Origin of the sequence: Algoriphagus sp. SE2, assembly GCF_039563885.1 — a bacterium.
Classification (GTDB): domain Bacteria; phylum Bacteroidota; class Bacteroidia; order Cytophagales; family Cyclobacteriaceae; genus Algoriphagus.
In genome coordinates, this window is record NZ_JBCLWJ010000004.1 from 173,015 (window position 1) to 230,685 (window position 57,671).

Below are 57,671 nucleotides of genomic sequence, written 5' to 3' on the forward strand. Positions count from 1 at the left end.
AACAGAGAGGATCTCTACGCAGTGGAAATGGCGGAGCTTGAAATTATTCAGGAATTTCTACCAAAAGCACTTAGCGAAGAAGAGTTGACTGCAGCTATCCAGGCGATTGTTTCGCAAACGGGGGCTTCTAGTCCAAAAGATATGGGTAAAGTTATGGGAATAGCAAGTAAGCAATTGGCTGGAAAGGCTGATGGAAAGGCTATTGCTGATAAAGTTAAAGCAATATTAAATAGCTAAGTTGAGTACTGTTGATATCATATTACTGGTCATACTAGGGCTTGGAGCCTTTGAAGGTTATAGACAAGGATTCCTAATGGGAGTCCTTGGTCTTTTTGGTTTTGTCATTGCAATTATTTTGGGTATTTATTTTATGGATCCAATGACAGACTGGCTCCAAGAGAATGTAACTGGATTCAATTTGGGATATCCTATCACGGGTTTTCTGGTTATTTTTTTAATCACCTTGATTCTGATTAAAATTATTGGTGCGATCCTAAAGCAGGTAATGGATCTGGCATTGTTAGGATCTGTGGATGCCTTGGCAGGAGTGTTTTTAGGAATAGTCAAAGCGGCATTTTTTGTCAGCCTATTCTTTTGGCAGGCTAGCTTATTTAAACTTGATTTACCAAAACAATGGACAGAAGAATCTGAATATTTAGTTTTCATAGAGCCAGTAGCCCCAGCAATTGTCGAGGGAATTGAACCATTTTTCCCAAAGGTTGAAGAAAACTTAGAGAAGTTGGAGAAGATTGTAGATGAGATTTTAAATGATTCTACTGATTGACAATTTTGATTCTTTCAGTCATATGTTGGCTGATGTGGTCATGCAAATTGGAGCTGAATTAAAAATTGTTAGGAATGATTGCTCTCTCGAAGAAATAAATCAGCTTTATTTTTCAGGGTTAATCCTTTGGCCAGGTCCAGGAAGACCTGATGCAGCAGGTAACCTTACTGAGATTTTTAAAAGTTATTATCAAAAAATCCCCGTCTTGGGAGTTTGCCTTGGGCATCAGGCAATCGGAGAATACTTTGGAGCAAAGTTAGTTAAGAATACAATGCCTGTTCATTGGAAAGTACATTCTGTAAAGAAAGTAATAAAACACCCTTTCACTTTTGGATTACCAGGTAGGTTCAAAGCTGCCAGATATCATTCGCTCCAATTGGAAGCTATCCCCGAAGAACTTGATGTGATTTTAGAAACTGAAAAGGGAGAGGTTATGGGAATTGCCCACCAATCACTTTCCATTTTGGGAATTCAATACCATCCAGAAGCTATCTTAACGGAATATGGAATGGAATTAATCCAAAACTGGCTTATTAGAATTTTAAATTGATTTTATCTCAAATCAATTATTTCTACACCTGAGTACTTTTTAGGATCAAACACAAAATAAGAATCAGGGATGCTAGAATCTGCCTTTAGGTTTTTAAATGCATAAGAAAAAGAACCTCCTTGACCATCAAACATTTCCCAACCCAATAGGTCCTTTGTGCTTTTGTCGATCATTAACAAAACTTTTTGAAAAGGGGCATTTGGCTTCTCAGCATTCAATTCAACAACATTCACCTGTTTTCCTTGGAAGGATTTATCAGCGAGTAACACGTAATTAAATCCGCTCTCGTACATCTTGTAAATGTTTGACGGAGTCAATTCTCCTTCCATTTGGGAGACGTCGTTTATAGTTACTTCTTTGTAAGTAGGAGTTTCTATTAAAGTCCAAACGGTTTTTCCATCATTGAAAATCTCTTGCTCTGGCAGTTTTAAACGATATTGGTTTCCTTTCACCGAAATATCGCCACTTTGGCGATCGCTGGTACCTGCTTGGTCAGAGTAAGTAAAATCAAAGCTAGCAGTAAAACCCTGCATACTTTGAAATTTTTGGCTCATTCCATCTAGGATTGATTTGGCTTTTGGATCTTTTTGAGCAGAAACTTCAATTATCGAGAAAATTGAGAGAAATATTAGTAATACTATGCTTAATCTTTTCATGTAAATAAGGCTGTTGGAACGCGTTTATACAGCCATTACAAACTATTCAATAACCGTTCCAAACTAGCTTCATCTTGTATCAAGACTTCTCTTGCCTTAGATCCTTCAAAAGAGCCGACGATTCCTGCAGCTTCCAATTGGTCAATAATCCTTCCAGCTCGATTATATCCTAGTTTTAACTTACGTTGAATTAGTGATGTACTTCCTTGCTGATGCATAACGATTAGCTTTGCAGCATCGTCAAAAAGTGGGTCACGATCTGATAAATCTACATTTCCTATCGATCCATCACCTTCTTCTCCTTCGAATTCCGGCAAGAGATGCGCATCAGAATAACCTTTCTGCTCCCCAATCCAATCACAGATAGCCTCAACTTCCGGAGTATCCAAAAATGCACATTGGATACGAATCACGTCTGAGCCCAATGAAAGTAGCATATCTCCCATGCCGATGAGCTGGTCTGCGCCTCCGGCATCCAATATTGTTCGGCTATCAATTTTGGAAGTCACACGAAATGAAAGTCTGGCAGGGAAATTAGCTTTAATAATACCCGTGATTACATTTACCGATGGTCTTTGGGTGGCAACTACCAAGTGAATACCGATTGCCCTTGCGAGCTGAGCAAGTCTGGCAATGGGGGCTTCGATTTCTTTTCCTGCTGTCATCATCAAGTCTGCCAACTCATCTATGACAAGTACGATATATGGCATGAAATGATGACCATTTTCTGGATTTAGCTTCCTACCTATAAACTTTGCATTATACTCTTTTAGATTTCTCGCTCCAGCATCTTTCAAAAGATTATACCGGTTATCCATTTCTATACAAAGTGAATTAAGCGTATAGATAACTTTTTTGGTATCGGTGATGATTGCCTCTTCAGCACCGGGGAGTTTAGCTAGAAAATGTCGTTCAATTTTGTTGAAAAGAGTTAATTCGACCTTCTTTGGATCCACCAAAACAAACTTCAGCTGAGAAGGGTGTTTTTTGTAAATTAAGGAAGCCAAAATCATATTCAATCCGACGGACTTACCTTGTCCGGTAGCACCTGCCATCAGTAAGTGAGGCATTTTTGCCAAATCCGCAACGTAAACTTCGTTTGAAATCGTCTTACCTAGCGCGATCGGAAGATCTTTGTCCGAACGCATAAATTTCTCTGTTCCTAAGACCGCCCGGGCAGGAACAAGCTCTCTATTTTTATTTGGAACTTCTATACCGATAGTTCCTTTACCAGGAATTGGAGCAATTATCCGGATTCCCAAGGCCGCTAAACTCAAAGCGATATCATCCTCCAGATTCTTGATTTTTGAGATTTTTACACCTGGTTCTGGAACGATTTCATAAAGGGTGACCGTGGGACCGATAGTTGCTTTAATTTCCTGAATACCGATTTTGAAATTTTCTAAAGTCTCAACAATTTTATTTTTGTTGTCCTCAAGTTCTTGGCGTGATACAGTTACTTTTTGAACGTCATACTCATTCAATAAATCCAGTGTAGGATATTTATAGCGAGGTAAATCCAGCGTAGGATCAAATGGGTCTAGATTTTCAACTTCTGATGCAGTTTTCTCTTCTCCTGCCGCTTTGACTACAGAAAAGTTTTTTTCTTCGGTTTTTTCCTTTGGTTTATCCTCAATTTCGTCCAGGAGATTTACCTGAGAAACGCTGAAAATTTCGTCTTCCTTTTTAGAAGTTGAATCATCTACCAATTCAACATCATCATTTTTTATAATCCAGTCAGACCCATCATCCTCATATTCTTCATTATCGTCATTTTCGAGAATATCTTCACCGATGGATTTTTCGTTCTCTTTGTCAAAGGGGTTTTTTGCCGATGAATTTGCTTCGGATAATTCATCAATAAGGTCCTCTTTGGAATCGGCTTTCGCCGTAAACCATTCTAGTTTATCAATATCAAAGAAGAAAATCACAAATATCAATAAGGCTGCACCAATTAAAATAAAGGTTCCCCAACTCAGAAAATCGGCTGAAAGTTTAGCTAATTCGAAGCCAAATCCACCCGAAAGGAAACTCCAATAGGAATATCCTTCTACCAAAATGACAATGTATCCGGTCAATAATCCAAGCCAGAATGTGAAGAATAAGGCAAAGGTAGTGTAGCGGGTTAGGGAGATTAAGGAAACCTTAAAACTCCATTTAAATCCAAGAATGAAAAGGAAGGGAGGAAAAAGGAATGCTGCAATACCAAACCATCGATAGATCATCCAATGAGCCGCCTGAGCTCCTAAGTATCCGAGCCAATTATTAGAGTCCCTGGCAGCCTCTCTGATTTCATCATCCACTGGGGCATTCATGACTAAACTTTGGTCGGCAGGACCATTTATCAAGTAACTGATGAAAGCTATAAAAAGGAATATTCCGATTGACATCAATAATATTCCAAGGGTTAAAACCAACTTGGAGCTCTTGATTTTACCAAAAGAAAATCTAGTGCCTTTTGATTTTGAGGCTGTTTTCTTTTTAGTAGTTTCTCCTTTTTTTCTAAAAGTATTGGTCCTTGGTGAATTGGTGGCCATGTATTCCTTTAAAATCCGATTTTAAGATAAGATGATTGGATTGAGATTGGCAATTTATCGAGAAAAATAAGCCAATAATCCTTTCTTGATCTTTTTGATCAACCTAGGTCCCTCATAAATCATGCCCGAGTATACTTGAATCAAGCTTGCACCAGCCTCTAACTTCTCAATTGCATCATTTACTGAATAGATTCCTCCTACTCCAATGATTGGAAATGCTTTGTTGGATTTTTCAGCTAGATATCTGATTACTTCTGTACTTCTTTTTCCTAAAACTTTTCCTGAAACTCCTCCCGCTCCTATTGCTTCTACCTCTGAAGGATCTGTTCTCAATTGCGATCGGTCAATCGTCGTATTGGTCGCTATGACTCCGTCGATTTTAGTCTCCTTAACAATTTCTACTATATCATCTAGCTGTCCATCTGTCAAATCTGGAGCAATTTTCAACAAGATCGGTTTTGGCTTTTCTTTTAAATCATTTGCAGTTTTTACTGCTTGCAATAGTTTCTTAAGAGGTTCTTTTTCCTGAAGATCCCGAAGATTTGGAGTGTTTGGAGAACTAACATTGACAACAAAATAATCGACATAAGGATGGAGGGCATCGAGGCAGATCAGATAATCATCCACAGCATTCTCATTTGGAGTCACTTTGTTTTTACCAATGTTTCCTCCTACAATGACATCCGATTTCCTCTTTTTTAATCGCTCCACTGCATTTAAAACGCCACCGTTATTGAATCCCATGCGATTGATCAGTGCTTCATCTTGAGGAAGTCTGAACAGACGAGGAAGTGGATTTCCTTCTTGAGGTTTTGGTGTCAAGGTGCCAATTTCAATAAAACCAAAACCAAGCATCGCCATTTCATCAATCAGCTTGGCATCTTTGTCAAATCCAGCTGCCAATCCCACAGGGTTTTTGAATTTTAAACCAAAGACTTCTCTTTCCAATCGGGGATCTTCCAATTGAAAACTAGCTTTGACGATCGACTTTATGATGGGAAAGTTGAAAGTGAGCTTGGTAAGATCGAAAGTAAAATGGTGGGCATCTTCAGGCTTTTTAAGAAAGAAGAGAGGTTTCAAGATGGATTTGTACACGGCTGGTGGTTCTTTTCTATGCACAAAGTTAATCAAAGCTAATTTGGAAACTTAACAAATAATTAGATTATGAACTCAAATGGCTACCAATTTGACAGATTATTCTCAGCATTTTTTTATTTATAGTTTTTTCCTAAAGCTTTATTTCCTAGGATGAAAATCAGTAAGCACCTGCCTTAAATAATCCCGATCCAGATGCGTATAAATCTCCGTCGTGGTGATACTTTCATGACCGAGCATTTCCTGAACAGCACGAAGATCTGCCCCTCCTTCGATGAGGTGCGTTGCAAAAGAGTGGCGAAACGTATGCGGAGAGATGTTCTTTTCGATTCCCGCTTGTTCTGCGGTTTTTTTGATGATTAAAAAGATCATCACACGGGTAAGCTTTTTGCCTCGGCGATTTAAGAACACATATTCTTCATGACCTTTGGCAATTGTCTGATGTACTCGGACTTCATTTTTATAAATATTAAGGTATTTCAGCGCATCTTTTCCGATAGGCACAAGTCGTTCTTTATTGCCTTTTCCAACCACTTTCAAAAAACCTACATCTTCAAATACTTGTCCTTTTTTTAATTCAATCAATTCAGAAACCCGAAGTCCTGAGCTGTACAGCATTTCCAGCATGGCGCGATTACGATGGCCTTCTGGTTCTCCCAAAGGTATGGCTTCGAGAAGCTGCACGATTTCCTGATAACTCAGCGTGTCCGGAAGCTTTCTTCCCAGTTTTGGAGCCTCTAGGAGTTGGGCAGGGTCTTCTGAGATTTTATCCTCATACATCAAAAAGCGGTAAAAAGCCTTAATTCCTGAAATGATTCTGGCTTGTGTATAGTCAGAGATTTCGACTTGAGCTAATTCATTCACAAATTTCCGTAGATGCTCCAACTCCAGGTTTAAAGGACTTTTATCTGGGAAGTTTTTGGAGCTATAGGCAGCTAGCTTCTCCACATCGCGAGTGTAAGCTTCAATGGAGTTTTCACTCAGAGAGCGTTCCAATTTCAAATAATGGCGAAATTGTTTGATATGATTTTCCCAGGTTTTAAGCATCCGAAGATTTAAAAATGAAAATATTGGAAAATTAGGTGCTAAAGTTGGAAGGTTCAAATGTGGAAAGGTTTTAACTTTCCAATCTGAAACCCATTACATTTGCAACTACATCATCAAACCGAATTTTGTTTTGAAAATACTGATCATCAATGGCCCAAATCTAAACCTTCTTGGAAAAAGAGAGCCTGAAGTATACGGAAGCACTTCTTTCGAAGAATATTTTGAGGAATTGAAAAATACTTTTCCTGAAATACATCTCGAATATTACCAAAGCAACGTGGAGGGAGAATTGATCAATAAAATTCATGAAGTTGGGTTTACTTATGATGCCATATTGCTGAATGCCGGTGGTTATACACATACTTCTGTGGCAATTTCAGATGCCATTGCTGGAGTGACTACCCCGACTTTGGAAGTCCATATTTCCAATATTTACAAAAGAGAAGAATTCCGTCACAAGAGTATCATTTCCAAATCATGTGTGGGAATGATTTCAGGTTTAGGCTTGAAAGGCTATGAATTGGGAATCAGATATTTTCTATAAACCTCAGACCTATGTTAACTTTTGCTCCAGGACCATCTAAAGTGTATGATGCCCTTCCCAACTATCTTCAAGAGGCTTATGAAGCAGGTGTTTTGAGTGCAAACCACCGAAGTAATGCTTTTATGCATTTGTATCAGGAAACTGAATCATTAATGCGGGAGAAGCTCCACATGCCGGATAATTACAAATTGCTTTTTACTTCCAGTGCCACGGAAAATTGGGAGATTATCACCCAATCCATCGTGGAGCGTGCTAGTTTTCATATTTACTCAGGATCTTTTGGAAAGAAATGGATTGGCTTTGCAAAGCATATTAATCCGGCAACAGCTGGTCTAAAAATCAAGGCCAATCAAGCAATCGATGTAGCAAATCTTGAAATTTCAGAGGATTTTGATCTAATAGCATTGACTCAAAATGAAACTGCCAATGCAACACAAGTACCGATGTCAGTGATCGAAGCAATCAAAGAAAATTATCCTGAAAAAATGATTGCTGTTGACACCACCTCATCAATGGCCGGGATTGAATTTGATTTCAGCTTGGCTGATATTTGGTATGCATCCGTGCAAAAGTGTTTTGGTTTACCTGCAGGACTAGGGATTCTTATCGTCTCCCCAAAGGCCATTGAAAAATGTGAATCAAAAGGAGAAAGTGGGCGATACAATAGTCTAAGCTTTATCCTTGAAAATGCTATGGGATACCAAACGCATTATACCCCAAATGTTCTTGGGATATATTTACTTAATCGTGTATTAAAGGATTTACCAGAAATACAGCATATCGACACAAATCTCCGAGAGAGAATGAAACAGTTGGAGGATTGTATCGCAAAGACCAAATCACTTCGAATGCTTGTAGACAATGCTGAAACCAGAAGTACTACGGTCTTGGCGGTCACGGGCCCTGAAGATTTAATTAAGACAGTGAAAAAAGATGCTGAAAAAGAAGGAATGCAATTAGGATCAGGTTACGGCCCTTTGAAGGCTACGAGTTTCAGGATTGCAAATTTTCCAGCAATCACCAATGCTGAGATGAATAAGTTGATTAGTTTTCTATCAAGGTATTAAAGAAAATCAGAAGGCTAAATTCAAAAATCTAAGTAAATTCAATGGTTCAAGTTTATAAACTTGGACCATTTTTGTTTACCGCAGAGGTGCAGAGTTCAAGAAGAATATCGTGATGTTTTTTTAATAATTACTATATGATTTAGTATTAGTCATTTCGAACGAGGAGGGAGGACGAGGAGAAATCTGAGGAGACTTGGAAAGGAGAGATTTCACCTCCTTTCAGTCGTCGAAATGATATGTTGTTCTTAATTTCTTAATTCAGAAATTATATCTCCGTATTCAGAAATTACCTACTTTCGCGGCATGTTTGATTACAAAGAGATTTTATCTGTTTCCCTGATCTTATTTTCTGTGATCGATATATTGGGATCTATTCCTATTATTGTGAATTTAAGACAGAAAGTAGGGCATATTCAGTCCGAGAAAGCCACTTTGGCTGCAGGGATTTTAATGATTCTTTTTCTTCTCGCAGGTAAGGCTATTCTGAATCTTTTTGGAATAGGTGTTGAGGATTTTGCGATAGCAGGAGCATTAATCATATTTGCTATAGGAGCTGAAATGATCTTAGGTGTCGAACTTTTTAAATCAGATCCAGATGCGACAAACAGTGCTTCCATCGTACCGATAGCATTTCCTTTAATTGCTGGAGCCGGCACACTAACTACCATTTTAACCTTAAAAGCAGAATTTGCACAGGTCAATATTGCTATTGGAATTCTTTTGAATTTGATATTGGTTTATATCGTATTGAAAAGTACAGGTTGGCTTGAACGAAAAATAGGAAAAACAGGTTTGGATGTCCTGAGAAGGATTTTTGGGATTATTTTGCTTTCCATAGCAGTAAAGATATTCAAGACAAATGCTTTCCCAATCGGTGTAGATTCCGGAATTTAAAGCTTCTCTCTTGCTCATTTTCCCTTTCTTTGTACCATGATTACCATTTATACTGATGGAGCTGCCAAAGGCAATCCAGGTCCCGGTGGCTATGGCGCTGTTTTGAAATTCAATAACAAGGGATCGATTCTTCGAAAGGAACTTTCGGAAGGCTTTCGCTTGACTACCAATAATCGCATGGAGTTGTTGGCCGTGATTCGTGCGCTTCAAGCTTTGAAAGTAACAGGAATTCCCGTTCAAATATATTCTGATAGTAAGTATGTGGTGGATGCTATCGAGAAAGGTTGGCTATGGGGCTGGCAAAAAAAAGGCTTTAAAGGCAAGAAAAATCCTGATCTATGGTTGCGATATATACCTCTTCACTTAAAATACAAGCCAAAATTCATTTGGGTAAAAGGTCATGCAGGTAACATTGAAAATGAGCGATGTGACCAATTAGCTGTAGAAGCTTCTGAAGGTTTTAATCTACCAGCTGATGAAGGATACGAAGACAGCCAGAAATAAAAGTTAAAATTATAAATTCAGAAGTCTGAAATATACTTTTTCAGACTTCTGACTTAAGATTTTATAATTTATCCATCGTGGTAATAGGAATATCAGTTCGACTAACTTCCGAAAGCGGTTTGTACTCTGATTCAGGATATTTCCAGCCATCCTCCCCTAATTCATAAAGGAGTGGTGCCAAATTCTGCACTGCCGCTTTACAACCTTGGACAATTGCCCCCATTTTACCTGTTTGTTTTGAAAGGACTGCTTCGTTTTCGATTTCAAATGGACCAGTAAACTTTTTCTCTTTCAAAACATTTATAAAAGCTCTCCAATCCATAGAATCTCCTAAACCAAAACCTGGCAGGGTGGCTTCATAATGATGCCGATCCCAAGGGTTTTTACTAGAAGTGATACCAAGTTTTTCTGCCCATTCAGGCCGAACTTCCTGCATTGGATACATATTGCCCCAAAATGGATCTGGATTGTTTCGGGTAGATTTGACATGAATTCTTTTTAGCCTGCTCATATCTGTATTTTGGATCACAGATACAGGGTCTGTATGTTGCCAAACATCGTGAGAAGGGTCATAAATTTCCCCATGATTGGGTTCAGGAACCAACTCATACATTATTTTTCTTGCAGCCAAAACCCCCGTGAGATTATTAAAAGTTCCGAAATGACCAGAGCTCCTCCAGCCTTCCATCGGGCAGTTTTCATAGAGAACAGTTACTCCTAGGCTATTTGCATAGCGGATAATCGGCCCAAAGATTTTTTGATATTCCAAAAGATTCTTTTCAAAACCACCTTCCTGATTTCCCAACTCATGATTGAAGCCGACAAAGGTTCCTACTTTTACGTCATTTTCATCTCCTCCAAGTAAATACGCCATTCGAATCAGTCGGAGTAAATGGTTTTGGTTTTTGATTCGCTGGACTGGATCGCCTCCAATAAGATTTTCAAAAGCGCCTATAGAAAGTCTCAGTTTCGCGCCATTGAATTTTTCGATAAGGTTTTTTGCCTGTTCCGGACCAAAATTTTCATAATCTAAATGGGTTGCCACAAAATCATCGCGAGTCCCGTCTTTTCTAAAAACACATAAATCCAGTCCTTGAACTTCAATTTCAAGAGCTTTTTCTATGGTTTGGTCTAGATTGAGTTGGTCAAAAGCGGATGTCATGATCCAAATAGGATTTGCCATTTTTTAGAGGTTTGGGTTAAATAAAAAAAGGAAATAACCCGAGACTTCGTAAAGTAATTGGTTATTTCCTAAAATAAGTATGCTATAGCGTTAGGTTATAGTTTAATGTACCAGTGTGACGATGACTTTTTGAGTAAAACCAGAAAAAGAGACATTTTGTGAAACCACAAGCTCATTTGAAGTAACACTTTCCAAAAGCAGATTACCCTCAGCTCCTGGGACATCGAGGATGGTTTTATCTACGGTTAGAGCTTTTGAAGCTTCATTGTAATCCCAAACAAAGCTCTCTGTTTGAGGCTCTGAATCACTACATTTCGAAGCTCCTATATCAACTAAACCAGTTTTATCATCATAATTAAATGTTATCAAATTGTCGAGGATACATTCATCAACCAAAGAGATAATGCTGATATCATTTGCTGTAGCAGAACTAAGTTTCCATGCTACACCTGACCCAATCAACTCAGCATCGGATTTTGCAGGTTCCGAATCATCATCGCTACAAGAGCCCAACAATATCAGGCAGATTAAAACTGGAAAGAAATTAAATTTCATGAGTGATTTCATTGAGAAATATTAAATTGAAAATAAAACTCAAAGTACAAATAAATACTTCGTCAGGATCACTTATTGTAGCTTGATTTCAGAATTATTCTTTTCCCGAGTACCTTCTTCTAATTTCAACTTTCATTTTTTGCCTTTCCCAAAGGGCTTTCGCTAAATCTGTTGCTACTTGGTCTGGTTCAGACTCATGAAGAATTCTTTTCAACTTTTCTTCACCTAAATCTATTCTGTAGCAGATTTGAAGTAAGCGTTCAAATTCTCTATCCAGCATTTGACTGATTACTTTTGCCAAAATCCCAATAGCCTTTTCTTCGTCAAATTCGGATTTGATTTCTGGTAACTGAAAGTCTTTTTCCAGTAGCTGAAATGTTTCTTTAAGAAGTTTATTAGCCATGATGTATTAAAAAAGCCCCGCATGGCAGGGCTAATCACTATTTTTCTTCTTCTTTACTTTCCTCAAGGATTTCAGGTGCCTGCTGTCGAATAATTTTATACCAGGAGATTAATTTTTTAATATCTGAAGTATAAACTCTTGCCTCATCCACTTCTGGAAGCAAATGTTTCATAAAAGCTCTTAATTCTAAATCATCCGGATTATCATCTAATCCTAAATCGCCTTTGAATTCAGCTTCGATTTTTTTCATGATAGATTCCAGCGGTTCAGCGCCTTCTTCTGTCAACGTATAAATAGAAATATCGCTCAGGATAGAAACACGCTGAGACATACCAGCTACAAGTTTAGCTTTCTTTTCGTCAAGACTTTCCAGGATCACACCAGATCTGGTTGGTTTTAAAACTTTAAATAAGCCTGGCTTTCCGGCTACGGTTGCGATTTCTTTAAAATTCATTGGTTTGTTTTTTTCAGGCTGCAAATATAAGAGTATCGCTTAAATGATTTCTCCAGATTTGTATTCTTGTACCAGTTCTTCGATAAACGTGGTCAATTCCTCTTTTCCTTGTCCCTTTTCTGCAGAGGTAACAAAGTAGTCTGGAGCTTCTTCAAAGATATCTTCCATCTTTTTTAAGAATTTTCTAATATTCTGATCGGTTTTTGTTTTTGATTGCTTATCGGCTTTTGTAAAAACTACAGCAGCAGGAACACCTTCGGTTCCGCACCAAAGTAAAAATTCCAAATCGATTTTTTGAGGTTCTAATCGGCTATCTACCAGAACAAAAACACCGCAAAGATTTTCTCTTTTGGTCAGGTAAGTACTGATCATGTTTTCCCACCCTTGTTTCACTTTGACATTGACTTTTGCAAAGCCATAGCCCGGTAAATCAACTAAATACCAACGATCATTTATCATAAAGTGATTGATCAATTGAGTTTTTCCTGGTTTTTGAGATGTTTTGGCAAGATCACTTTTTCCTGTGATCATATTAATCAAGGAGCTTTTGCCTACATTGGATCTTCCAATGAAAGCGACTTCGGCACGATCAGGTTTTGGACAATTTCCAGGATTGGTATTACTGACAACAAAATGAGCTTTCTGGATCATAAACTTAGATTTGGATGCAAAAATAGGAATTATACTTTAGGAATGACTTTCTCTTATCTGGCAACAATTTTCCGATCCTCATGTTTCTTGAGTATTATTGCGCCTTCAAAGAACAATTCCAATGTCTGTAGTACCTTACAAAGATAAGCAAGACCCTAAAAAAGCTCAGGTTGCTGAGATGTTTAACAACATCAGTTCTAAGTATGACTTGTTAAACCATGTCCTCAGCTTGGGGATAGACATTACTTGGCGAAAGAAAGCGATTAAACTTTTAAAAAAGGATCAACCCAAACTCATTTTGGATATTGCCACAGGAACAGGAGATTTTGCTATTGAAGCATTGGCGCTGAATCCTGATAAAGTTATTGGAGTGGATATTTCTGAGGGAATGCTTGCTGAGGGAAAGAAAAAGATGGTGAAAAGAGGATTGGAGGATAAAATCGAACTTCAGATGGGTGATTCGGAAGGATTGTTGTTTGAAGATAATAAGTTTGATGCTGTCATCGTTTCTTTTGGAGTTAGAAACTTTGAAAATTTGGAAAAGGGTCTGGCAGATATGTATAGGGTTTTAAAGCCGGGAGGGAAAACAGTCATTGTCGAGTTTAGCAAGCCTCGAAAATTCCCAATGAAACAAGCTTATGGTTTTTATTCCAATTATATTTTGCCACAAATAGGTAAAATTGTTTCCAAAGACAATTCTGCTTATACTTATTTACCTGAATCCGTTCAGGCTTTCCCTGACGGAGAAGATTTTCTGGCTGTATTGAAAAAAGTCGGATTTACCAGTACGCTATGCAAACCACTTACATTCGGCATCAGCTCCATTTATGTGGGCGTGAAGTAGCCTTAACGTTTTTTTTCATCACGTTAATGACCCTATCCTCCTATGGACAAGGGATGTTTGGCCTTACTTCATCTTCAGGCTCAGATAATAAGACGTTGTCTTATGGGTTTTTCTTAGCTGCTCATACGAATTCATATCGTATCAAATATTCTGATGCTTTTATGAATCCTACCACCAGCAGTTCGGCATCTGTGAGATCCATCAACCCTCAATTTTCACCTGGATTTTCACTAGGCTTTATAGGAATATTGAGGTTTCATGATCAAGTTCAGCTCCTTTTCACTCCGAAAGTCGGCTTCTATGAATACAAAACCGAAGTGAATTATTTTGGAGCAGTCGATTCAGGGTTAATTAATGTGCCTGATGATAATAATACAGTAAATAATACTTCCAGATCGGAAGTTTTAACCTCAGAAGCTACCATGGTAGAGCTTCCATTACTTTTTAAATACAGGTCCCAGCGATTCAATAATACACGAATGTATTTCTTGGGAGGTGCCAGTTATAATTTTAAAACCAAGGCTCAGGATGAAGCCGATATAGAGGACTTGGTGACCACTGGACAGGATGTTTCTTTGGAAATGGGAATGGGCTTTGAGATTTATTTTAAATATTTCAAGTTTGCACCGGAGATCCGTTTTTCTCATGGGCTAAACAATGCCTTTAGAAGAGAAAATACCATTCCAGAGATCGCTGATGCAATATCATCTATTAAAAGGAAAAGCATTACCCTCTATTTGAATTTCCAGTAGACTTTTTGAAATAACTGCGGCAAGTTAAAATGGACTTTTTTAGTAAATCCATTAACTTGCTTCTATGAAAAATAAAATTGCTTTGGTCACAGGTGCGACTTCTGGGATAGGAAAAGCCTGTGCTATTACTTTGGCCAAAATAGGTTATAATATTATTGCTACGGGTAGGAGAGGGGATCGATTAAAGGAATTAGCTTCCGAGCTTCCAAGTAATGTGGATTATTTGCCATTAGTTTTTGATGTTAGAGATCGTGAGAAAGTATTGGATATATTAGGCGCTCTTCCTGAAGCTTGGAAAGAAATTGATGTTTTAATAAATAATGCCGGTAATGCCCATGGGATGGATCCTATTCAGAATGGAAGTTTAGACGACTGGGATGCGATGATGGATATAAACGTAAAAGGCTTGCTTTATGTCTCAAAAGCCGTAATGGCTGGCATGTGCGATCGAAAATCAGGTACGATCATAAATATCGGATCTATTGCAGGTAAAGAAGTGTATCCGAATGGAAATGTCTACTGTGGTTCTAAGCATGCAGTAGATGCTATTACTCAAGGAATGAGAATAGATATGAATCCATTTGGGATCAAGGTAATGGCAATTCATCCCGGTTTAGTTGAGACTGAGTTTTCTATGGTAAGATTTAAAGGGGATGAAAAACGTTCTGAGTCTGTTTATCAAGGATTTGAACCATTGCTCGGTCAGGATATTGCAGACATCGTAGAATTTGCCGTAACTAGACCTCCACATGTGGTGCTTGCTGATATAGTAGTTTTACCTACCGCTCAAGCCACAGCAACAATAGTGAAAAAGAATCTATGATTTCATTTCGGATTTACTCATTTATTTCTTTGTTGATTTTATCAACTTTTGGTTGTAACCAAAAAGAGGTACAAGCAATTGAGGAAAAGCTGGATAATGAAATTTTAAATCAATTGGGTGATCAAAGTACGTCTATAAAATCTTCAGAAATCCCTGTTTTGGAGAGACAATTGATCGATCAGAAACTTGTAAATGTGGAGGAAGTGGTTCCTGGTGTGAAAGTGGAGTTGAAGTATTCTACCGAGGATAATTTTTTCGGACAGGATGTGTATGGTGATTTGATCCATGCTTATTTACAACCAGAGGTGGCAGAAAGCTTAAAGAATGCTCAACTTATGCTTCAGGCTGAATATCCAGATTACACTTTACTGATTTATGATGGAGCTAGACCTCTAAGTGTGCAACAAATACTTTGGGATAATTTAGATAAGCCCGATAGTTTGAAACCCCTGTATGTGGCAGATCCTAAAGTTGGTAGTTTACATAATTATGGAGTTGCGGTGGATTTAACCATTTTTGATACTTCAAAATCGGAACCCCTTGATATGGGGACTGACTATGATTTCTTTGGCTATGCTGCTTATCCAGATAGAGAAAGCCAAATGTTAGCCGAGGGAGTTTTAAATGAGACTCAAGTTGCAAACAGAGAAATCCTTAGGAAAGTGATGTTAGGTTCTGGGTTTACAGGAATAGGTTCTGAATGGTGGCATTTCAATGCATTTTCTAGAAAAGAAGCAGGAGAAAAATTTAAAATCGTCGAATAAAAAATTACAATTACCTTACAATAAATTTTAAAAACCAATGAACCTAAAAAGATCCTTACTCACTCTAGGGCTGATTTTCAGTATTGCCTTCCTCGCACCCGCTCAACAATTCAGAGCTTTGGTATTTAGTAAAACTGCTGGTTTCCGTCACCAGTCTATTTCAGATGCTGTTGTAGCATTGAAGAAAATGGGTAAAACTCAAGTCTTCAGTGTCTACACAACGGAAGATGCCGGTGTATTTAACGATGAGAACTTAGCTAAATTTGACGTAGTAATATTAGCTACGACTACTGGTACCATCTTCAATGATGATCAAAAAGCGGCATTTCAGAAGTTTGTACAAAGTGGAAAAGGAGTTGTTGGAATACACTCTGCAACGGATACAGAATATGATTGGCCTTGGTATAACAAAATGATTGGAGCATACTTCTTATCACATCCTGCACAGCAGACATTGCGCTTAGAAGTAGTTGACCAAAATCATCCATCTACTTGGCATTTGCCTAAAAACTGGCTTTGGACAGATGAATTATATGAATTCAGAGAAATCAATCCAGATATCAAAGTGCTAGTGAAAGCTGATGAAAGTACCTACAAAGTTTCAAAAGGGAACGGGGAAAACCATCCAATGGCTTGGTACCATGAGTTTGATGGTGGAAGAGTATTCTATACTGCATTAGGTCATGTAGAGTCTGCTTGGGAAGATCCTGATTTCTTGAAGCACTTATATGGTGGTATTTGGTATGCAGCTACGGGTCATCCAATGAAATAATCGATTTCTTTGGGAAATATGCGACTGTCGGAACTTAATCACAAGATTTCGGTTATCTAAACAAAAATTAAGAATACCATGCTGAAAGCTCAAGCGAGACCCGTTCATTTATACATGGAGGCTAATCCTAATCCAAACTCCTTGAAATTCGTCGCAAATTTCATGTTGGCAGAAGAAGGGGTAAGTTTTGATTACCCAGACTCTGCAAGTGCTGAAAATAGCCCATTAGCTCAGGAGTTATTCAACTTTGCAGCAGTTCAGAGAGTTTTTATAGCCTCAAATTTTGTGACCATTACAAAGTCAGAAGACGTAGATTGGTCTGAAGTACAGAACATTTTCAGAGATCATATCAAGAAATATTTGGAGTCAGGAAAAGCGGTTGTCAAAGCGAATTTTGAAAAAGATCCGCTTTTTGATGAAAACGATTCTGAGGTCGTAAAAAAGATAAAAGGTATTTTGGACGAGTATATCAGGCCTGCCGTTGAGCAAGATGGTGGAGCAATTGTTTTTCATTCTTTCAATGATGGAATCGTAAAGGTTTTGCTTCAAGGTTCTTGTTCTGGTTGTCCGTCCAGTACTGTTACATTAAAAGCCGGGATCCAAAATTTGTTGACAAGAATGCTTCCTGAAGTAAAAGAAGTACAAGCAGAAGGAATCTAAGTAGCAAAATATTCATGGGTAAAAGAGATTGGTCGTGGGCAATTCTTGGTGTTTTTGCATTAGGAATTCGATATATCGCAACTCTTAATCCAGAGGCTACAGATGAAATATATTCAAGAAAGTTTTTTCCGGTCATCCGGAATGTAATTGATATGACGCTGGGATACTTACCATTTCCCAGCGTCTATTTTTTTATAATATCAGTTCTTATTGTTTTAGGTATTTATATACATCGAATGTGTATTAGAAAAGGCTGGAAAAGGAAAAGCCTTTATACTTCTCGGGCTTTAGCGAATGGCTTGGGAGCTTTGATTTTTTTCTTTTTGGTCCTTTGGGGGTATAATTATCAACGAACTCCAATTTTCAAACAGTTAGGTCTCAGTCCCGAATCTTTGGATTTTGATAAGTTGAAACAAGAGGCCTTAATCACTCGGAGATTAGTGGAGCAATACCGAAAAGCTATTACCTCCGATACAGTAGCGATTACCGAAATCTTGCCTTACCCTGAACTAGAGAATTTGGTTCGCTCTAATATGGGGGAGAATTTAGATATGCTGGGCTTGAATTTTACTGGCAGACCTAGAACAAAGATGTTTCCACCTCCAGGATTTATGAGAAGAATGGGGATTTTGGGGATTTATTTTCCTTTTACTGGGGAGAGTTATATCGACCCGACTTTACATCCATTAGAACAACCCTTTACCGTAGCTCATGAAATGGCTCATAGCTATGGAGTAACAAATGAAGGAGAGGCAAATTTTATAGCTTGGGTTATTTGCGGGAATAGTGACGATCCATTGTTGAGATATTCAGCCCAATTACGATTGTTGATGTATCAGATTCGAGACTATTATAAAATGGATCCGGATGATTATAAAGACTTCATTCGAGAACTGGATCTTGGGGTAAAAAAAGATATTATCTCCATAAGAGAAGCAAGTGAAGCCATTCAACCTATTTCTTACGAATTAAGCAGGAAAACGAATGATGTGTTCTTAAAAAGTCAAGGAGTGAAAGCTGGAATAAAAAGTTATCAGCAGCTTCCAATGTTAGCTTATGCTTGGAGGAGAAGAATGAAAGGTGAGTGATTATTTTTTTTGTAAAACTCTTTTAGGGTTTGATTAAATCAGAAAAGAGCAAAAGGAAATTAAAAAACTACTAGCAAGCTAAAGATAATTCTACTTCCTATTTCCGTACCATACACCCAGAATGACAGCTACAATTCCTATGTAATGCCCAAATAGCAAAACTTCACCATCCATAACACCCCACATAATCGCTACAATTGGGATCAGATAGGTGACAGAGCTGGCGAATACTGGTGTAACTCTTTTCACCATTACATTGAACATAATCAATGCTAAAGCTGTCCCCAATACCCCAAGTAGAGTCAAATATCCTATTGATTTCCAGGCCCCTGGAATGTTGGCGACTTTAAAAGAGAAATCAGTTCCTACAATCAGGAAAATCAAAGCCATAGGTAAAACCATTAAGAGTGATATGGCCGTTATCTCAATTGGTTTTAAAAGTTCAAATTTATACTTAATGGTGTTTAGATTAAAGCCATAGCAGATACAGGCGGAGATTACAAACAAAGCATAGGCGTTAATTCCTGAAAATGCATCGAAACCTGTTCCTTCTTTTACTGTCACTAAAATAAAAACACCAATAAATGCAATAGCCAAACCAATTCCATTTCTTCTTGTGATTTTAGACCCAAAAAAAATCGCTCCAATGATTACTACAAAAAGAGGTGTTAAGGCATTTAAAACCCCTGTAAGTGAGCTACTTAATTGAGTTTGTGCTTTCGCAAAAAGAAATGCTGGTATAAAGCTGCCGACCAGACCTACTATAACAAGATAGAATATTTGATGTCGGTTAAGATTTTTTAACCTCGGCAATGATAAAGGTAAAAGGAAAGTAGCTGCAGCAACGATTCTATAAGCACCTACTTCACCAGGGGAAAAGACTTCTAGGCCTCTTTTAATCAGGATGAAAGAACTTCCCCAAACCAAGGCTAATGAAATAAGCATTCCCCAGTTTTTTAAGGAACTGTCGTTGGTGGTAGTTGTCATGAACAATGATGCTAGATATAGCCTTTACAAAGGAAGCAAAACCAAATAATAAATGTTTTAAAAAATGGTACTTGAAAAAATATTTATTTCAAGTACCTGAAAGTTTTTAGAATACGTAGTCCGCGTATACATCAGCAACCTGATCCAATAGATGGCAAACATGATCATAGCTATCTGCTGTTACCATTTCGGTCCGGAAGGGTTTGAAGTTTGGCATACCTCTAAAATAATTTGTGTAATGTCTCCTCATCTCTAATATGCCTTGCTTTTCGCCTTTCCATTCTACAGAAAAATCTAAATGTTGTTTGGTAACGGCGATTCTCTCAGCTAAATCAGGAGCTTCCAATTTTTCTCCAGTAGCTAAGAAGTGTTTGATTTCATTGAAAATCCACGGATATCCAATCGAAGCTCGGCCAATCATCATACCATCAACATTGTATTTATTTTTATATTCCAATGCTTTTTCAGGAGAGTCAATGTCTCCATTGCCAAAAACAGGAATATGAAGTCTGGGGTTTTCTTTCACAAGATTAAGGTAACTCCAATCTGCTTCGCCCTTATACATCTGTTTTCTAGTACGGGCATGAATGCTGATGGCTTGGATTCCGACATCTTGGAGTCTTTCAGCAACTTCCACGATTCTAATGGTTTCACTATCCCATCCCAATCGTGTTTTGACAGTTACGGGGATGTTTACGGCTTTTACGATTTCGGCAGTCATCGAAACCATTTTATCTATATCCAACAAAATTCCAGCTCCGGCGCCCTTGCAAGCAACTTTATTAACCGGACATCCATAATTTATATCAAGAATATCGGGTCCTGCTTCTGCTGCGATTGCTGCAGCTTCTCTCATTGATTCAATATCATTTCCGAAAATCTGAATCCCAATTGGCTTTTCATAATCGTAAATATCCAATTTCTGGACACTTTTAGCAGCGTCCCTGATCAGGCCTTCTGAACTGATAAATTCTGTATACATAAGATCAGCTCCATTTTGCTTGCATACGGCTCTGAAAGGCGGATCACTCACATCTTCCATCGGTGCTAACAGCAAGGGAAACTCTCCCATTTCTAACTTTCCTATCTTAACCACTTCTGTATTATAAATTTGCGCGTAAATTTACCTCAAATATGGAGATTTACGAAACACACTCTGAAATAGCAGAAAGAAAAAACTGGCTTTTATCCCTGATTGTCACAGTTTTAGTTGCTTTTGGAGTTTTATTATTGTTGCAGGGAGTTGCTCTCGCATTTGTTCCAGTGCTTTTTGATGTTCCTATTAACGACCTTTTAGGTCTCTTAAATGGGAATTTTGATGTACCAAATGGAAGGATGGCAATGCTTTTTGTTCAAGGGATTGGCTCTGGAATTGGTTTTTGGGTTGCTGCTTGGATAATTATACATTATATCGAGAAAGCTGATCTTCATTGGTATGTTCAGATTTCTAGATTCCAATGGAAAGCATTTGTCGTTGTATTAGCAATTATTTTTGGCGGAATGCTATTTAATGCCTTTTTAGTCTATTTTAATTCAAATCTGGCACTCCCTGATTCCATGTCTGAAATTGAGGAATGGATGAAAGCAACAGAAGATCAATTAATGGAATTGACTAAATTTCTAACTGATTTTCAAACTGTTCCTGAATTATTAACAGGGGTCTTAGTGATTGGAGTTTTTGCTGGAATTGGCGAAGAAATTTTCTTCAGAGGCTTGGTTCAGCCAAAAATGCATAGATACTTAAGATCAAGCCATTGGGGAATTTGGGTTACAGCAATTATTTTTTCATCGATCCATTTACAGTTTTATGGGTTTTTGCCTAGGGTTTTCCTCGGAGCGATTTTTGGGTATTTGTATTTGTTTACAGGTAGCTTGATATATCCGATTCTTGCGCACATTTTCAATAATAGCTTTACTGTGATCATGGTTTATATGTCAAATCAAGGAATGATCGAATTTGATTTGGAATCCACTGATGATGTTTCTTATTCAGCAGCTTTGCTCGGCCTATTGGTTCTTATAGCTGGAATCTATTACCTTAAGAAAATGAAAATATCAGAGGATGGACAATTGGGTTAAAGTATTTGAATCGGGAGAGCAAATAAGGGCAGAAATTGTCAAGGGCGTTTTAGAAGAAAATGAAATAAGGGCAGTGGTTTTAAATAAAAAAGAAACTGTATATCAGATATTTGGAACCTATGAGGTTTTAGTTTTGAAAGAGGACCTACTGCATGCAACCAATATAATCCAGAATGAGATCACGTTTTAATATTAACAACTATAGTAATTTAGGACAAAGAGCAATCACTGCATTTATAGGAGCTTTGGTAGTTGTATTGGGAAGTATTTATTCAGATTGGACATATTTTATAATTTTTGCTGTCATTTTGGGATTCTCACAAATGGAGTTTTATAAGCTGTCAGGCTTAGATGGGATGCTGCCTTTGAAGAGTTTTGGGACTTTTTTAGGTCTAATGATATTTACATTGACATTTTTGATAGAAAAAGAACAATTCAGAAATGAGTATCTCTATCTGATGTTTCCATTGGTTTCTTTAACTTTTTTCATTAAGCTTTATCGAAAAACTGACAAAAAACCATTCACTGGCGTTGCCTACACTTATTTGGGTATTTTTTACGTAGCGGTTCCTTTTTCTTTATTGAATCTGGCGGTCTTTTCTGTAAATCAAGTATATCATTTCGAAATTTTGATAGGTTGTCTATTAATATTATGGGCAAGTGATACCGGAGCTTATTTCGCAGGAACCAAGTTTGGAAAAACAAAATTATTTGAGCGGGTATCCCCTAAAAAATCCTGGGAAGGATTTTTGGGAGGAGCATTTTCTGCAATTGCTGTAGCCTTTGTTTTGGCAAGATATTTCAAAGTACTAGATGATTGGAAATGGCTAGTTATCTCTGGTATAATCATTATCGCAGGTACCTATGGTGATCTTATAGAATCCTTATTTAAGCGTTCTATTGAGATAAAAGATAGCGGTCAAATCTTGCCGGGACATGGAGGATTTATGGATCGTTTTGACGGATTGTTGCTTTCTGCTCCTTTTATCACAGCATTTTTGAAAATATTCTAATATCTGCACCTGTATCCTGAAAAACTACTTAATTTTGCGTCGAATTTGATATTCTAAATAAAAACCCAATATGGCTTATATCGAACCTGCTCCGATAATGGATAAAGAAAATCCATTGGAGTCAATGATGGAGAGATTTAACATTGCCGCAGAAAAACTTGGTCTATCAGACGAGGTTTACAGCGTCTTAAAAAATCCAGCAAAACAAGTTATCGTTTCCTTACCTATTACCATGGATAATGGAAAAATTAAGGTTTTCGAAGGAATCAGAGTTATCCATTCTAACATTCTTGGTCCAGCAAAAGGCGGAATTAGATTTGCTCCGGACGTTCATTTAGATGAGGTAAAAGCACTTGCTGCATGGATGACCTGGAAATGTGCTGTAGTTGATATTCCTTATGGAGGAGGAAAAGGAGGAGTACGTTGTAATCCCCGTGAAATGTCCAAAGGTGAAATTGAAAGACTTGTTCGAGCATATACCTTGTCTATGATCGATGTATTTGGTCCAGATAAGGATATTCCAGCACCAGATATGGGAACAGGACCTCGAGAAATGGCCTGGTTAATGGATGAGTATTCAAAAGCGCAAGGTATGACTGTAAATGCGGTAGTCACTGGAAAGCCTTTAGTTTTGGGTGGGTCTCTTGGAAGAACTGAAGCAACAGGACGTGGCGTGATGGTTTCTGCTTTGGCAGCGATGCAAAAACTTAAAATCAATCCTTTTCAGGCGACTTGCGCAGTACAAGGATTTGGTAATGTAGGTTCTTGGGCTGCTTTATTGCTAGAGGAAAGAGGTTTGAAAATTGTTTCAGTTTCCGATATTTCCGGTGCCTACTATAATAGTAATGGAATTAACATTCAGGAGGCTGTTTCTTACAGAGATAATAACAACGGAACTTTAGAGGGTTTTAAAGGGGCTGAGAAATTGTCTGATCCAGGAGAATTATTGTTGTTGGAGGTGGACGTTTTGGTTCCTGCTGCAGTAGAAGATGTAATCACTATTCATAATGTTGATAAAATTAAGGCGAAATTGATCGTAGAAGGAGCAAATGGGCCTACTTCGGCAAAAGCAGATGCTATCATTAACGAAAAAGGAATTATGGCGGTACCGGATATTTTAGCCAATGCAGGCGGAGTTACCGTTTCTTACTTCGAATGGGTTCAAAATAGATTAGGTTATAAATGGACTGCAGATCGTGTCAATAGAAGATCTGATCGAATTATGAAAGATGCTTTTGATCATGTGTATCAAGCTTCTCAGAAGTATGAGGTGCCGATGAGAATCGCAGCATATATCGTGGCTATAGATAAAGTAGCAAAGACTTATACCTATCGTGGAGGCTTCTAATATTTAATCAATCAATAGAATCGCTTATCTTTGAGGCGTGGACCAAAATCCACGCCTTTTATTTGATCCCGATATGACAATACACAGAGAAGGAAGAGTTTTGCTTTTTTGGATGATGATCATCCTGGTAGCTTTGAATTATTTGCTTTATTATTTTTTTCCAGAGCAAATTTTAATGTTGAACGTATCGATGCTGGGTAGTATTATTATATACCTGTTGGTCTTGCAGTTTTTTAGAAACCCTGTATTCCCTTTGCCAAATGAAGAAGGTGTTGTTTTTGCGCCAGCGGATGGAAAGGTTGTAGTGATTGAAGAAACATTAGAAGATGAATACCTTAAAGAAAAAAGAATCCAAGTATCTATTTTCATGTCCCCAATAAATGTACATGTCAACAGATCTCCGATAAAAGGAATTGTTGAATTTTTTAAATACCATCCCGGTAAATACTTGGTTGCTTGGCATCCTAAGTCAAGTACCGAAAATGAACGTACTACGATGGTCTTAAGAGATCAAAAAGGCACAAAGATTTTGGTGAGGCAAATTGCGGGAGCTGTAGCCAGAAGAATCAAATGGTATGTTAAAGAAGGATCAAAATTAGACCAAGGAGGAGAATTTGGCTTTATTAAATTCGGATCCAGAGTTGATTTATTCTTACCCTTGGATGCCGAGATTCTAGTTGAAGTAGAGCAAAAAACGAAAGGTGCCAGAACTCCAATAGCGAAGCTTAAAAACTAAAAATAATTCGGTTAGATTCAGAATTGATGGAGTTTTCTCTTAATACGTTTTTGGGGCTTGGTTAAGTTGTCTTTTTAATTCTATAAACCCAGTATCCAAATCCTAGGGTACCAAGGAAAAAAATTACAGTAGTCCATTCAAAAGTTCTTCGAGTAGCCAGCATTTCTTCTATAGTTTTATCCTTTTCATCCATTGCCCTTCTGAGAGCTTGTACATCCTGTTCTAAGTTCAAAGTAATTGCTTTATAATCATCTCCAGTTTGAGTTGCTACGCTGGTTTCTATATCGCCAATCATTCGAAGTTCGTCCATGATCAGATTGTCTTTTGCCAAAATTCTTTCCAGCCATTGGTTCGTTTCAATCATATCCTTTTTGGTGCGATTGCCGAAGATTCCTGATTTTTTACTTTCAGATCGCTTCCATTCTGCAGTTAAGGCATCACGTTCTTTAACCATTTTCTCTAATTTGGCTTGACCAGCTTCGGAAATTTGATTTGGAAGAAAATTAAGGAACAGAAGAAGTATTCCAAGCATCATAATTATATCTTTTTCAATAAATGATTTATGAAGGACAAAAAGCTAACCAAAAGTGATTTTCAAGAAAAAAGAGAATGAAAAAATCTTTTTTTCATTCTCTTTTATTAAGGTTTTACATCCACATTAGTAAGATATTATTCCTGTGGTTTTGGTTTTTTCCAGCCTCTGGTCATTTCTTTTTTGCCTGGGGGGCCTGGCAGGGTTTCTACTTCCATACCAATTTCCTTGAGATCCCTTTTCAGTTTTCCCATCGCGCAATAAGTAGTGAAGATTCCCCCTGGATTCATCGAATCATAAACTTTTTGTAAAAGAGGCTTTTCCCACAATTCAGGATTTTTGGTTGGAGCAAAGGCATCAAAAAATACGACATCACTTGGGTAAAGAATAACTTCCTCCAAAGTAGTTATTTCTTTTTTCATGTTGAAATATTCAGAAACCGCTGATCCTTCATCCCATGCCTTTTTGTGTAATCTTTTGAGATACGGCTTATAATGAAAAAAGCCATCGTCCAGATCACCGTAATTTAGTTGAGAATAAATTTCCTCAGAAAGTGGAAAAGGCTCGATTGTATGATATAAAACAGGCACTTGGTTTTGTTCAGCCCAAATTAGAGTTAACCAGGCATTAAGACCTGTACCGAATCCAACCTCAAATATCCTCAAAGGTCTTCTGTTTGGGTTTTCCATCAACCAAGAATCTAACCCGTAAAGCATGAAAACGTGTATAGATTCTTTTAATGCTCCATGAAAACTATGATACGTCTCTTTTAGCTCTTCATTATAAAGCGAGTGAGACCCATCCTCAGTAATAATTAATTTTAGTTTTTCACTCATACTTGATAGATTAAAGCAACACAATAAGCGGAAACACCTTCTTCTCGACCTACAAACCCAAGCCATTCTGTTGTTGTGGCTTTGATGGAAATAGAATCTTCTGAAACGTTCATCACTTCGGATAAACATGTCTTCATAGCAGGAATGTGAGGGTTGATCTTTGGGTTTTGAAGGCAAATTGTTGTATCAATATTACCTACCTCGTATCCGTTTTCCCTGATAAGTTCCAATACTTCACGTAAAAGGATTTTGCTGTCAATACCTTTATATTTTGGGTCTTTATCTGAAAAATGATGCCCAATATCCCGCATATTAGCAGCTCCGAGCAAGGCATCGCAAATGACATGGATTAACACATCTGCATCTGAGTGACCTACTGCTCCTTTTTCATGCGCTAGCTTGATTCCGCCTAGCCAAAAGTCATAACCTTCTTTTAATTGGTGGACATCATAGCCCATGCCTATTCTAAATGTATTCATGAAGAGATAGATTTATAATGAATGACAGAGGATTTTTCATCGATTAGAATCTTTTTTGCCCATGATGATAATTCTTCTGAATTGATTTTGGATTTATTTTCGAATTCTTCCATATAAAGGTCAGGGCTTCCGAGATGGGCATAATAGGCCAAGTTATAAACTCGATTCAACAATTGAATAGATTCATATGATTTCATTGCCTCATCTTGGTTTTTGATCTTTTGGAGAGAATTATCTTCGATTTTATTATCTATAAATGATTGAATCTCTTGGTCTAAAGCTACCTCAGCCTCTTCAGAAGACACGCCTGATTCCATTTTACCCGAAAAAACCAAAAGTCCTGGGTCTACTGACCCTAAGACATATCCACCTATTGATGCAAATAATTTCCCATTCTTTACTAGTTTTTGCTCCAAAATAGAGGATTTACCAAAACCCATTAAATCAGAAATGAGATCTGCTTCTGCATATCCAGATTCATTTTTCCCTGGTATTTTAAAAGCTTTATATAATGCATCAGTAGGTACTTTGGCCATTACTTTCTTTATCCGCATTTGTTTTTGCTCAGGTTCCTGGGTTATTTCAGATCGGGTTTTCACTGAAGGTTTGATAGGAGCAAACCATTTTTTAGCCAAGGCTTCGATTTGAGATAGTGAAACGTTCCCTCCCACTACTAATATTGCATTATCAGGACTATAATGAGATTTATAAAAATCCCAAATGTCATCTTTATTGTAACCTTCGATGTCTTTTAAATCCTGCCCAATGGTAGGCCACCGATAAGGATGCTTTGTATAAGCTAAATCTCTCAGATGATGCCAAATATCACCATAAGGCTGATTTAAGTACCGCTGTTTGAATTCCTCAATAACCACTTTTCTTTGAGTTTCAATAGTCTTTTCACTCAAAGTGAGCTGAAGCATCCTATCTGACTCTAGCCAAAAAGCAGTCTCAATATTACTCGCAGGAAGGGAAATATAATAATTAGTGATGTCAGGGCTAGTGAATGCATTACAAGATCCACCGACACGTTCTAACTCCCGGTCAAAAACCGGGACATTTTTTGAGCTCCCAAACATCAGGTGTTCAAAGAAATGTGCCAATCCGGTTTTTCCTGGGTTTTCATTTCGAGAACCTACTTTATAGAGTAAATTAAACACAGCCATTTTACTGCTGTGATCTTCATGGACGATAACCTCTAGCCCATTATTTAAGTAGAATTGATGATACGGTAGCATGTTAAATTGGGGACAAAACTAAGCTTTTCCTGAATTAGGGTGAAACTGAAACTCTTTTACTTCGTTGCAATTGAAAAATAATAGTAGAATTATCCTCTGAAATTACCGTTGAATAAAGCTTTTCAATTTTTTTACAAAAAAAGCCGAACTTTGGTTTAAGTCACTAAGTTAGCTTGCCAAAATATACTTCACCCTATCCAACCATGAAAAAACATTGCGTAGATCTAGATAAAACAGGACAATTTTCTAAATTTTTCATGGATTATATAAAAGGAAAAAAAGAACTAAAGCCCTTTTATTCTTACAGCCCTTCATTGGAAAGTTTTAAAAATGCCATTAAATCTAGAAGCTTCCCGATAGCCAATCGGAAAGTTTTGGTTGAAGCCTTATCCAATCAGTATTTGGGATCCGAAATAGGACCTAAGGTAGAATCCAATATCAAAAGCTTGGAATTGGAAAATACCTATACGGTAACCACCGGGCATCAACTTAATTTATTTACAGGGCCATTGTATTTTATTTATAAAATTGTCTCTACTATTAATCTTGCTAAAAAGCTTTCTGAAACGTATCCTGGAAATAATTTTATTCCAGTTTATTGGATGGCTTCAGAAGATCATGATTTTGATGAGATCAATTATTTTAAACTTGATGAAAAGAAATATCAGTGGGATTCAAATCAAAGTGGAGCAGTTGGTGATTTTGAGTTGGATTCAACATTCAAGGATTATTTAAAAACAGTACCCTTTGCGCCGGATTTTTTTAAAGAGGCATACACATCTTCAAAAACTTTAGCTGAAGCAGTTAGAAAATATGTCAATCATCTATTTGGTGAAGAAGGCTTGGTGATTGTGGATGGACATGATTCTTCATTAAAATCATTGTTTTCTTCGGTGATCAAAAATGATCTTTTTGAGCATCAGCCATTTCAGAAAGCTGAAAAAGCCACAGAGGAACTTGAAGGAATGGGATACAAAGGGCAAATCTTTCCAAGAGAAATTAACTTCTTTTATTTGGATAAAGGAATAAGAGAAAGAATTGAGGCGCATGGAGATGAATATTTTGTATTAAATACGGATTTAAGGTTTTCCAAATCAGATCTTGAAAAATTAATAGAGAAAAATCCAGAGCGTTTTAGTCCTAATGTGGTTTTACGCCCCTTGTATCAAGAAATGATCTTACCTAATCTCGCTTATTTAGGTGGTCCTGCCGAAGTTGTCTATTGGCTTCAACTTAAAGGAGTGTTTGAAAATTTTGATGTCCCATTTCCTATTCTTCTTCCGAGGAATTTTGCCCTATTGATCCCAGACCATATTCGGAAAAAAATTAATCAATTAGATTGGAGCAATGAAGAGGTGTTTAGATCATTTGAAAGCTGGAAAAAAGATTTTGTGCTATCAGAAAGCAGCTTAGACATAGAATTGGCAAAACAAAAAGAAATTATTGCGACTATCTTTGAAAAGAAGGGAGATGAAGCGGCTAATTTAGAGGCAAGTTTAAAACAGGCTTTTGAGGCCGGTAAAGTACGGTCCTTAAAGATTTTGGAGCAGATGAGCCGAAAGTTAAGAAAAGCTGAAGAAAGAAGACTTGAGATTCAAATCAATAGAGCTAAGGCTATTGAGGATTTTATAAAGCCAGGAGGAGCCCCTCAGGAAAGGGTAGTGAATATGATGCAGTTTTATTTATCTCAGCCTGAGCTGATAGATGATTTGCTTGCTTGTTTTGATCCTCTCGACTTCCGTATGATGGTTTTGGATCTATGAGTTCTGAAAAAGAATCTATTCGCAAAAAGTATAAGCAAAAAAGAAAGTCACTTTCAGTAGAGGAGGTAAATAGGCTTTCGGAAGCTATCTTACTTCAATTCAAAAAATGGTTAGTTTTAAAACCAGAGATAAACCATTTCCATATATTTTTGCCGATAGCGCGGCAAAATGAGGTAAATACGCTATTGATCCGGGATTTTTTATTTGAGCAGGGGAAATCGGTTTACACTTCCTTTGTGAGGCATGAGCAATTGACAATGGATACGGTTAAAGTTTATCCGGAAACAAAATACCAAATTGATTCTTTAGGGATTCCGACTCCAATAGAATCTGAAGTAGTGAGCACAAAAGATCTTCAATTGGTCTTAGTCCCACTTTTAGCTTTTGATTTAAATGGAGATAGGATTGGTTTTGGAAAAGGGTATTATGATAAATTTCTCTCAGTCCTAGATCCTGAAGTAGTAAAAATGGGATTAAGTTTTTTCCCTCCTTTAACTAAAATTCCTTCAGAATTGCATGATATACCCTTAGATTATTGTATTACTGGGGAAAAAGTTTTTACTTTTTGACCAAAATCATTTCAAAACTTCCTTTATGAATAAGAATTTCTTTGTTGTGGCATTTTTTATCCTTTCAGCGTTTTGTTTTATTCCTGAAGCAAAGTCCCAGATCGGGGCATACAATACGACAGTTGGAATAAGAGGTGGAACAAGTGTTGGAGGATCTGTTAAAAGGTTTGTTACAGATCATGATGCAGTAGAATTGATGGTTTATACCCGTTGGAAAGGTTGGGTGGGGAACTTACTTTTTGAGCATCATATGGATATCCGAGAATTTGAGGGATTGGAATGGTATATCGGAGGTGGCGGTCATTATGGAGTTTGGAAAGTTGGGAAAAGCGAGCCGCCTTGGGTATATAAAGCAACAGAAGATTATGCTGCATTCGGAGTAGATGCGATTGTTGGTCTTGACTATAATATCAATAGATCAAACTGGTTTATAAGCTTAGATTGGAAGCCTTCTTATAATTTTCAAGACTTTACTGGGCTATGGTGGGACGAAACAGCCTTCACTTTAAGATATTCATTCTAATTTTACGAATTCCCTAGTTTTTTAAACCACTTTTTAAATTATTGACAAAAAAAGAACCAAAATGATAATTTTTTCACCCCTTAATGATTGGTTTTAACAGAATTATCGTTTTTATCTCTTGTTTAAATCAAATAATAAGAATAAAATTTTTTATTAAAATGAAAAGCATTTTATTTATTCTGAAAATAGACTGTAAATAGGTTATAAACTCGAAAAAAATTTTTTTTCCAAACAATAATTTTTTTTTTCAAATTGTAAATATGGAGTTTTTCAGAATTTTATTCTGAAGAAGCTGAATTTTGCTCTTAAATCAGTTAATATTTGTTAAAAATGTTTCTGTTTCCAAATTATTACTGTTTTCAGCCTTTAAAACAAATAATCAACCGCTAATCGATATTTTTACGTTTAAATAGCATTTAATATAATAAAACATGGATTAAAGTAATTTCAATAATAATTATTGTATTAAACAAATAAATAATTTACTTTAAACAAGTATTTTTTCATATTGGGCACTATTTTGAAATTAGATTCAAATAATTTTTCTTTACACCTATCAACTAAACTAAATACCTTATGAGAAAAGCTTTACTCTTTGTTGTTGCGCTTTTCACCATGGCCCTCAGTTATGAGGTGTCGGCGCAGCAACGGGTAATTACCGGTACGGTAATTTCCGAGGAAGACGGACTTGGTTTGCCAGGAGCAACCGTCCTCGTGAAAGGTACAACAGTGGGTACTACCACCGATTTGGATGGTAATTATTCCATTAATGTGCCAGCCGGTTCTGATGTATTGATTTTCTCTTTTGTAGGTCTTGTATCTGCGGAAGAGGCTATCGGCAACAGAACCATTATTAATGTCACCCTGACAACTGATGCGGCTCAACTATCCGAAGTGGTAGTAACAGCGATTGGTATCGAAAGGGAGAAAAAGGCCTTGGGTTATGCAGTTACCACAGTAGGTGACGAGCAACTTGAGAATCGTCCTGAAGGAGACGTTGCCCGAGTGTTGCAAGGAAAAGTTCCAGGTGTGAACATTACTTCAACTAACGGTATGTCTGGTTCAGGTACAAACATGGTTATCAGAGGTTATTCTTCTGCTACCGGTTCTAACCAGCCGCTATTCGTAGTGGATGGGGTTCCTTTCAACACAAGTACTAACAACACCAATGGATTTACCACGGGTGGTGCCACTACTTCTTCTCGTTTCTTGGACATTGATCCAAATAACATCGAGAGCATGTCTGTATTGAAAGGTCTTTCTGCAACTGTACTTTACGGTGACCAAGGAAGAAACGGTGTAATTTTGATTACTACTAAATCAGGTGCTTCTAAAAGAAAAGCTGCTGAAGTAACTATCAATCAATCTATTTTTACTAATGAGGCGGCATCTTTGCCAACGTATGGTACTACTTATGGAAATGGATTCCAGCAGGCTCCAGGTTTCTTCTTCTCTAACTTCGGTCCGAGATTAGATGCTGGTATCACTGTAAATCACCCGTATGCATCTTCTTCTATTGCTTCCATTAGAGAGGCATTCCCTCAATTTTGGGTAGATGGAATTGTTGGCGGTACTCCAGTTCAATATGAGTACAAAGCATATGCTGATCCATCTGAAATTTTCTTTAGAACTGGTTTGATTTCAAATACTTCGGTTCAAATTTCTGGAGGATCTGACAGAACAGGTTTCAATGCTAGCTTTGGATATACTGACGAAGAAGGATTTACTCCAGGTAATGAATTGAAAAAGTATAACTTCGGTTTGGGTGTAAATTCTGCTGTAACTGATAAGTTGTCTATCAATTCTTCATTTACTTTTGCAATCACAGATCTTCAGTCTCCTCCAGTTAACGCAGCTTTTGGTTCTGGACCTTCAGGCGGAATTCCTTCAGTATTTGCACACGTATTGTATACGCCTAGATCTGTTGATTTAGGAGGATTACCTTTTGAGAATCCAGTAGATAATAGCTCTGTTTACTATAGAGGTGCTAATAATATTGTTAACCCAAATTGGTTGGCAAAGTATTATCAAAATACTTCTGATGTAAATCGTTTCTTCAACTCAACTTCTATCAATTATGATTTGAATGATGATTTCTCAGTTACCTATAGAATCGGATTGGATACCTATACTGAAATTCAAGAGAAGAGATACAATAAAGGAGCAGGTAGTGGTAGTGCTGCTATCCAATCTGGTTTGTATGAAACTGCAAATATTGTAAATACGATTTGGAATCAGGATTTGATCTTGAACTGGAAGAAAGAATTTTCTGATAATTTTGGCATGAGTGCATTATTGGGAGGTAACTCTAGATATGATTCGTTTACTAGAACTGGAATTGAGTCTCAAAATCAATTGGCTTTCGGACTTTTCAATCATGGTAACTTCACTAGTGCAAATGAAGGGGGCTTAAACCGTCTTCAAGAGCAGAGAAGAATGGGGGTTTATGCAAACTTGACCTTTGATTATTCAAACTATTTGTACTTGAATATTTCGGCAAGAAATGATTGGACTTCAACAGTTGAAAAAGAGAATAGAAGTATCCTTTACCCAGGAGCTTCGGTTTCTTTCATTCCAAGTACTGCATTTGATTGGAATTCTTCCACTATCAATGACTTGAAATTGAGATTAGGTTATGGTACTTCTGCTGGATTCCCAAATCCATATAGAACTAGAAATACCTTAGCTCAAGAAGCAATTGCATTCTCCAGAGATGGTCAAGTGACTCAAACTCACTCAGTATCTAATGTATTGGGTAACCCTAACTTGAAACCAGAACTTCAGGAAGAAATAGAATTTGGTGTTGAAGCAGTAATGTTTAATAACAAGTTAAGATTTGATCTTTCCTTGTATGAGAAGAACACAAACGATTTGATTACACAAGCTCCGATTGATCCTTCTACTGGATTTACTTCTACTGCAATTAACGTAGGTAAGATCAGAACAAGGGGTATTGAATTGCAGGCGAATGTAACACCAGTCTCAACTGCATCAGGATTCACTTGGAATTCTATTGTAAACTGGGGTTTATACCGTTCTGTAACAATGGAACTTGGTGATGGTTTGGAAGAAATCGTTGTTGCCGGTTTTACTACCTTAGGTAACTTTGCTATTCCTGGCGAGCCTTTCAACGTAATTAAAGGTATTGGTTTTGAAAGAGATGAGCAATCAGGTCTTCCAGTAATCTTATCCAATGGTCTTCAAAAGCAAGATCCAGAATTGAAAATTTTAGGTGATCCAAATCCGAAATGGAATGGTTCATGGATTAATACTTTCTCATTCAAAGGGTTCACTTTGAATGCTATGTTGGAGTACAGACATAAAGGAGCAATTTTCTCCAATACAGTTACTGGAACATTAGCACGGGGTGTTACAAAAGATCCAGTGGTTGATAGAGAGATGACATTTATCATGCCTGGTGTAAAAGAAGATGGAACTCCAAATGATATTCAAATCACTGCTTCTGATTACTTCTTTGGTGGGTATCACCTAGGAGCAGATGAGGCAAATGTATTTGATGGCTCTATGATTCGTCTTCGTGAACTTTCTTTGGGATATGAGCTACCTTCAACTTTGATAGCAAAAACTCCATTCAAGAGAGCTTCTATCGCGATTAGTGGTAGCAATCTATGGTTCAGAGCATTGAACTTCCCTCCAAACATGAACTATGATGTAGACGTGTTGGGTACTGGTGTAGGTAACGGTCTTGGTTTCGACTTTGTAACTGGCCCGAGCTCCAGAAGATTTGGTGGAACTGTAACTCTTGCATTCTAATCCCAAAACTGATATTACTATGAAAAAATATATATATACTCTGTTGTGTGCAGCAACCATGCTTTTTGCCTCGTCTTGCGATTTAGATTTGCTTGATGATCCAAATGCAGTGACTGCCTCAACAGCTAATCCAGACTTTATTCTTAACAGAATTCAATTGGATTATAGAAATTTCTATCAGGGACTCAGTAATAGTGGAATGTCTCTTACTAGAATTGTGAATCAAGGGAGTGCACTTTATGAAAATGCATATCCTGTTTCTGCCGGAAATGGATGGTGGAATAACTCATATTCTAATATTCTTGCAGATATCAAATTCTTGGAGCCATTGGCAGAAGAAGCCGATTTGCAAAGACATCTAGGAATTGCCAAAACGATTGAGGCAATGACTTTATTCCATTTGGTGGATGCTTTTGGCGATGTGCCTTACTCTGAGGCTTTAAATCCAGAAGAATTCAATCCAAGTATAGATCCTGGAAAGTCAATCTACGACGCAGCTTTTGCAAAACTTAATGAAGCAGCAGCTCATTTTGCCGCACCTGTAAGCTCTGGTTCTCCAAATGATTATTATTATGGAAGAGACTATACAAAGTGGATTAAATTGGTGAATACTTTAAAATTAAGGTATTTTCTTAATCTTAGATTAACTGATGCTGGAACAGCAGGATCTGGTATTAATGCTCTCATTGCAGAAAACAATATGATAGGTGCTGGAGATGATTTTGTATTTAGATTCGGTACTTCTAGAGCTAACCCTGATGCTAGACATCCTAACTTTGTAGGTTCCTATACTTCTGGTGGAGGCACATATCACTCTACTTTCTATATGTGGCATATGACAGAAGCTAAAGGATTTGATGATCCTAGAGCTAGATTCTACTGGTATCGTCAAACGTTGGTAAATTCTACTAATGCGGACGAAATCGAGTGTATCAATCAGATAGCTCCTCCTCATTACTTATCTGGAGGATATATTTACTGTCTTCCAGGTGATAGAGGATACTGGGGTCGTGATCACTTAGATCCAGACGGAGTTCCGCCAGATGGATTGAGAAGAACTATGTGGGGTATTTACCCTGTAGGTGGAAGATTTGATGATGATTCTGCAGCTCCTGTAAATAACCCTTCTTTGGGTGCTCAGGGTGAAGGTATCTATCCTATTATGCTTGCTGCTTATGTTGATTTTATGCTTGCAGAAGCAGCTCTTGAGATCAATGGTGATGCTGCTGCTGCGAAAAATTATATGCTTTCTGGTATTCAGAAGCATATGGAATATGTAACAGATTTTGCATTGGCTACAGCTGAGTCTGGAGCAATTAATGATTTCTTTGATTCACAAGGATCCTCTCTTGATGACGATATAGATTCATATTTAGATTATGTTGGAGCAGAATATGATAATGCTTCAGATAAAATGAATGTGATTGGTCGTGAGTATTGGTTGTCTCTTTTCGGTAATGGTGTAGAATCGTATAACCTTTACAGAAGAACTGGGAAGCCAAATAATATGCAACCGGCCCTTGAAGCGAATCCAGGAGATTTTCCGAGGTCTTTCTTGTACCCTAACGTGTACATGGTAACAAATAATAAAGCAAGTCAGAAATCTGGACTTGAAGCACAAGTATTCTGGGATAACAATCCTGGAGGAAGCGCTTGGGTTTACTAACCAAAATAAATTAAGATAATATGAAAATGTTAAAATATACTTTTGGTTTACTGCTTGGAGCCGTAGTGTTTCTAAGTTCTTGTAGAGACTTTGTAGAACCAAATATCCCGTATTCGACTTTCGATACTGCAGCTTATTTGAGAACTATTGAAAGAACCAGTACCACATTTAATTTCTTTAATTTAGGAAATTCTGATTTCGCCTTGACTATAGAGGCTGTGGATGCTGAAGATGGTGCTACAGTTGAGACTGTAGAAATTGAAGTGCAACATAGAAGATTGATTCCTGGTGTAGGATTGGAGTATACTCCTTCTGCAGGTCCGGTAGGTATTAAGACTCTGTCAGCATCTGACTTTGCTCCTAATAGTGAATCAAGATTCTTGAGAACTTCTTTCGTAATTACTGCAGCTGAAGCAATTGCTGCGGTTGGACTTACTCCTGCGGATATTGAAGGGGGCGACGTTTTTGAATTCAGCTTGATTCTGAATGATAAGTTCGGACGTTCTTTCAATAGAGAAAATGTTTCAGGTAACGTAGCTGGTGCGCCATTTTATGACTCACCATTCCAGTATTTTGTAAGTGTAGTTTGTCCTTCTGATTTAGGAGGAACTTATGAATATACTGCTACAAATATGGATTCAATATATGGTTCATGTGCAGGTACTATTTCAGGTACTACTACATGGACTCCAGTTTCTAGTTCTCCGGGTGCATATACCATTTCAGACGGAACCTTTGGTTTCTGGGATTGTTATGGCGATTCTTGGGGATCTGGTGATGTTAGGATCAATGATGCTTGCGGTACGCTAAGCATGACTGGTGCTGATAAATATGGAGCTACTTATTCTATGACTGTACTAAGCAGTACTCCAGAAGAATTAGTCTTCGTTTGGTTAAACTCCGATGGAGAAACTGGTGAAGTTACTGTAAAAGCTCAGAATGGTAAGCCTTTACCTCCGCTTAATTAATAATTAAAGAAGGTATATAATTTAAGGCGGTGCTTTTGAAGCACCGCTTTTTTTATTTCAAAATTTATATATTTGGAAATACGAATAAGCAGTTTTTTTTAATCGATTTATCCTTATAGTTTTGTAGAGATCTCAATAACCCATTATGGATAAATTTTCATTTATTGCAAATGCTCATATTTCTTACATAGATGAGCTATACGCTTCTTTCAGAAGTGACCCTTCCTCAATAGACCCAAGTTGGAAAGAGTTTTTCGAAGGTTTTGATTTTGCCTTAACCAATTATGATGTAGATGGTAATGGAGCCGAGACTGCATTAAGTGGCAAGCCAGCTCCTAAAAATGGTGCTCTGGCTACTCCAGGTACTATTATGGACATGGAGCAATTGCCAAAGGAAATCAAGGTTAGAGCTCTTATTCATGCACATAGGTCTAGAGCACATTTAAGATCTAAAACTAATCCGGTTAGAGAACGAAGAGATAGAAAGGCGCTGATCGACCCTGAATACTTTGGACTTGGTCCAGAGGATATGAATACTGAATTTCAGGCGGGAAACGAAATAGGAATTGGTAAGGCGAAACTTTCAACAATCATAGATGCCCTTAAAAAAATCTATGAAGGACCTATGGGTTTTGAATATTTATATATCCGAGATCCGGAAATGCTTGATTGGTTTAAAACGAAAGTTGAGAAAGAAGCTTTAGCATTCAACCCTTCCGTAGATGAAAAGAAAAGAATCTTATTTAAACTGAACCAGGCAGTTGTTTTTGAGAATTTTCTTCACACCAAATACTTAGGACAAAAAAGATTCTCTTTGGAGGGAGGGGAAAGTTCAATCGCATTTTTAGATGCGGTTATCAATACATCTGCCAATCTTGGAGTTAAGGAAGTAATGATAGGGATGGCTCATAGAGGTAGGCTAAACGTCTTGGCCAATATCATGGGCAAAACATATGAACAGATTTTTTCTGAGTTTGAAGGAACTGCCAAGCCTGATCTAACCATGGGTGATGGGGATGTGAAATATCATATGGGTTATTCCAGTGATATTATAACACCAGAAGATAAAAAAGTCCATCTGAAATTAGCCCCTAATCCTTCCCACTTAGAGGCAGTGAATCCAGTAGTAGAAGGATTTATTAGAGCTAAAATTGATACTGAGCATAAAGGAGATAAAACAAAAGCACTTCCTATACTCATTCATGGTGATGCTGCTGTTGCAGGGCAGGGAATCGTTTATGAGGTGACCCAAATGGCAGACTTAAAGGGTTATAATACGGGTGGTACCATTCACTTTGTAATTAATAATCAAGTTGGGTTTACTACTGATTTTGATGATGCACGATCTTCCATCTATTGTACTGATGTAGCAAAAATCATAGATGCCCCTGTTATTCATGTGAATGGAGATAATGCTGAAGCTGTTGTATTTGCAGCAAAACTCGCTGCAGAATTTAGACAAAAATTCAGCAAAGATATTTTTGTAGATATGGTTTGTTATAGACGTCACGGGCACAATGAGTCTGATGAACCTAAGTTTACTCAACCTGAACTGTATAACCTGATTTCCAAACACCCAAATCCAAGAGAGATTTATGTAAAGAAATTGACTGAAAGAGGGGATATTGATGCCAAAATAGCCTCTCAAATGGATGAGGAGTTCCGACAACTGCTCCAGGATCGATTGAATATGGTCAAGGAAAAGCCGCTTCCTTATCAAGCTACAAAGTTTGAGCAGGAGTGGGGAAACCTAAGAAGGTCAAAGCCTGAAGATTTTGATAAATCTCCGGAAACTGGTGTCGATGAAGCAACTATTAAAGTTGTGGCAGATGCTTTAACTACAATTCCAAAAGGTTTTAAGCCAATTAAACAGATTGAAGCCCAAATGAAGCAGAGGAAAGACATGTTCTTTAAGTCTAAGGAGTTGAATTGGGCTGCTGCTGAATTATTGGCTTATGGTTCTCTTTTGACTGAAGGTAAGCAAGTTAGGATTACAGGACAGGATTGCCAACGAGGTACTTTTTCTCATAGGCATGCAGTTATCCATGATGCTACGACTAACCAGCCTTACAATTCCTTGCTGGAAATGAAGGAGAGAAAAGGTCTTTTTCAAATTTATAACTCGCTACTTTCTGAGTATGCAGTTTTAGGTTTTGAATATGGTTATGGTATGGCAAATCCTAATTCTTTGACTATTTGGGAAGCTCAATTTGGTGATTTCGCAAATGGAGCTCAAACAATGATTGATCAGTTTATTTCTTCTGGTGAGTCTAAATGGCAGCGAATGAATGGATTGGTAATGTTACTTCCTCACGGTTATGAAGGACAAGGGCCAGAGCACTCAAATGCAAGACCAGAACGGTTCCTTCAGCTTTCGGCAGAGTATAACATGGTCGTGGCAAATATTACTGAGCCTTCAAACTTTTTCCATTTGTTAAGAAGACAACTTGCATGGGAATTTAGAAAGCCTTGTGTAGTGATGTCTCCTAAGTCTTTGTTGAGACATCCAAAAGTAATTTCTCCAATTTCTGAATTTACTTCTGGATCTTTTAAAGAAGTGATTTTGGATTCTTCTGTAGATCCCAAAAAGGTAAAAAGAGTAATCCTTTGTTCTGGTAAAATCTTCTATGATTTAGATGAGGCTAGAGAAAAGGAAAAAGTTGAAGATGTGGCAATTGTTAGAATTGAGCAGATTCATCCACTTCCCAAGAAGCAAATTTTTGATCTTCTGTCAAAATACAAAGGAGCCGAAGTTGTTTGGGTTCAAGAAGAACCAGAAAATATGGGGTACTGGAATTATATTCTAAGACTACTTCATAAAGAGTTGCCAATGGATATAATTGCTAGAAAATCCTCTGCTTCTCCAGCAACTGGCTATAATAAAGTTCATGTGGAAGAGCAGAAAGCCATTATTGCAAAAGCCATTAAAACTAAATAACCCATAATAATCATATCATTTTGTTCCAACTCTCACTGTATTCAGTTAGAGTTAAAAAGAAAAACCCATGAGCAAAGAAATTACAGTGCCTGCAGTAGGCGAATCCATTACCGAGGTTACCGTAGGGCAATGGTTTAAAAATGATGGAGATCAAGTTCAAATGGATGAAATCCTATGTGAACTGGAGTCTGATAAAGCAACTTTTGAATTGCCAGCTGAGGCAACAGGAATATTAAAAATAAAAGCTCAGGCAGGTGAAACTTTGGAAATTGGTGCTGTCATATGTACCATAGATGAAGAGGTGGTTTCTACTTCAAAAGAAAATGATTCACCTACACCTAAGTCTAAAGAAGAACCAAAAAGTACTGGAAACGCTCCATCAACAACGGGTGAAGTGAAAGAGATGATTGTTCCTACCGTAGGGGAGTCTATTACAGAGGTTACTTTAGCTAACTGGATCAAAGCTGATGGAGAATATGTGAAGTTGGACGAAATAATAGCTGAAGTGGATTCTGATAAAGCAACCTTTGAATTGCCAGCAGAAGCTTCAGGGATTTTAAGACATATTGCACAAGAGGGAGATGTTTTAGAAATAGGTGGATTAATCTGTAAAATTGAAGTGACCGAAGGTAAACCGGCTCCATCAAATGAAGCTTCTAGTTCAACTTCCGAAGCCACTCAGGCCCCAGGGAATTCAAACTATGCCTCGGGTCATGCTTCTCCTGCTGCATCCAAGATTTTGGCAGAAAAAGGAATTTCGCCAGAATCAGTTTCTGGAACAGGCAAGGATGGAAGGATTACAAAAGAAGATGCGCAAGGGGCACAAAAATCTGCTCCAGCTCCAACAAAAGCTGAGTCTAAGCCGGTTGCTGAATCTTCCGCTCCAATTTTGGGATCAAGAAATGAGCGAAGAGAGAGAATGTCTTCACTTCGTAAAACTGTTGCCAAGCGTTTGGTATCAGTGAAAAACGAAACGGCTATGTTAACTACATTTAATGAAGTTAACATGAAGCCTATAATGGATATGAGATCTAAATTCAAGGAACAATTCAAAGAAAAACACGGAGTAGGTCTTGGGTTTATGTCCTTCTTTACCAAAGCAGTATGTGTGGCACTTCAAGAATGGCCTGCTGTCAATGCTAAGATTGACGGAAACGAAATGGTCTTTAATGATTATTGTGATATTTCTATTGCAGTTTCTGCTCCGAAGGGACTAGTTGTCCCAGTTATTAGAAATGCAGAGGCTATGAGCTTTGACCAAATAGAGAAAGAAATTGTAAGGTTGGCTACTAAAGCCAGAGATAATAAGCTTTCTATTGAAGAAATGACTGGGGGAACATTCACAATCACCAATGGTGGTGTATTTGGTTCTATGATGTCTACTCCAATCATTAATGCACCTCAGTCAGCAATATTAGGTATGCACAACATTGTCCAAAGACCGATGGCTGTAAATGGTGAAGTAAAAATACTTCCAATGATGTATGTGGCACTTTCTTATGACCACAGAATTATTGACGGCCGTGAATCTGTAAGCTTCTTGGTAAGAGTAAAAGAATTACTTGAAGATCCAACAAGATTGTTGTTTGGAGTATAAGTAGGTATATGGTATTTAGAATTTAGTAGGTAGATATGGGGCGGCATAGATATGAGGATTTAGAGGTATATAAAAAGTCTGTCGATCTTGCTGTTTTGGTCAGTTTAAGGACACGTAAATATCCTGATTTTGAGAAGTTCTCTTTGGTAACCCAAACAAACCGTGCAGTATATTCTATTTCAAATAATATTGCAGAAGGTGCTGGGAGAGGAGGTAATGCAGAATTCAGGAATTTTCTACATTATTCATTAGGTTCTTTAAATGAAGTTGAAAATGAGCTTTTATTAGCTTTAAAATTAACTTATTTGGAAGAGAAGGAGTATTTAGATTTCAAAACCAAATCAGATATTATTAAGAAAATGCTTATTAATCTAATTAAGGCTCTCTAAATACCAAATACTAAATACAAGCAATTTGATCAATTGCAAAAAACTCAATTTGATCTTTTAATAGAAAAATATTCGAAAATGAATTATGATGTTATAGTAATCGGTTCTGGTCCTGGAGGATACGTAGCAGCGATTCGCTGTGCACAGCTTGGAATGAAAACCGCACTTATAGAAAAATATCCAACCTTAGGAGGAACTTGCCTCAATGTAGGCTGTATTCCCTCTAAAGCACTTTTGGATTCCTCCGAGCATTATCATAATGCAGCGCACACTTTCGACACGCACGGTATTAAGTTGAGCAATTTGAAAGTGGACTTAAAACAAATGATCGCTCGTAAAAACGATGTGGTAAAGCAGAATACAGACGGGATTAATTACTTGATGAAGAAGAATAAAATTGATGTTCATCAAGGTATAGGTTCTTTTGTGGATGCAACTACCATTAAAGTAACCAAAGAGGATGGCTCCTCTTCGGAAATTAAAACCAAGAATGTAATCATTGCTACAGGTTCCAAGCCCTCTACATTACCTTTTATCAAGCTGGATAAAGACCGTGTTATAACTTCTACTGAGGCTTTGAATCTAAAAGAAATACCAAAACATCTTGTAGTTATTGGTGGAGGTGTAATCGGATTGGAGCTGGGCTCCGTTTATGCCAGAATGGGTTCTAAAGTTTCTGTGATTGAGTTTATGGATTCTTTGATACCGACTATGGATCGCACCATGGGAAAAGAGCTTCAGAAGTCCTTGAAAAAACTAGGCTTCGAATTCTATTTAAAGCATAAAGTAACTTCAGTAGAGAAAAAAGGAAAAGAAGTAACGGTTAAAGCAGAAACTCCAAAAGGTGATACAATAGATGTTAAAGGAGATTATGTATTGGTTTCTATTGGAAGAAGGCCTTATACCGATGGTTTGAACGCAGAAGCTGCAGGAGTTAAATTGACGGATAGAGGACAAATTGAAGTAAATGAACATTTGCAGACCAATGTTCCAAATATCTATGCTATCGGTGACGTTGTGAAAGGTGCAATGTTGGCTCATAAAGCCGAAGAAGAAGGAGTTTTTGTCGCTGAAACTTTAGCTGGACAAAAACCACATATTAATTATAATCTTATACCTGGGGTAGTATATACTTGGCCTGAGGTCGCTTCAGTAGGATATACTGAGGAACAGTTAAAAGAGAAAGGTATCAAATACAAGGCAGGTAAATTCCCTTTCATGGCTTCTGGACGAGCGAGGGCTTCTATGGATACAGATGGATTGGTAAAGGTTTTAGCAGATGCTCAAACTGATGAAATTCTCGGAGTACATATGATTGGCCCAAGGACAGCAGATATGATTGCGGAAGCAGTTGTTGCTATGGAATACAGAGCTTCTGCTGAGGATATCGCCAGGATGTCACACGCTCACCCAACCTACACTGAAGCCTTTAAAGAAGCATGTCTGGCAGCCACGGATAATAGAGCTTTGCATGTTTAATTGCTTTTCAAAATTATTTAAAAGCCATCTAGGACAATTCTAGATGGCTTTTTCTTTCCTCAAATTTTTGGTTTAATTCGTGTATGAAGTTTAAAATAGCTGTATTAGGAGCAGGAAATGTCGCATGGCATTTAGCCCCGGCATTAGAAAATGCTGGTCATGAAGTAACCGAAGTTTATGCCAGAGATATTGATGAAGCCATTAAGATTACGGGAAGACTTTATTCCTCGGAAGCCAAAAATGACTTAGATTTTTCTGAATCTGAGGCAGAGATTTTTATTTTGGCTGTAAAAGATTTTGCGATACCTGAAGTGGCCGATGAAGTTATTTTACCTGAAGGGAGCATCTTAGTGCATACTTCCGGCACAATGCCCTTAGATATTTTGGGATATAGTTCTGCCAGTTATACAGGGATTTTTTACCCTCTTCAGTCATTTACAAAAGATAGAAAAATAGATTTTGAAGACGTGACTTTTTTACTGGAATGTGAAGATGAAGAAACGTTACAAAAGTTGCGAAAGTTAGCCAAGAGCCTTTCCTCAATGAATTACGTAGTCAAATCAAAAGATAGAAAAGCTATTCATGTGGCAGCGGTTTTTGCCAGTAATTTTAGTAATCATATGATCCGGATCAGTGAGGAAATTATGAGAAGGCAAGGACTTGATTTTGATATGCTAAAGCCATTGATCGTTGAGCAGATCTCTAAAACTTTACAAATTGGCGCCAAAAAAGCTCAGACAGGCCCGGCTATTCGAGAGGATTATCAAACCCTGGAAGATCATCATCGCTTTTTGAACTACAACGATTCCATTGCTGAAATTTATAGATTGATCTCCCAGGATATTATTGACAGTTAATGGGACCAGGAGCCGAATTTACCGTTTTGGTAATCTTCATATGCCTGATGGATTTCTTCTTCCGTATTCATGACAAACGGACCTTGTGCGACCATAGGTTCGTTAAAAGGCTTTGCATGACCTAAAATCAGAATTGAATCTGATTTGGCAGTTACTTTCAGGTCTACAGATCCCTTTTCGAATTCTACAAGATTTCTATATGGGATCAACTCTCCATTTACATTCAGTTCTCCTCTGACTATGTAAAAGAAAATATTTTCATCTTCAGATATTTCCTTCTCAAAACTTCCTCCTTCCTTCAGATAAATTGTACTCATGGTTAATGGAAATGACTCCTCAAATGCTCCTTTGATACCATTCCACTCTCCAAATAATTGCTGTACTTCCACTTTTCCTCCATCTAGGGTAAAAGAAGGGATATCTTCTTTTTGGAGCCCAATATACTTTGGATCGGACATTTTTAACTTTGCAGGAAGATTTAACCAAAGTTGAAGGATTTCTAAATCACCACCTTTTTGCTTGAACTCCGAGCTGCTAACCTCCGAATGAATCAATCCTCTTCCTGCAGTCATGTATTGTACACCTCCCGGACCTATCACTGATTCATGGCCTGAGGAGTCTAAATGCATAATGTCTCCTTCTAAAATGAAAGTTACTGTTTCCATTCCTCGGTGGGGATGCGGCCCAAATGGTAACCCTCTATTGGGCGAAGGGTAAGTTTGAAATCCATGGTGATTTAAAAAAATGAAGGGGTCAATCTGCTGTAACTGATTTGTAGGCATTGGGCTGTAAGTTATTAAATCAGCTATTGGCCTATATTCTGCCTTATGAATTTTTTTTATTTGAGACATGCATTTGTAGATTTAATGTATATACATGAAATAGCTTTATACCGGAAAAAGTTCAAAACTTACTTATTTCATTTTACTGAAATTTGCTTAAGCTCAAACAGATCTGTTCTTCTATCTTTTAAGTTTTGTACACTTCCAAATTCATTAAGCTCTTTCAAAAGTGATAAATCTACGTCTGCAATGAGCGTCATTTCTGTGTTTGGAGTGGCTTCAGCTTTAATTCCGTTACTAGGGAATGGGAAATCGCATGGTGTAATAACCATAGATTGGGCGTATTGCATATCCATATTATGGACTTTCGGTAAGTTTCCTACACTTCCTGCCATCGCTACATAACATTCATTTTCTATAGCTCTCGCCATAGCACAGTTTCTTACTCTAGAATAACCATTTTGAGTATCTGTTAGGAAAGGAACAAATAGAATATCCATTCCCTGCTCCGCAAGAATTCTACTCAGTTCAGGAAACTCAGCATCATAACAAATAAGGATTCCGATTTTTCCACAATCAGTATCAAATGCCTTTAAAGAATTCCCTCCTTGCATTCCCCAAACTTTCGATTCCAAGGGAGTAATATGTAATTTTTCGTAAAACTCTATTGAACCATCTCTTTTACATAGATACCCTACATTATAAAGCAAATCATCTTTGATCTTAGGCATAGATCCAGTGATGATATTAATGTTGTAAGAAATTGAAAGTTTTGAGAATCTTTTAACGATTTCATCGGTGTATTTTGCGAGTCCGCGAACTGCTTGTGCTTCTGTCAAATGATTGAACTCAGCCATTAAAGGGGCATTGAATAATTCAGGGAAGAGTGCAAAATCTGAACGATAAGCAGAGACCGCATCTACAAAATATTCGGCTTGTTGCATGAGTTCGTCAAGATTTTCATACAAGCGCATTTGCCACTGAATTAGACCCAGGCGAACAATCGTTTTATTAGTAGATGCTTTTTTAGTTGGTTTTTCATAATAGATATTATCCCATTCCAATAAAACCGCAAATTCACTAGAGTCCTTATCACCTTCTAAATAGTTTCTCATTATTCGAGTTGGGTGAAAATCATTAGCGAGTTGAAAGTTTAATACCGGATCATATATTTCTTTCATCTTCACTTTTTCCAGATATTCTTTAGGAGTTATTTTGTCCGCATATTTGTGATAATTAGGGATACGACCTCCGAACACAATTCCCTTCAGATTAAGCTTTTCACAAAGCTCTTTACGGTAATCATAAAGCCTTCTTCCTAGTCTTAATCCTCTAAATTCTGGCTTAATAAAGACATCGATTCCATACAGCAGATCTCCATTGTTAGTGTGTTTTTCAAAAGTAAAATTAGAGGTAATACCTTTATAAGTATGCTCACCCTCCAGCTGATCTTCATCTACCACGATAGAAAGTGCGCATCCCGCCAATTGGTCATTGATCCGAATGACGACCTGACCTTCAGGGAATTTTTCAAAAAGAGCTGCTATTTGATCTTCTCTCCAATAAGCTTCTGACATGGATTGGTAGCTATCAATCATAGCCTCTTTGAGTTCTTGATAATCTGAGAGCTGGAGAAAAGAAAGCGTGATGTTTTCTATTTGAGTATTGTCCATGTTTTTTGAATTTGTAAGAAGTGATGAAAAGACTCCCTGATTTGGGAGATTTATCCCTTAATGTTAAAGAGTTTCATCCTCTAAAAATTAAAGTTTCACGATTTGGTTACTAACTACTAAGCTCAGTGTAAGGTTACCTTTTCTTGAATCTAATTGTCAATTTTTTGAATTCAATTTTCGATCCAAAGCGATAATAGTTTGTAATAATACATTTGCTCCATTTACAATATCCTCAGGAGAAGAATATTCCTGAGGAGAGTGACTTATTCCATCTTTGCTTGGTATGAATATCATACCAATGGGAGCGAATCTTGCTATCTCCTGCGAATCGTGGCCAGCTCCACTAGGTAAATATTTAGTGCTCAAGCCTAATGCTTTAGCAGAAGTTTCAATTGTTTTTTGTATTTCAGGATTAGCTAAAGCAGGCTTACTTGCCACTTCGATGTGGTTAATACTGACCTCCATATCACTTTCCTGAGCAAGTGTTTTAGCTTTTTTCTCTATAGCTTCATAAACGTTATGAATTTTTTCGGAAGATAGATCCCTGATTTCAACATTTAATTTGACTTCTCCTGGAATCACATTACCCGCACCGGGAAAAGCTTCGATCTTGCCTACTGTTGCTACTTGGGCTCCGTCAAATGAATTAACAATTTCATTCACGGCAAGAACCAATCTTGCGGCAGGGAGCATTGGGTCTTTTCTCATATTCATAGGGGTAGTTCCCGCATGATTTGCAAACCCATGAAAGGTAAATTCATACCACTCGATGGCCACAATTCCTTCTACAACTCCAATATCTATCCCTTCTCTATCAAGATTTCCACCTTGCTCAATATGTAATTCCAAAAATGCAGCCAGATCTCCAGAGTTTCTTTTCAGCTCGGGAATTCGATCTGGATCACCGTCGATGGCTTTTATTCCCTCATATTGTGTCATTCCACTTGAACTTTTTATTTTCAATGCTTCAGGACTTAATTGACCAGCCAGTGCTCTGCTTCCAATAACACCGCCTTCTTCATTTGTGAAAATTATTACCTCCAGAGGGTGTCGAGTATTCCAATTATTTTCTGAAAGGGTCTGCACTACCTCTATAGCACTTAAAGAGCCAACTGGTCCATCATAGTCACCTCCATTTGGAACTTCGTCGATATGGGAACCAAAAGCAATTGGTTTTAAAGAAGGATTTAATCCAGTTTTTTTTCCAATTAGATTACCTGCAAAATCTGTTGAAACAGCTAGCCCTGCCTTTGTCATTAGCTCTTTAATGTATATTCTCGCCTCTTGATCATACTTGCTATAAGCTACCCGGTCTGATCCTCCCGCCTCATTCTTACCAAAGGTCGAAAGCTTTTGAATTGAATTGTTAAGACGTTCTTGATTGACTTTTAATTCAGACTGGGAATACCCGAATCTGAAGAGGGTTAAGAAAATAAGTGAAAGTATGAAAGATTTCATTTTTTAGTTTTTGGAGAAGGTTCGGATAAATCTATTGTTTGATCAAAATACTACAGAATCGGTAACAAAAAAACCTCTTCAAAGATGAAGAGGTTTCCACAATAAGTAGTAATAGTTTGAAAGGCTATTATTTTAACCAAGCTAACTGTACTTCCTCAGGAGCTTTCATTCTGTCTGCTACCCTCATATATCTATCAGCCAATTTTGAAAGATATATCTGTGCTTTAGAAGCGGCATCGTTCAAGCCAGTTAGACTTTCAATCTTCCAAAGATTTACCAAATGATCGATGATTTTAGCATAATCCCAACCAGTATATATTCCAACTTTTTGAGTAATCTCTGAAAACCTTGTGTAGATAGATGGATTAGGCCCTCCTTCTCCCATCAATACTGCAGGCATAACGATCTGCTTCTTCATCATTTTCTCAAAAGCTAGAATTGCACCGTTAGGATCAATTTCAAAAATTTTGGACATAAATGACTTATAAGCTTTTTCATGTCTTGCCTCATCTCCAGCTATAGTTTTACAGATTCTAGCTAGAACAGGATCGCCAGCTTTATCAGCAAGTTTACCAGTATTAACATGAGAAACTTTTGTTGCTCTTTCCTGGAATGAAGTATAAATCATCGCTTGATAGGGATCACTTTCTGATTTAGGGTCAAAACCATTAGTAAGAAGTCTATGAATCGTAATTTCTACGGCTTTCATATCTACCCTACCTGTCATGTACAAATACTTATTTAATAAGTCACCATGACGGTTTTCTTCAGCTGTCCAAGCTTTTGACCATCTAACCCAACCGCTAGGTGAAACAAGGCTTCTTTCTTCGTTGATTCCTTCGAGCAGGTTGAAATACGTTTGATAAGAGGGTAAAGCTTCCTCTGTAATCATATTACCTACCAAAGAGGTAAGAACAGTATCCGGGATTCCTTCAGCTCTTTTTTGTAATAACTTAATTTCATCATGAATATCCGGGTTTCCGAATTCAGGTAAAAAATCGGAGGGTTGCCAACAAGTCTCTGGGTCTACTAAAATATTGTCAACTGCATCTCCCACAAGGTCATCTAATTGGCTTATGACCTCCATATTTTTCTCCAACTCGTAATTTATTGGTTTTGAATTTTTCATAGTAAAACTTCTTAGGTGAAGTGTTTCCTTTCGTCTTATTGATATACCTAAAATAGGTATGTACCTATTTTAACGGAATAATCCTCCACAAGATACGGACAAAATATCAGATAAGGCGGATAGAAACTTGATACATTGATTTAGTTATTGATAAGTGGTTACAATGAGGCTTTCTTGAAAAGCACATTTTAACTTTTATCTATTTATTAATAATCAAGTTTGTAGGCCACTACTTTGTTTTTCATGAAAGTAGGAACTAATACTAAGTTTTCCTCAGGGATAAATCCTATGTCAGCCGTATTAGACCCAGCATCTTTCGTGTCTAATAAAAGCGTTTCTCCATCTCCACTAACAAAATAAATTTCACCAGCCCATCTTGTAGCCACAAAATTTCCACCATCAAGAATGATTAATCCATCTCCTCCGGTTACAGTGGAATTGATGATGCTTGAAGAGCCATCAGAATTTATCATTTTTAGGCCAGATCCGTCAAGTCCATAGATTTTGCCATTGGTATCCACAGCAACTCCATTGAGCAAAGCATTTCCTTCAGAAACTGTAGAAACTGATCCTCCGTCCAAGACATGAAGCAACCCTTTATTCATACCAGAGAAATAAATCTTGCCATCATGTGAAGCTACATCATTTAAGAATTCGGCCCCCTCAATAGGATAGGTATTTGAAATTTTTGCAGCTTGAATATCAATCTCAATTAACTGATCAATATCAGTAACATATAACTTTCCATTTGAAATTGCCATTCCTTTTGGAGCGTTAAGCCCAGTAATCCATTCTTGTGTAATAATATTCCCTTCTTTATCAATTATGGATATTGATCCCTTCCCATCTTTATCAGTTGGACTTCCTTCGATATTAGAAACATAAATAGTCCCCGTTGAATCATCATAAAGTACAGATTCACAAGTAATTAAGGTTTCGGGTGTCTCCCAGACCATAGTTAGGGTCGGAGTTTTTGCATCTTCAACAACAATTGTTTCCGTTGCCGAATCTTCTTCCGTTTTTTGAGGACTACATTGTACAAACAATATACTTGCTCCAATTCCGAAAAGGAAAGGTTTAAGTAAATTTTTCATGTCAGTTTAATTTTTAGTTATTGTCCAGTTTTGTTGATTAAAATTAGATGGGGCAGTTGCCCTTAATCTATCCTCGATTTTGTCTAGATAAAGTGTGTTATAACGAAGTCGTGAAATATAATTTGGAAGAGTAGGGTCTCCATTCCAGCAATGTTCAGCACGATCCCCATAAGCTACTTCACCATTAAAATATGGGTTTTCTGTTTGTTCCAAAAATGCTTCTGTTAAATAAACAGCATTGTTTAGATAATAGTTATCCATGTCCCCACAATAGATATTCACTTTGCCTTCAAGCTTTGGTCCCAAAGTATTCCAGTCACGTTCCATAATATAGCGAAGGTCGTAATTCTCTTTCCAAAATTCAGCAACTTTTGAGTCAATTTCTCCAGTCTTTTTATCCCAAATAGGTTTTGGATAGCCATCTTCTCCGACCGGAGAATAAACCGCCTGCCAAATATCAAACTGTTCACCTGAGCGAGTTTTTGTACCACCTATTGCTAGCTCCCTGTGATTCATATCTACTACCATAGAAGAGACATGTCCCAAATAATCTCTATGTCCTGGCCTAGGCGTTTTCCTGAATTCCCCTTCTTGAAAATAGGCATTTTGGTCTTCGTAAAGATTGACCGTTGTAAAAGCTCTGAAGTCAATAGGGTCAGGGCAAGCAGCAAAACAACCATTATATTCATCTGGATAAAAAACCTGGGCAGCTAGTGCTTCCCAGCCACCGGTAGAACCACCATATAAAAACCTGGACCAACCTTCTCCTATTCCTCTAAATTCATTTTCAATATATGGTATCAATTCATAGGTTAATGCATCACCATAAGGACCAAGGTTTTCGGAATTGACAGCATAGCTATCATCATAAAATGGATTTGCATGTTGAATTTCAATAATAATAAATCTTTTGAAATCAGGGGAAATCCACTTTTGATAGAAGTCATAAGCTTCTTGTTGTTGCATTTTTTCATAGCCGTAGATTCCAAACCTTGCTGAATAATCATCTTCTGATAGATCAGGATCCGGAGGAACAGTTCTAAATCCTCCAAAGTCATTTGGGAAATGACCATGAAAAACCATTAAGGGGTAATACTGATTTGGATTTTCATCAAATCCTTCAGGTAAAAGTACATGTGCACCAACATACATATCTCTTCCCCAAAACTCAGAAAGTAAGGCTGATTTCATTTTGATATGCTTGATATATTTGGTGTCTTCAGGCTCGCTAACCGGAGGGATTTCCTGATCAATTGTCAATTCGATTGAAGTACCTTCTTTCCAATCAAAGGAAATTGGTTTAGAATAAATATTCCCGGGTGTATTAGCCCATTTCCTTCCTTCGCCTTGATCCATTGCTAGTTTGACCGTGTGGCCATCTGATCGAATAAAGGTTTCATATTTTATTAGGAATGCCTGTATTTGATAATTCCCTTCTTGTACTTCATTCAGATTTTCAATTGGGTAGCCAAAGCTTTTTGGGTCCAACTCAATAGCATCTCCAAGTTCAAAATCCTCTATGTCCATTCCAAAAACTTGAGCGGTCGAAGCATTATCGGAAATTGAAAATCTTGGCTCTCTTTCTTTGTCAGGTGAAAATATTATCAATAATCTTCCATCTTTGAATCCAGGTTCAAGTTCAGGACTTATTTTGATGCTTACCGGTGAGGAATCGTCAGGAGACTGACATGCCCATGCAAAACATGCAAGTAAAATTAAAAAGGATGTTTTCTTCATAGTAGGTGGATTTTGTACGAAAAGTTAATGATAAAGTGTGAAATCTTTTGAAAATGGTTTCTTGATTCCTTTCAAAGTCCTTTTTATTTGCCTTGAATTCCCTTTTGTGGAATTTTTTTTAGGGACTGGACAAAACCCTGTATCTTTCTCCCTTATAAACCACCAACATTTATGAAAAAGAACTATTCCTTCTTATTGATTGGCTTAATGGCTTGGGCCTGCCAACCCAAGGAAATTACCATTGATTATACAACTATGAGTGATGACGAGCGACTGAAGGCTGCCACTGAAATGGCTCATAATACCATCATGGTTGATGGACATGTAGATCTTCCCTATCGCATGAAAGTGGGAGGTTTTACCCTTCAACGAGAAATCCTGGATGTATCTGTAAGAACGGATGGAGGTAATTTTGACTTTCCAAGGTCCAAAGAGGGTGGTTTGGATGCTCCTTTCATGTCGATATATATTCCTGCTGGCAACCAACAAATCCCTGGTGCATCCAAAGCTTTAGCTGATTCATTAATCCTAATGACTGAGCGATTAGCTGAAACTTTTCCTGACAAATTTGCTATGGCTTATAGCCCCGCTGATATTGAAGAAAATTTTTCTGCAGGTAAAATTTCCTTACCAATGGGAATGGAAAATGGAGCAGGTTTGGAGGATGATATAGCCAATGTAGAATACTTTTATAAAAGAGGGATCCGATACATTACCTTGACCCATGGAAAAGCAAACTTGATCGGAGACAGTAGTTACGATACGGTCAGATTATACAATGGTCTAAGCGAATATGGAGAGCAAGTAGTCAAAGAAATGAACCGAGTAGGAATTATGGTTGATTTGTCTCATGTTTCTGATAATACTTTTAAAGAGGCTTTGGACATTACTCAAGTCCCGGTTATTGCCTCTCACTCATCAGTAAGGGCGTTTACTCCTGGTTTTGAGAGAAACATGAGTGATGAATTGATTCAAGCAATGGCAAAGAATGGAGGAGTGATGATGATAAATTTTGGAGGGAGTTTTATAGATTCCGCCTATTCAACCGGAAATAGTAAAGTAAGAGAGCACATAGTAAATTGGCTCGCTGAAAATAACTTAAGCAGAAGTGATTCAACTGCACAGGCTTATATAGCTGAATATACCGCAGCAAATAATCCTTTCCCTTCGGTTCAGAAAGTAGCAGACCACATTGATTATGTGGTAAATTTAGTAGGAGTGGATTATGTTGGGTTTGGTTCTGATTTCGATGGAGTTGGGGATTCCTTGCCAACAGGGTTAAAAGACGTTTCCATGTATCCAAATCTGATTGCTGAACTTTTAAAAAGAGGGTATTCTCAGGAGGATATTGAAAAAATTTGTTATAAAAATGTTTTCCGGGTATGGAAGGCTGTCGAGGAATTTGCAGCAGGTCAATAAAATTACTACTTAAGTTTTCGTAGAAATCCCTGTTCGTCTGAGCAGGGATTTTTTGTTTTTTGAAAAATAATTTAATTGCTAATTGTATTTTTACAAGAAATTTATTGTCTTATTTTTCAGGGTTTTATAAAGATAATGTTACATTTAATGTAAATATTTTTTTATGAACCCAAATAGCTTTCCGTTCAGCAAATCAGGCGTCCTGATCTGTTCCTTTTTTGTCTTTGGACTCTTAATGAACTTCGGCTGCCAGCCTTCTCTCCCTGAAGAGGTAGAAGTGGAATATGCTGATTTACCTGATCAAATTGATTACAACTTTCATGTCAAACCAATTTTAGCAGATAGGTGCTACGCTTGCCATGGGCCTGATGAGGGATCTCGAAAGGCCGGCTTGAGGCTTGATATTGAGGAAGAAGCTTTTAAGAAATTAGAATCTGGAAACAAGGCCTTTTCAAAAGGTAGTCTATCTGGTAGCGAGGTTTTTCATAGACTGGTTAGTTTGGATCAGGAAACCATAATGCCTCCGCCAGAGTCTAACTTATATCTTACTCCGAAAGAGATAGCAATCATCGCAAAATGGGTAGATCAAGGTGCTGAGTGGAAAGAACATTGGGCTTTTTTAGAAGTAGAGAATCCTGAAGTTCCGGAACTTAAGGAAGATTGGAATAGGAATAATCCTATTGATCATTTTATTCAATCTGAGTTAATAAATCAAAATCTTAATCCTAACCCAAGAGCCGATAAAGAGCGGCTTTTGAGAAGAGTTACTATGGACTTGACAGGATTACCTCCTACTATAAAGGAAATAGATGAATTTTTAAGTGATGATTCGGAAAATGCTTATGAAAAGGTTGTGGATAGGCTTCTTTCTTCACAAGAAAATGCAGAAAGGTTGGCCATGGAATGGCTTGATATTGCCAGATACGCAGATTCGCATGGAGTTTCTTTTGATGGATATAGGGAAATGTGGCCCTATAGAGATTGGGTGATTGAAGCTTTCAAAAATAATATTCCTTACAGTGAATTTATTACCAAACAAGTGGCTGGGGATTTACTCCCAAATGCTACAACTCAAGATAAACTTGCCACTGCTTTTTACAGGTTAAATCCAATGGAAGCTTCTGCTGGATCCATTCAAGAGGAGTATAGGGTAGAATATGTTGCAGAAAGAACAGCTACTACGGGCACAGCATTCCTTGGTCTTACCATAGGCTGTGCTCGCTGTCATGACCATAAATTTGATCCGATTAGTCAGAAGAATTTCTTCCAGCTATCAGCATTTTTCAATAGCGTAGATGAATATGGTCTTGGCCCAACAGATTTAAATAGGCCCCCGACAGTAATGCTTTTCAAAGAGGAGCAGAAAAAATCACTGGATTCTTTAGATCTATTGATAAAAGAGAAAGAAGATGAATTAAAAAATCTTCAGGCAAAGGAAATTAAAAATTATGTAGCTGACATCGGAGATCTTCCAAGGATTGAAAATGAGTTGGGTTCTTTTTCTTTTGAATCTTTTGAGAAAATTAAAAGAGTTAAGAAAGATTTCAATCCATTTGCTGAAGAAGAGGCTGAAGAATACAAGAAGAAGACAGCAAAAGAAAAGGCAAAAATTGATTCGATAAAGAAAGAGCAAAAAAAGAAAAAGAAAACTGAATATGAAGAAGTTCTGATTCTTGATAAGAATAAGGTTTCTGAAGCAACTTTAGGAGTAGAATTGACAGAAGGGAAAGTTGGTAAAGGCGTAGTCTTTGATGATGATTTTGATTACGTAAGCCTTAATAAAGTAGGTTTTTTTGACCAATATGATGCTTTCAGTGGAAGCGTTTGGATTAAACCTGAAAAGGAAGAAGCTAAGCATCTCAAAAATATCATGGGAAATAGCGCTAATTTTTTAGGATTTTATCGAGGCTGGGAATTGTTATTAGATTCTGCAAATCATCTTTCTCTTCGCTTAATTCATAGACTTCCTGACGACTATATCGAGGTTGTGACTACAAAAGCTGTGGTTGCCGATATTTGGTCTCAGATAGGATTTTCTTACGATGGTTCTGGCAGTGCTGAAGGGGTGTCTTTATTCGTGAATGGAGAAGAGCAAAAAATAAAGGTTGAAGCTGATAAACTAACACGAAGTATTCTACCAATTGAAGAATATACTGCAAAACTGGATACGCTACCCCTCAGACTTGGAAAGAGCTATAGACTTTTCACTTTTGATCCGGGAATTTATAAGGGGGCAATGGATGAAGTGAAACTATTTGATAGGAATCTCACATCTATTGAAATGTCAAGTCTTGCAGGAGGTATAAGTAAGCCAATTCCTGAATCCTCTGTTAAAGCCTATTATTTAGAGAAAGAAAAATCAAGAATAGCCCTAAGAAATGAAATTAGAGACCTGAGAAAAAAGAAAATTTCTGCATTGGGTGGTGTACAAGAAGTAATGGTGATGGAAGACATGTCAGAGCCCAGACCAACTTTCTTGTTAAATAGAGGGATTTATAATGATTATGGCGAAGCTGTAGAACCGAGTACGCCCGAGAATGTCTTGCCTTTCCCGGAAGAATATCCTAAAAACCGATTTGGTCTAGCAAAATGGCTAGTCAACCCTGAAAATCCACTGACATCACGGGTAATTATCAATCGATACTGGCAAATGATTTTTGGAACAGGGATTGTCAAAACTTCAGGAGATTTTGGCATACAAGGTGACTTACCCACACATCCTGAATTACTAGATTGGCTTGCTTATGAGTTTATGGAGAGTGATTGGGATCTGAAAAGAATGCTCAAACTTATGGTAATGTCTTCTACTTATCAGCAATCTTCTTTTGCAGATCAGGAAAAGTATGAGGCAGATCCAGATAATAAATATTATTCCAGATCAAGTAGCTATAGATTGCCTGCCGAATTTATTAGAGATAATGCACTAGCTTCCAGTGGTATTTTAGTAAAGAAAGTTGGTGGGCCAAGTGTGAAACCTTATCAGCCGGAAGGACTTTGGCAAGAATTGGGGGATTTCTCATTTAAGCTTCATAAATATAAGCAAGACTCCGGTGCCAATTTATATAGAAGAAGCATGTATACATTTGCACGGAGATTTTCTCCAGCACCTTACATGATCACTTTTGATGCTAGTAACCGGGAAATCTGTATAACTAAACGAGTAAATACAAATACTCCGCTTCAGGCTTTGAATCTATTAAATGCACCTCAGTTTGTAGAGGCTTCGAGATTGATGTCAGAGCGTGTAATTAAGGAGAAAGAAAGTTTGGATGACAGGCTGATTTTAAGTTTCCGCTTGGCTACTGGGGTAACTCCCAACGAGCGCTTACTGAGTACATTGAGGGAACATTACGAAAGCGCAATACTACATTTTCAAGAAAATCCATTATTAGCAGATTCTCTATTAGCAGTTGGAGAATTACCAAGAGATTTAAAACTCGATAAGACTCAAACTGCAGCAATGACTGTTGTGGCAAACTCAATTTTAAATTTTGATGAAACCTACATGAAAAGGTAATCATGGGACACAATCATATACATACACCTTTGACGAGGCGGGAATTTTTGACTAAAACTTCATTAGGGATTGGAGCAGTATCTTTGGCTTCCTTGCTAAACCCATCATCACTTTTCGCTTACGGAAATAAACCTCATTTTGTCCCAAAAGCAAAACGGATCATTTATCTCTATATGGCAGGAGCTCCGTCTCAGCTTGATTTATTTGATTATAAGCCACAGTTGATCAAAATGGATGGGCAAGATCTTCCTTCAAGCGTTTTGGGAGATCGTGTTACAGGAACCGTTGCTACTCAGAATTCCTTGCCAATGGTTGGAACTAGATGGAATTTCAAACAGCACGGAAACAGCGGCATGTGGATGAGTGATTTGATGCCAAATATGTCCAAGATTACGGATGAGCTTTGTAAAATTCAGTCAATGCATACGGCTTCAGTTCAGCATGAACCTGCCCAGATGTTTACA

General features: G+C 37.5%; 54 protein-coding genes (2 of these 54 running past the window's edge). 33 read left to right on the forward strand and 21 right to left on the reverse strand.

Annotated elements, in window-relative coordinates; translation table 11 throughout:
• The 3 genes in view from AAGF08_RS06730 to AAGF08_RS06740 are tightly spaced (at most 1 nt apart) and all read left to right on the forward strand, a layout consistent with a single transcriptional unit that may run on beyond the window.
• Nucleotides 1-237: the 3' portion of a GatB/YqeY domain-containing protein gene (locus tag AAGF08_RS06730; RefSeq protein WP_343510381.1), read on the forward strand. The gene continues 216 nt to the left of window position 1, outside the view; 237 of the gene's 453 nt are visible here — the last part of the coding sequence; the start codon falls outside the window, past its left edge; the stop codon is at nt 235-237.
• Between the two features lies 1 nt (nt 238).
• Nucleotides 239-784 (forward strand): CvpA family protein, encoded by a 546-nt coding sequence (locus AAGF08_RS06735; RefSeq protein WP_343510382.1) that lies wholly within the window; start codon nt 239-241, stop codon nt 782-784.
• Nucleotides 768-1,334: an aminodeoxychorismate/anthranilate synthase component II gene (locus AAGF08_RS06740; RefSeq protein WP_343510383.1), complete on the forward strand. Its 567-nt coding sequence runs from the start codon at nt 768-770 to the stop codon at nt 1,332-1,334. The genes AAGF08_RS06735 and AAGF08_RS06740 overlap by 17 nt, the downstream gene beginning before the upstream one ends.
• 2 nt (nt 1,335-1,336) lie before the next feature.
• Here AAGF08_RS06740 and AAGF08_RS06745 read toward each other — a convergent pair whose 3' ends face one another.
• The 4 genes from AAGF08_RS06745 to xerD all read right to left on the reverse strand — a co-directional run bounded on the left by AAGF08_RS06745 (nt 1,337) and on the right by xerD (nt 6,669).
• Nucleotides 1,337-1,990, reverse strand: a complete 654-nt coding sequence (locus tag AAGF08_RS06745; RefSeq protein WP_343510384.1) for an outer membrane lipoprotein carrier protein LolA — start codon at nt 1,988-1,990, stop codon at nt 1,337-1,339.
• Between the two features lie 35 nt (nt 1,991-2,025).
• Complete coding sequence (locus AAGF08_RS06750; protein ID WP_343510385.1) at nt 2,026-4,527, reverse strand: DNA translocase FtsK; 2,502 nt, start codon at nt 4,525-4,527, stop codon at nt 2,026-2,028.
• A 54-nt stretch (nt 4,528-4,581) separates the two neighbouring features.
• Nucleotides 4,582-5,622, reverse strand: coding sequence for a quinone-dependent dihydroorotate dehydrogenase (locus AAGF08_RS06755; protein ID WP_343510386.1), 1,041 nt, complete (start codon nt 5,620-5,622; stop codon nt 4,582-4,584).
• A gap of 141 nt (nt 5,623-5,763) precedes the next feature.
• Entirely contained in the window at nt 5,764-6,669 is a 906-nt protein-coding gene (xerD, locus tag AAGF08_RS06760) for a site-specific tyrosine recombinase XerD (protein WP_343510387.1), read from the reverse strand.
• Nucleotides 6,670-6,799: 130 nt separating this feature from the next.
• Between xerD and aroQ the strand changes: the two genes are divergently transcribed.
• The 4 genes from aroQ (at nt 6,800) to rnhA (ending at nt 9,678) form a co-directional block, all read left to right on the forward strand.
• A complete protein-coding gene (gene aroQ, locus AAGF08_RS06765; protein WP_343510388.1) occupies nt 6,800-7,213 on the forward strand; it encodes a type II 3-dehydroquinate dehydratase in 414 nt (137 codons plus the stop codon).
• Between the two features lie 11 nt (nt 7,214-7,224).
• Nucleotides 7,225-8,280, forward strand: a complete 1,056-nt coding sequence (locus AAGF08_RS06770; RefSeq protein ID WP_343510389.1) for an aminotransferase class V-fold PLP-dependent enzyme — start codon at nt 7,225-7,227, stop codon at nt 8,278-8,280.
• A 303-nt stretch (nt 8,281-8,583) separates the two neighbouring features.
• Nucleotides 8,584-9,174, forward strand: coding sequence for a MarC family protein (locus AAGF08_RS06775; protein WP_343510390.1), 591 nt, complete (start codon nt 8,584-8,586; stop codon nt 9,172-9,174).
• A 36-nt stretch (nt 9,175-9,210) separates the two neighbouring features.
• Entirely contained in the window at nt 9,211-9,678 is a 468-nt protein-coding gene (rnhA, locus tag AAGF08_RS06780) for a ribonuclease HI (protein WP_343510391.1), read from the forward strand.
• A 61-nt stretch (nt 9,679-9,739) separates the two neighbouring features.
• Here rnhA and AAGF08_RS06785 read toward each other — a convergent pair whose 3' ends face one another.
• The 5 genes from AAGF08_RS06785 to yihA all read right to left on the reverse strand — a co-directional run bounded on the left by AAGF08_RS06785 (nt 9,740) and on the right by yihA (nt 12,924).
• The gene (locus AAGF08_RS06785) at nt 9,740-10,861 is read right to left on the reverse strand and encodes a sugar phosphate isomerase/epimerase (protein ID WP_343510392.1); all 1,122 of its coding nucleotides are present in this window, start codon (nt 10,859-10,861) and stop codon (nt 9,740-9,742) included.
• A 102-nt stretch (nt 10,862-10,963) separates the two neighbouring features.
• The gene (locus AAGF08_RS06790; protein ID WP_343510393.1) at nt 10,964-11,416 is read right to left on the reverse strand and encodes a hypothetical protein; all 453 of its coding nucleotides are present in this window, start codon (nt 11,414-11,416) and stop codon (nt 10,964-10,966) included.
• A gap of 94 nt (nt 11,417-11,510) precedes the next feature.
• The gene (locus AAGF08_RS06795) at nt 11,511-11,819 is read right to left on the reverse strand and encodes a hypothetical protein (protein WP_343510394.1); all 309 of its coding nucleotides are present in this window, start codon (nt 11,817-11,819) and stop codon (nt 11,511-11,513) included.
• Between the two features lie 37 nt (nt 11,820-11,856).
• A complete protein-coding gene (locus tag AAGF08_RS06800) occupies nt 11,857-12,273 on the reverse strand; it encodes a DUF5606 domain-containing protein (RefSeq protein ID WP_343510395.1) in 417 nt (138 codons plus the stop codon).
• A gap of 39 nt (nt 12,274-12,312) precedes the next feature.
• The gene (gene yihA / locus AAGF08_RS06805) at nt 12,313-12,924 is read right to left on the reverse strand and encodes a ribosome biogenesis GTP-binding protein YihA/YsxC (RefSeq protein ID WP_343510396.1); all 612 of its coding nucleotides are present in this window, start codon (nt 12,922-12,924) and stop codon (nt 12,313-12,315) included.
• Nucleotides 12,925-13,045: 121 nt separating this feature from the next.
• Between yihA and ubiE the strand changes: the two genes are divergently transcribed.
• From ubiE to AAGF08_RS06840, 7 genes are all read left to right on the forward strand, one after another.
• The gene (ubiE, locus tag AAGF08_RS06810) at nt 13,046-13,768 is read left to right on the forward strand and encodes a bifunctional demethylmenaquinone methyltransferase/2-methoxy-6-polyprenyl-1,4-benzoquinol methylase UbiE (RefSeq protein ID WP_343510397.1); all 723 of its coding nucleotides are present in this window, start codon (nt 13,046-13,048) and stop codon (nt 13,766-13,768) included.
• Nucleotides 13,717-14,520 carry a porin family protein gene (locus AAGF08_RS06815; protein WP_343510398.1) on the forward strand — a complete coding sequence of 268 codons (804 nt, stop codon included), beginning with the start codon at nt 13,717-13,719 and terminating at the stop codon, nt 14,518-14,520. The genes ubiE and AAGF08_RS06815 overlap by 52 nt, the downstream gene beginning before the upstream one ends.
• Nucleotides 14,521-14,584: 64 nt before the next feature.
• A complete protein-coding gene (locus AAGF08_RS06820; RefSeq protein WP_343510399.1) occupies nt 14,585-15,343 on the forward strand; it encodes an SDR family NAD(P)-dependent oxidoreductase in 759 nt (252 codons plus the stop codon).
• Nucleotides 15,340-16,107, forward strand: coding sequence for a M15 family metallopeptidase (locus tag AAGF08_RS06825; RefSeq protein WP_343510400.1), 768 nt, complete (start codon nt 15,340-15,342; stop codon nt 16,105-16,107). Before AAGF08_RS06820 ends, AAGF08_RS06825 begins: the two co-directional genes overlap by 4 nt.
• 37 nt (nt 16,108-16,144) lie before the next feature.
• A complete protein-coding gene (locus AAGF08_RS06830; protein WP_343510401.1) occupies nt 16,145-16,879 on the forward strand; it encodes a ThuA domain-containing protein in 735 nt (244 codons plus the stop codon).
• Nucleotides 16,880-16,957: 78 nt separating this feature from the next.
• Entirely contained in the window at nt 16,958-17,539 is a 582-nt protein-coding gene (locus tag AAGF08_RS06835) for a NifU family protein (RefSeq protein ID WP_343510402.1), read from the forward strand.
• Nucleotides 17,540-17,553: 14 nt separating this feature from the next.
• Complete coding sequence (locus tag AAGF08_RS06840) at nt 17,554-18,627, forward strand: DUF3810 domain-containing protein (protein WP_343510403.1); 1,074 nt, start codon at nt 17,554-17,556, stop codon at nt 18,625-18,627.
• Nucleotides 18,628-18,717: 90 nt separating this feature from the next.
• Here AAGF08_RS06840 and AAGF08_RS06845 read toward each other — a convergent pair whose 3' ends face one another.
• Together AAGF08_RS06845 and dusB are read right to left on the reverse strand one after the other, a co-directional pair.
• Entirely contained in the window at nt 18,718-19,614 is an 897-nt protein-coding gene (locus AAGF08_RS06845) for a DMT family transporter (RefSeq protein WP_343510404.1), read from the reverse strand.
• A 106-nt stretch (nt 19,615-19,720) separates the two neighbouring features.
• Complete coding sequence (gene dusB / locus AAGF08_RS06850; RefSeq protein WP_343510405.1) at nt 19,721-20,710, reverse strand: tRNA dihydrouridine synthase DusB; 990 nt, start codon at nt 20,708-20,710, stop codon at nt 19,721-19,723.
• Between the two features lie 38 nt (nt 20,711-20,748).
• Between dusB and AAGF08_RS06855 the strand changes: the two genes are divergently transcribed.
• From AAGF08_RS06855 to AAGF08_RS06875, 5 genes are all read left to right on the forward strand, one after another.
• Nucleotides 20,749-21,693 (forward strand): CPBP family intramembrane glutamic endopeptidase, encoded by a 945-nt coding sequence (locus AAGF08_RS06855; protein ID WP_343510406.1) that lies wholly within the window; start codon nt 20,749-20,751, stop codon nt 21,691-21,693.
• Nucleotides 21,677-21,883: a DUF2007 domain-containing protein gene (locus tag AAGF08_RS06860; RefSeq protein WP_343510407.1), complete on the forward strand. Its 207-nt coding sequence runs from the start codon at nt 21,677-21,679 to the stop codon at nt 21,881-21,883. Before AAGF08_RS06855 ends, AAGF08_RS06860 begins: the two co-directional genes overlap by 17 nt.
• Nucleotides 21,867-22,706, forward strand: coding sequence for a phosphatidate cytidylyltransferase (locus AAGF08_RS06865; RefSeq protein ID WP_343510408.1), 840 nt, complete (start codon nt 21,867-21,869; stop codon nt 22,704-22,706). Before AAGF08_RS06860 ends, AAGF08_RS06865 begins: the two co-directional genes overlap by 17 nt.
• A gap of 70 nt (nt 22,707-22,776) precedes the next feature.
• The gene (locus tag AAGF08_RS06870) at nt 22,777-24,054 is read left to right on the forward strand and encodes a Glu/Leu/Phe/Val dehydrogenase (RefSeq protein ID WP_343510409.1); all 1,278 of its coding nucleotides are present in this window, start codon (nt 22,777-22,779) and stop codon (nt 24,052-24,054) included.
• A gap of 73 nt (nt 24,055-24,127) precedes the next feature.
• On the forward strand, nt 24,128-24,790 hold the full coding sequence (locus tag AAGF08_RS06875; protein ID WP_343510410.1) for a phosphatidylserine decarboxylase family protein: 663 nt from the start codon (nt 24,128-24,130) through the stop codon (nt 24,788-24,790).
• 61 nt (nt 24,791-24,851) lie between these two features.
• Here the strand turns inward: AAGF08_RS06875 and AAGF08_RS06880 are convergent, their stop codons facing one another.
• The 4 genes from AAGF08_RS06880 to AAGF08_RS06895 all read right to left on the reverse strand — a co-directional run bounded on the left by AAGF08_RS06880 (nt 24,852) and on the right by AAGF08_RS06895 (nt 27,875).
• Entirely contained in the window at nt 24,852-25,325 is a 474-nt protein-coding gene (locus AAGF08_RS06880) for a Clp protease ClpB (RefSeq protein ID WP_343510411.1), read from the reverse strand.
• A gap of 134 nt (nt 25,326-25,459) precedes the next feature.
• Nucleotides 25,460-26,158 carry a tRNA (5-methylaminomethyl-2-thiouridine)(34)-methyltransferase MnmD gene (gene mnmD / locus AAGF08_RS06885; protein ID WP_343510412.1) on the reverse strand — a complete coding sequence of 233 codons (699 nt, stop codon included), beginning with the start codon at nt 26,156-26,158 and terminating at the stop codon, nt 25,460-25,462.
• Nucleotides 26,155-26,637: a 2-C-methyl-D-erythritol 2,4-cyclodiphosphate synthase gene (gene ispF, locus AAGF08_RS06890; protein ID WP_343510413.1), complete on the reverse strand. Its 483-nt coding sequence runs from the start codon at nt 26,635-26,637 to the stop codon at nt 26,155-26,157. Before ispF ends, mnmD begins: the two co-directional genes overlap by 4 nt.
• The gene (locus AAGF08_RS06895) at nt 26,634-27,875 is read right to left on the reverse strand and encodes a pitrilysin family protein (protein ID WP_343510414.1); all 1,242 of its coding nucleotides are present in this window, start codon (nt 27,873-27,875) and stop codon (nt 26,634-26,636) included. Before AAGF08_RS06895 ends, ispF begins: the two co-directional genes overlap by 4 nt.
• A 203-nt stretch (nt 27,876-28,078) precedes the next feature.
• Here AAGF08_RS06895 and bshC point away from each other — a divergent pair, with 203 nt between their 5' ends.
• The 11 genes from bshC to AAGF08_RS06950 all read left to right on the forward strand — a co-directional run bounded on the left by bshC (nt 28,079) and on the right by AAGF08_RS06950 (nt 44,398).
• Complete coding sequence (bshC, locus tag AAGF08_RS06900) at nt 28,079-29,638, forward strand: bacillithiol biosynthesis cysteine-adding enzyme BshC (RefSeq protein ID WP_343510415.1); 1,560 nt, start codon at nt 28,079-28,081, stop codon at nt 29,636-29,638.
• Nucleotides 29,635-30,207 carry a 5-formyltetrahydrofolate cyclo-ligase gene (locus AAGF08_RS06905; RefSeq protein ID WP_343510416.1) on the forward strand — a complete coding sequence of 191 codons (573 nt, stop codon included), beginning with the start codon at nt 29,635-29,637 and terminating at the stop codon, nt 30,205-30,207. The genes bshC and AAGF08_RS06905 overlap by 4 nt, the downstream gene beginning before the upstream one ends.
• Nucleotides 30,208-30,232: 25 nt before the next feature.
• Nucleotides 30,233-30,730 (forward strand): hypothetical protein, encoded by a 498-nt coding sequence (locus tag AAGF08_RS06910; protein ID WP_343510417.1) that lies wholly within the window; start codon nt 30,233-30,235, stop codon nt 30,728-30,730.
• Between the two features lie 576 nt (nt 30,731-31,306).
• Nucleotides 31,307-34,504 (forward strand): SusC/RagA family TonB-linked outer membrane protein, encoded by a 3,198-nt coding sequence (locus tag AAGF08_RS06915; protein ID WP_343510418.1) that lies wholly within the window; start codon nt 31,307-31,309, stop codon nt 34,502-34,504.
• Between the two features lie 19 nt (nt 34,505-34,523).
• Entirely contained in the window at nt 34,524-36,170 is a 1,647-nt protein-coding gene (locus AAGF08_RS06920) for a SusD/RagB family nutrient-binding outer membrane lipoprotein (protein ID WP_343510419.1), read from the forward strand.
• Between the two features lie 20 nt (nt 36,171-36,190).
• A complete protein-coding gene (locus AAGF08_RS06925) occupies nt 36,191-37,138 on the forward strand; it encodes a hypothetical protein (protein ID WP_343510420.1) in 948 nt (315 codons plus the stop codon).
• 145 nt (nt 37,139-37,283) lie between these two features.
• Nucleotides 37,284-40,076 (forward strand): 2-oxoglutarate dehydrogenase E1 component, encoded by a 2,793-nt coding sequence (locus tag AAGF08_RS06930; protein WP_343510421.1) that lies wholly within the window; start codon nt 37,284-37,286, stop codon nt 40,074-40,076.
• Between the two features lie 67 nt (nt 40,077-40,143).
• Nucleotides 40,144-41,673, forward strand: coding sequence for a 2-oxoglutarate dehydrogenase complex dihydrolipoyllysine-residue succinyltransferase (gene odhB / locus AAGF08_RS06935; RefSeq protein WP_343510422.1), 1,530 nt, complete (start codon nt 40,144-40,146; stop codon nt 41,671-41,673).
• A gap of 35 nt (nt 41,674-41,708) precedes the next feature.
• The gene (locus AAGF08_RS06940) at nt 41,709-42,062 is read left to right on the forward strand and encodes a four helix bundle protein (RefSeq protein ID WP_343510423.1); all 354 of its coding nucleotides are present in this window, start codon (nt 41,709-41,711) and stop codon (nt 42,060-42,062) included.
• Nucleotides 42,063-42,140: 78 nt separating this feature from the next.
• Complete coding sequence (lpdA, locus tag AAGF08_RS06945; protein WP_343510424.1) at nt 42,141-43,541, forward strand: dihydrolipoyl dehydrogenase; 1,401 nt, start codon at nt 42,141-42,143, stop codon at nt 43,539-43,541.
• A gap of 83 nt (nt 43,542-43,624) precedes the next feature.
• The gene (locus AAGF08_RS06950; protein WP_343510425.1) at nt 43,625-44,398 is read left to right on the forward strand and encodes a Rossmann-like and DUF2520 domain-containing protein; all 774 of its coding nucleotides are present in this window, start codon (nt 43,625-43,627) and stop codon (nt 44,396-44,398) included.
• Here AAGF08_RS06950 and AAGF08_RS06955 read toward each other — a convergent pair.
• The 6 genes from AAGF08_RS06955 to AAGF08_RS06980 all read right to left on the reverse strand — a co-directional run bounded on the left by AAGF08_RS06955 (nt 44,395) and on the right by AAGF08_RS06980 (nt 52,271).
• A complete protein-coding gene (locus AAGF08_RS06955; protein ID WP_343510426.1) occupies nt 44,395-45,249 on the reverse strand; it encodes a pirin family protein in 855 nt (284 codons plus the stop codon). The genes AAGF08_RS06950 and AAGF08_RS06955 overlap by 4 nt on opposite strands.
• Nucleotides 45,250-45,317: 68 nt before the next feature.
• Nucleotides 45,318-46,853, reverse strand: coding sequence for a carbon-nitrogen hydrolase family protein (locus AAGF08_RS06960; protein WP_343510427.1), 1,536 nt, complete (start codon nt 46,851-46,853; stop codon nt 45,318-45,320).
• 156 nt (nt 46,854-47,009) lie between these two features.
• Complete coding sequence (locus tag AAGF08_RS06965) at nt 47,010-48,311, reverse strand: Zn-dependent hydrolase (RefSeq protein ID WP_343510428.1); 1,302 nt, start codon at nt 48,309-48,311, stop codon at nt 47,010-47,012.
• Between the two features lie 127 nt (nt 48,312-48,438).
• On the reverse strand, nt 48,439-49,440 hold the full coding sequence (locus AAGF08_RS06970; RefSeq protein ID WP_343510429.1) for an acyl-ACP desaturase: 1,002 nt from the start codon (nt 49,438-49,440) through the stop codon (nt 48,439-48,441).
• A 206-nt stretch (nt 49,441-49,646) separates the two neighbouring features.
• A complete protein-coding gene (locus tag AAGF08_RS06975; protein ID WP_343510430.1) occupies nt 49,647-50,534 on the reverse strand; it encodes an ATP-binding protein in 888 nt (295 codons plus the stop codon).
• 6 nt (nt 50,535-50,540) lie between these two features.
• Entirely contained in the window at nt 50,541-52,271 is a 1,731-nt protein-coding gene (locus tag AAGF08_RS06980; RefSeq protein WP_343510431.1) for an alpha/beta hydrolase-fold protein, read from the reverse strand.
• 171 nt (nt 52,272-52,442) lie between these two features.
• On the opposite strand from AAGF08_RS06980, the gene AAGF08_RS06985 reads away from it, so the two are divergent.
• The 3 genes from AAGF08_RS06985 to AAGF08_RS06995 form a co-directional block, all read left to right on the forward strand.
• Nucleotides 52,443-53,690, forward strand: a complete 1,248-nt coding sequence (locus AAGF08_RS06985) for a dipeptidase (protein WP_343510432.1) — start codon at nt 52,443-52,445, stop codon at nt 53,688-53,690.
• Nucleotides 53,691-53,853: 163 nt separating this feature from the next.
• Entirely contained in the window at nt 53,854-57,207 is a 3,354-nt protein-coding gene (locus AAGF08_RS06990) for a DUF1553 domain-containing protein (protein ID WP_343510433.1), read from the forward strand.
• Nucleotides 57,208-57,209: 2 nt separating this feature from the next.
• Nucleotides 57,210-57,671 carry the start of a DUF1501 domain-containing protein gene (locus AAGF08_RS06995; protein ID WP_343510434.1) on the forward strand. Its footprint extends 951 nt past the window's final position, so 462 of the gene's 1,413 nt are visible here — the first part of the coding sequence; its start codon is at nt 57,210-57,212; its stop codon lies beyond the right edge, outside the window.

Excerpts from the sequence above, each read along its gene's own strand:
- AAGF08_RS06875 (WP_343510410.1), top strand. The coding sequence starts at position 24,128 with ATGACAATACACAGAGAAGGAAGAGTTTTGCTTTTTTGGATGATGATC.
- lpdA (WP_343510424.1), top strand. The coding sequence starts at position 42,141 with ATGAATTATGATGTTATAGTAATCGGTTCTGGTCCTGGAGGATACGTA.
- AAGF08_RS06820 (WP_343510399.1), top strand. The coding sequence starts at position 14,585 with ATGAAAAATAAAATTGCTTTGGTCACAGGTGCGACTTCTGGGATAGGA.
- AAGF08_RS06745 (WP_343510384.1), bottom strand. The coding sequence starts at position 1,990 with ATGAAAAGATTAAGCATAGTATTACTAATATTTCTCTCAATTTTCTCG.
- odhB (WP_343510422.1), top strand. The coding sequence starts at position 40,144 with ATGAGCAAAGAAATTACAGTGCCTGCAGTAGGCGAATCCATTACCGAG.
- AAGF08_RS06830 (WP_343510401.1), top strand. The coding sequence starts at position 16,145 with ATGAACCTAAAAAGATCCTTACTCACTCTAGGGCTGATTTTCAGTATT.
- AAGF08_RS06870 (WP_343510409.1), top strand. The coding sequence starts at position 22,777 with ATGGCTTATATCGAACCTGCTCCGATAATGGATAAAGAAAATCCATTG.
- AAGF08_RS06930 (WP_343510421.1), top strand. The coding sequence starts at position 37,284 with ATGGATAAATTTTCATTTATTGCAAATGCTCATATTTCTTACATAGAT.
- AAGF08_RS06770 (WP_343510389.1), top strand. The coding sequence starts at position 7,225 with ATGTTAACTTTTGCTCCAGGACCATCTAAAGTGTATGATGCCCTTCCC.
- AAGF08_RS06775 (WP_343510390.1), top strand. The coding sequence starts at position 8,584 with ATGTTTGATTACAAAGAGATTTTATCTGTTTCCCTGATCTTATTTTCT.
- xerD (WP_343510387.1), bottom strand. The coding sequence starts at position 6,669 with ATGCTTAAAACCTGGGAAAATCATATCAAACAATTTCGCCATTATTTG.
- AAGF08_RS06905 (WP_343510416.1), top strand. The coding sequence starts at position 29,635 with ATGAGTTCTGAAAAAGAATCTATTCGCAAAAAGTATAAGCAAAAAAGA.
- ispF (WP_343510413.1), bottom strand. The coding sequence starts at position 26,637 with ATGAATACATTTAGAATAGGCATGGGCTATGATGTCCACCAATTAAAA.
- AAGF08_RS06985 (WP_343510432.1), top strand. The coding sequence starts at position 52,443 with ATGAAAAAGAACTATTCCTTCTTATTGATTGGCTTAATGGCTTGGGCC.
- AAGF08_RS06795 (WP_343510394.1), bottom strand. The coding sequence starts at position 11,819 with ATGGCTAATAAACTTCTTAAAGAAACATTTCAGCTACTGGAAAAAGAC.
- AAGF08_RS06800 (WP_343510395.1), bottom strand. The coding sequence starts at position 12,273 with ATGAATTTTAAAGAAATCGCAACCGTAGCCGGAAAGCCAGGCTTATTT.
- AAGF08_RS06855 (WP_343510406.1), top strand. The coding sequence starts at position 20,749 with ATGGAGATTTACGAAACACACTCTGAAATAGCAGAAAGAAAAAACTGG.
- ubiE (WP_343510397.1), top strand. The coding sequence starts at position 13,046 with ATGTCTGTAGTACCTTACAAAGATAAGCAAGACCCTAAAAAAGCTCAG.
- AAGF08_RS06845 (WP_343510404.1), bottom strand. The coding sequence starts at position 19,614 with ATGACAACTACCACCAACGACAGTTCCTTAAAAAACTGGGGAATGCTT.
- AAGF08_RS06940 (WP_343510423.1), top strand. The coding sequence starts at position 41,709 with ATGGGGCGGCATAGATATGAGGATTTAGAGGTATATAAAAAGTCTGTC.
- AAGF08_RS06895 (WP_343510414.1), bottom strand. The coding sequence starts at position 27,875 with ATGCTACCGTATCATCAATTCTACTTAAATAATGGGCTAGAGGTTATC.
- mnmD (WP_343510412.1), bottom strand. The coding sequence starts at position 26,158 with ATGAGTGAAAAACTAAAATTAATTATTACTGAGGATGGGTCTCACTCG.
- AAGF08_RS06970 (WP_343510429.1), bottom strand. The coding sequence starts at position 49,440 with ATGAAAAATTCAAAACCAATAAATTACGAGTTGGAGAAAAATATGGAG.
- AAGF08_RS06915 (WP_343510418.1), top strand. The coding sequence starts at position 31,307 with ATGAGAAAAGCTTTACTCTTTGTTGTTGCGCTTTTCACCATGGCCCTC.
- AAGF08_RS06910 (WP_343510417.1), top strand. The coding sequence starts at position 30,233 with ATGAATAAGAATTTCTTTGTTGTGGCATTTTTTATCCTTTCAGCGTTT.
- bshC (WP_343510415.1), top strand. The coding sequence starts at position 28,079 with ATGAAAAAACATTGCGTAGATCTAGATAAAACAGGACAATTTTCTAAA.
- AAGF08_RS06880 (WP_343510411.1), bottom strand. The coding sequence starts at position 25,325 with ATGATGCTTGGAATACTTCTTCTGTTCCTTAATTTTCTTCCAAATCAA.
- AAGF08_RS06785 (WP_343510392.1), bottom strand. The coding sequence starts at position 10,861 with ATGGCAAATCCTATTTGGATCATGACATCCGCTTTTGACCAACTCAAT.
- AAGF08_RS06740 (WP_343510383.1), top strand. The coding sequence starts at position 768 with ATGATTCTACTGATTGACAATTTTGATTCTTTCAGTCATATGTTGGCT.
- AAGF08_RS06965 (WP_343510428.1), bottom strand. The coding sequence starts at position 48,311 with ATGAAATCTTTCATACTTTCACTTATTTTCTTAACCCTCTTCAGATTC.
- AAGF08_RS06980 (WP_343510431.1), bottom strand. The coding sequence starts at position 52,271 with ATGAAGAAAACATCCTTTTTAATTTTACTTGCATGTTTTGCATGGGCA.
- AAGF08_RS06975 (WP_343510430.1), bottom strand. The coding sequence starts at position 50,534 with ATGAAAAATTTACTTAAACCTTTCCTTTTCGGAATTGGAGCAAGTATA.
- AAGF08_RS06815 (WP_343510398.1), top strand. The coding sequence starts at position 13,717 with ATGCAAACCACTTACATTCGGCATCAGCTCCATTTATGTGGGCGTGAA.
- AAGF08_RS06750 (WP_343510385.1), bottom strand. The coding sequence starts at position 4,527 with ATGGCCACCAATTCACCAAGGACCAATACTTTTAGAAAAAAAGGAGAA.
- AAGF08_RS06990 (WP_343510433.1), top strand. The coding sequence starts at position 53,854 with ATGAACCCAAATAGCTTTCCGTTCAGCAAATCAGGCGTCCTGATCTGT.
- AAGF08_RS06825 (WP_343510400.1), top strand. The coding sequence starts at position 15,340 with ATGATTTCATTTCGGATTTACTCATTTATTTCTTTGTTGATTTTATCA.
- AAGF08_RS06950 (WP_343510425.1), top strand. The coding sequence starts at position 43,625 with ATGAAGTTTAAAATAGCTGTATTAGGAGCAGGAAATGTCGCATGGCAT.
- AAGF08_RS06920 (WP_343510419.1), top strand. The coding sequence starts at position 34,524 with ATGAAAAAATATATATATACTCTGTTGTGTGCAGCAACCATGCTTTTT.
- AAGF08_RS06860 (WP_343510407.1), top strand. The coding sequence starts at position 21,677 with ATGGACAATTGGGTTAAAGTATTTGAATCGGGAGAGCAAATAAGGGCA.
- AAGF08_RS06865 (WP_343510408.1), top strand. The coding sequence starts at position 21,867 with ATGAGATCACGTTTTAATATTAACAACTATAGTAATTTAGGACAAAGA.
- AAGF08_RS06790 (WP_343510393.1), bottom strand. The coding sequence starts at position 11,416 with ATGAAATTTAATTTCTTTCCAGTTTTAATCTGCCTGATATTGTTGGGC.
- AAGF08_RS06840 (WP_343510403.1), top strand. The coding sequence starts at position 17,554 with ATGGGTAAAAGAGATTGGTCGTGGGCAATTCTTGGTGTTTTTGCATTA.
- rnhA (WP_343510391.1), top strand. The coding sequence starts at position 9,211 with ATGATTACCATTTATACTGATGGAGCTGCCAAAGGCAATCCAGGTCCC.
- AAGF08_RS06960 (WP_343510427.1), bottom strand. The coding sequence starts at position 46,853 with ATGGACAATACTCAAATAGAAAACATCACGCTTTCTTTTCTCCAGCTC.
- AAGF08_RS06835 (WP_343510402.1), top strand. The coding sequence starts at position 16,958 with ATGCTGAAAGCTCAAGCGAGACCCGTTCATTTATACATGGAGGCTAAT.
- yihA (WP_343510396.1), bottom strand. The coding sequence starts at position 12,924 with ATGATCCAGAAAGCTCATTTTGTTGTCAGTAATACCAATCCTGGAAAT.
- AAGF08_RS06925 (WP_343510420.1), top strand. The coding sequence starts at position 36,191 with ATGAAAATGTTAAAATATACTTTTGGTTTACTGCTTGGAGCCGTAGTG.
- AAGF08_RS06955 (WP_343510426.1), bottom strand. The coding sequence starts at position 45,249 with ATGTCTCAAATAAAAAAAATTCATAAGGCAGAATATAGGCCAATAGCT.